This window comes from Pantoea sp. SORGH_AS_0659 (assembly GCF_031453915.1).
Taxonomy (GTDB): domain Bacteria; phylum Pseudomonadota; class Gammaproteobacteria; order Enterobacterales; family Enterobacteriaceae; genus Pantoea; species Pantoea leporis.
This window is the reverse complement of record NZ_JAVJAK010000003.1, coordinates 631,315-688,985: the sequence shown is the minus strand read 5'-3', so window position 1 is coordinate 688,985 and position 57,671 is coordinate 631,315. Positions and strand designations below refer to the sequence as shown.

Below are 57,671 nucleotides of genomic sequence, written 5' to 3'. Positions count from 1 at the left end.
AAGACATTGCGGGGCAATAAAGGTATCGATAATCGTAGACATCAGGCTGCCCGGCTGGCGAAGGGATGCGGATAATAGCGAATTTTGCGGCAACTGGCGAATCCGGGCATGTGTCTATTCGCTCAGGCGAAATTTATCGTCCAGACTTAAAGCAAAGACGTGGTCTGCGCAGGCAATGTGCTTTACACTGCGCGCTGAAAAAACTGAGTAGATAACGATTAGGTAGGCGGCAATGGCGATGAACGGAACGATCACAACCTGGTTTCAGGATAAAGGTTTTGGATTTATCAAAGATGAAAATGGCGATAACCGCTATTTCCATGTGATTAAGGTCGCTAACCCTGAGCTGATTAAGAAAGACGCGGCGGTGACCTTTGAACCCACCACCAATAATAAAGGTTTGTCCGCGTATGCGGTGAAGGTCTCGCCTGAGAGCAAATACATCTATATTGCCGGCGAGCGCCTGAAGCTCACTTCGATCAAATCTTATGTGGTTTACAGCGAAGACGTGCCGGTTGAAACGCGCATCGATAAAGAGAATACCGTGCTGTCGGTAGGTATTCTGATGAATAGCATCAAGCCGAAAACAGACGTTAAGCCGGATGAAACGCGCTCACTGAAAAAACTGGCGGTAACCACCTTTCAGGGAACGACTTTGATTTTCACGGCGGATGAAATTGATATTGATGCCACGGTGAAAATGCTTAAGGTGTGAAGATATTGTGATTAATTCTCAGCGGAAATCCTCACGCAGGATTTCCGCATTAATTATGCCGTTGGCCTTTCGTTCCATGCGTCGGTGAATTGAATATTTCCATCAACATATTTCCACGTGATCTTCGCATAACGCAGCGCAACGCTTTCCATATGTCCGGTTCCTGGACAATTACGCGTGTCATGCATGATCGGCGATATCGAGATGACCTTTACGTCTTCCATTAATATGTTGAAGTACTCTTCTTCCTGACCAGCATCACTGATGCGGTACCATTTGATTTCAGCTTCTTTTAACGTCTGACCTGTTGCCACAGCCTTGTATAAATAAGGTGACGCAGAATCAATTTCTTTCTCAAACATAAATGGAGCATGTTGCCGTGTGCCTGTTAGCTTGCCGGTATTGTTGTCGGTGGGAATAGAGAGAAGATGCTGTACACCCCGTAATTCAATGCTGCCCTCACGGTGCATCACGTCTGAACCGCCTCTGATTACTGCGCCGCCATCATCTTTAATAAACATATGAACGGGTATAGCCATGTGAATCTCCTTAGTTAGTCATACAACCAGCGTCCAGCTTTAGCCGACTCCACAAACATACGTACAGTTAGTGGTTTAACGTCTTGTTGAATTGGATCCTTAGAAAAGTATTTTCGGAAAACTGTTTCTGTTTTCCACGGATAATAAGCATCAAAATTTATAACTGTTGTATCGACATGATATTTTTTACCAAAATCCTGAATGGCATAGGGCAACTCATCCCATCCGGCGTAGCCTTGTAATGGAGTATCAAATTCGATTGGAATGGGTTTTAAACTCCATGTGGTCATGAGAGATAACTCGCCACGAAAAAAATCTAATATTTGATGTTCGTCTACCATACTCGATCTTCTTCTCTCACGATCATGTTGTAGGTTGAAACAGTCTTATAGACTATTTGAGAAAGATCATTTGCTAGCAAGACCCATCCTACAACCGGCACAGTTCGACCAACAAAAGCCCCAAGATTGTTTGTCCACATCGGCTTGAGTAACTTAATGCTGGTGTTAGTGAACGTTGGCAAAGGTCTGGGCAATTTCACATTCAGAATTTGACGCGAATATTTAGAGGCGATCGAAGTACCAGGTGTAGCATTGCCGGGCTTACCTCTTGTACCCAGAACAGGAAGACCAAGAATGATGCTGCTCACCGCAACAATGTTATTGATGCCACCTACATGCTCATCAATATTGTCCAAAAGTATCCAAAAAAATAATTCACCAGCTGAAACATTGCTGACTCCTTTGTAAAAGTACGTCCCATTAAGCTGCTCAACCGTATCCATAATCATCCTCCCTGAATTACAGGCGGCCAGATTACAACATGATGAACGCTATTTTTTGTTCAAAAGAGAGGAGTGGAACCACTAATAGCGGGTTAACTATTGGAGAGTTTAGGGAGACTATGGCAGCGTTTGCCTGGCAAAGGCAGCGTGGTCGCCATGATTGGCGACCCAGCGTTTTCGTAGGGTGCACATTTATGCGCACCGGCTAAATCAGCTTAAAAACTCTGCCAATCCGCATCATTCACCACCGCAACGCGCGAGGGTTTAACGAATGAAGCCGTACGCACCACAGCCTGCTTTTGCTGAACTTCGCCAGCCGCCGCGACATGGAATTTACCCACCAGCTGATTCAAATTCCCGGCCTGTTCCTGCAGCGATTGCGAAGCGGCAGAGGCTTCTTGCACCAGCGCGGCGTTCTGCTGCGTAACGTCGTCCATCTGATTCACCGCTTGCTGCACCTGCACGATGCCCTGACTCTGCTCGACAGCGGCAGCGGCAATCTCTTCCACCAGTTGGCTTACCTGATGAATGGCATCGTTCATCACGCTCATATTACGGCCTACGTCGCTGGCCTGCGCAGCACCGGCTTCGGTCAGACGATGTGACTCTTCGATCAGCGTTTTGATTTCGCGCGCGGCGGTGGTTGAACGTTGCGACAAGTTGCGCACTTCACCGGCGACTACGGCGAAGCCTTTGCCGTGTTCACCGGCACGTGCGGCTTCAACGGCGGCGTTCAGCGCCAGAATGTTGGTTTGGAAGGCGATGCCTTCAATGATCGAGACGATTTCCGTAACTTTGCGCGAGCTACCACGAATGTTATCCATGGTTGAAAGCATGGTGGTCAGTGATGTGCTGCTCTTCTCCGACAATCCGCTGGCGTTAGCGGCAAGCTGACTGGCCTGGCGCGTGTTATCAGCGGTTTGACGCACGGTTTCACTCAGCTCGGTCATGCTGGCCGCGGTTTGCTCCAGCGATGCCGCCTGTTGCTCGGTGCGTGATGAGAGATCTTCATTGCCCGCGGAAATCTGTACCGATGCGCTGCTCACTGATTGTGACGCCTGACGCACCGAGGAGAGCGCGCCTGATACGCGATCCATCAGGACGTTAAACGAGTGCGCCATGTTGCCCACTTCATCACGACGGCTCTCATCTGCTTTCAGCGTCAAATCGAGGTTTTCGCTGGCAGTCATCATCACTTTGCCCGCAGCAGACAAGCTGCGACGGATACGCAATACGGTGAACAGCGACAGCACGCCAAAAATCAGCACGGTGGCGATAACGCCGGTGATGGTCGTCCATAACACCGAGTGGAACGTGCTGCGGTTGGTGGCGCGCAGTTCATCGCCAATGGCGATATTCAGCTGCAGCTGTTTTTGATAATCGCTAATCAGCTGGCGAATGGCGGCTCCGATACCGGTTTGTCCATCAATCAGATTGAGGCTGATATCATTTTGATGCGCACGCGAGGCGGTGATAAATGGCGCCAGTGCGGCGGTGACGTGCTGAATATTGGCATAAGCGACTTCGGTTAAGCGCTTATCTTCATCGCTGGAGATATCGTGCGCCATGTAGTAATCGGTCTGCGCCTTCAAATCCGCCAGCTGTTTCTGGATCTCGTCCTCAATAGCCGGCATTTTGCTGTCGTCGGTCTGGCTTTTGTGTTTGTAGAGCGTTAACGCCAACTGGTTACTGCCATCAATCAGTTTCCCCAGATCTTTGATCGAGGGAATCGCATTGGCCTGTACATATTCAAAGCGATCCTGAAAACCAGAGAGTAAGGAAATGGCGAGTATCGCTTGCAGGATGATGGCGCCAAACAGTATGGAAAAGGTGGCAAACAGACGTTGAGAGATGTTCATTTTATTATCCTTAATCTTAAAGCGTCCCGGCAAAAGCCGCGTAGGGAAGAGGGCAGATTAATAACCATCGGCAGATTGAGGAAATTAGTTAATTTTTTTATTCAGGGTTTAAGTCTTCAACTGGTTATCACGCTAATTTTTAACATTTTTGCCGGATACCAGCGCTGTATTGCATTGAATAAGTAAAGGACTACAAAACTCCGCGCTCCCTCCGATATTGCCTTACAGACCCGCTCTCTATCATTTCGGAAATCGTGAAAGTTTCTGAACTTAGAGAGAGTAAAGTCCCATGAATAAAATATTCCGCGTGATTTGGCATGCTGCAACGCAGCGTTATGTGGTGGCCTCTGAGCTGGCCAAAGGCAAAGTTAAATCCCAATCTTCGGGTAATGCGATGGGCAGTGCAGCGCGGAAAACAGCGGTGCTCTCTGGCCTGGCGATGGCTGTCGCTGTCACATTACCTGTCAGCAACGTATTCGCCGCGGCGATTATCGCCAACGGTGCAATCTTAAACTACGACGGACAGGATATCGTCTCGACCGCAAACAACAGTGAAAGCGGGCGCGGCTTGAGCGCATCGAATAAGGGTTCGATCACCTTTACCAACGGTTCGCTGACCACCAGCGGCACCGCCGGTGTGGGTGCGATGGCAAATACGGGCGCAACCATCACGCTGAAGAACACTGAAATTAAGACCTCGGGGTCCTCTGCGCAGGGCATGATGTCGCAAAACAACAGCAACATTAATGCGGATGGCGTCCATATCAACACCAGCGGCTCATCGAGCTACGGTGTACATGTTGTTGATGGCTCAGCCACGCTCAGCAATAGTTCAATTACATCATCGGCCTATGGTCTGGTTTCGCAAGGTTCTAATGGCAATATTAATCTTAGCGACACCATTGCCAGCACTTCAGGTGAACGCGGTCATTCTGCCTACGCATCAAGAGGCGGAAAAATCACCATCGATGGCAGCACACTCGCAACTTCCGGACATCTGGCATTAGGTGCCTATGCGACAGGAGCTGGAAGTCAAATAGATATTACTAACAGCAAAATAAGCACGACTGGGTCTTCTTCAGAAGCGGTAATGGCGCAGAACGGTGGCACGGTCAATTTAACCAACACAACCATTTTTACCGACCGAATTAACTCTTATGGATTACGTGCTAGCGGCAGCGGAGCGGTAGTGAATTATGATAACGGCACAATTACTACCTCCGGACCCACCACTTCCGTTCAGGCACTAAATGCGGGCAGTGAAGTAAACATTCGTAACGCGACGATAAATACCTCAGCTCTGGGTCTTGCAGCAACATCAGGCACAGTAACAGCGTTTAATACCGTTATTAATAATAATGGCCTTGAGGCGCCTGATACGATGGTGACCAACGATTTGACGAGCTTAGGAGCCGCAGTGGCAGCCCGTTATACTGGTGGATTAGCCAGCTTGAAGAATGTCCAGGTCAACAGTACACGTGGAAATTTACTCGGCGTTCGCGTTAGCGAAGGCGCCCTGGTTGAATTGGATAATGTTGAATTCAACCACGTTAGTAATGCTGATGGGTTGGCTGTTCTTAAGGGTGGAACGCTGAGGGGCGACCGTGTCAGCGTGAATATCGCGGGTCAGGATGGCGCAGCTTTGTCTTCGGGTATCTGGATGGGGATGCGTGATGGTGACAACCGCGTCGATTTAACCAATTCACAGATCACGCTCACCGGCGCGAACAGTGCGGGTATGCTGTTCCAGTCTGATGCGGTCAGCAACAACACCGTGTCGCTGAGCAACAGCGCGGTTACTGCGAGTGAAGGTAGTGCAATGGTGGTTTCCGGCACTGCCGATACCAAAGTCACCACTTCCGGCACCGCATTAACCGGCGCGACGCTGTTATCCGCAGGCATTGGCAATAGCGGCACGGTGAGCAATGTGACATTGACCGGTGATAACGGCTCAGTATTTAACGGTGATGTCATCATCGATCGCGCCAACACCGCGACTAACATCATCAACCTCGATAACAACTCCGTCTGGAGTGGTGCGACCAGCTCACTGGAAAATCTGAACCTGGCGAATGGCAGCCAGTGGAATGTTACGTCGAGCTCTGCGGTGGATAATCTGACGCTGAATAACGCCACGCTGAATATGACCGCGCCCGGCACCGGCTTTAGCCAGGTGACCTTGAGCAGCCTGAACAGCACCAACGGTACCATCGACTTCAAAACCCATCTGATGGATGACCACTCAGAGACCGATCATCTGCACATCACCGGTGATTACAACGGTAACAGCAACGTGGTGGTGCAGAACGCCGGCGGCACCGGCGCGCAAACCATCGATGGTATCGAGCTGATTCGCGTCGATGGCAACGTAAACGGTACGTTCACCCAGCAGGGCCGTATTGTGGCCGGTGCTTACGATTATCATCTGGTGCAGGATGCCAATAAATGGGTACTGGAGAGCAACAGCAACAACGTGGCACCGGGCAATCCAGGCAGCAATCCGGTTAATCCTGGCGATCCTGACAACGGCTCCGGCACGCCAGGCGATGATACCGGCACGCCAGGCAGTGGCTCAGGTAATGCGGGCGATGTGGGCAAGCCGGTTAAAGGCTTCCCGATTACGCGTCCGGAAGCGGGCAGTTATGCGGCTAACCTTGCTGCGGCGAATACCTTATTTACCACCTCGCTGGATGATCGTCTGGGTGAGACCCACTACATTGGCGCAGACGGTAAGAAACACGCCACCAGCTTGTGGTTGCGTAACGCAGGTGGACACACGCGCTTCAGCGATAGTTCCGGCCAGCTGAAATCCACCGGTAACCGTTATGTGATGCAGTTAGGCGGCGATATCGCCCAGTGGAGCAGTAATGGTGCGGACCGCTTCCATCTGGGTGTCATGGGCGGCTACGCTAATGCGCAAAGTAACACACACTCCAACGTGACGGGTTACACCGCAAAAGGTCAGGTGCACGGTTACAGCACGGGCGTTTACGCGACCTGGTTGCAGGACAACGCTGACAAAACCGGAGCTTATGTAGACAGCTGGATGCTCTACAACTGGTTTGATAACAGCGTGAAAGGTGATGGCATCGCGGAAGAGAGCTACAAATCGAGAGGCATCACCGCGTCAGTGGAAGCCGGTTACAGCTTCAAAGTCGCGGAGATGAGCGAGCGTTCCAGCGTCTATCTGCAGCCGAAGGCGCAGGCGACCTGGATGGGCGTGAAAGCGAAGGATCATCAAGAGCAAAACGGCACGCGCGTGGTGGGTGAAGGCGACAACAACCTGCAAACGCGTCTGGGTGTTCGCGCTTACATCAAAGGCCACAATGCCATTGATGATGGTAAAAACCGCACCTTCGAGCCGTTTATCGAAGCCAACTGGGTGCACAACACCGAAACCTTTGGCAGCAGCATGAATGGCATCAGCGTGCAGCAAGCCGGAGCGCGTAACCTCGGTGAAGTGAAGCTGGGCGTCGATGCGAAGCTGAATAAAACCGTTAATCTTTGGGGCAATATGGGTCAGCAGATGGGGGATAAGGGTTACAGCGATACCAGCGCGATGGTGGGCGTGAAAGTTAATTTCTGATAACACAAATCGCGCCGCTACGAATGCATGCATGCTTCTGTAGCGGCGCAGTTTATTGCGCAAATTTATATAATTACGGCCTGCGGAACAGCGCCATACTGCGGCCTTCCAGTTCGAAATCCTTCTCTTTGGTAATCACTAACCCTTTCTCAACGCTGTCAGACGTCGAAAGCTCCAGCACCCAGCCGCCTTCACCAAACTGTGGAATACTGAACGGCACATTGCCTTCATACGGATTAAACAGCATCAACACGTCATGCCAGATGCCTTCCTCCGGCTCTAAATCCGGGCGACCGAGATACACCCCGAGCGTGGTGCCATCATCCCATTGATCATCCTGCTGGAAGCCGCCACCGGCGTTAAACCATTTGATTTCCATACCATCGCGCCAGCTTTCACGCCGCAGCAGCGGTTGTTGAGCGCGTAACGCCAGAATATGTCGGGTAAAGTCGCGCAGCGCATCAGCAGAAGGCGGCAGGTTTTCCCAATGCAGCCAGGAAATTTCGCTGTCCTGGCAGTAGCCGTTATTGTTGCCGAGTTGACTGCGACCAAACTCATCACCCGCCAGCAACATCGGCGTGCCGTGCGAGAACAGCAGCGTGGCGAGGAAGTTGCGTTTCTGCCGCTCACGTACCGCGTTGATGCCTTCATCGTCCGTCGGGCCTTCCGCACCGTAATTGTACGAACGGTTCTCGTTATGGCCGTCATTATTATCTTCACCGTTGGCTTCGTTGTGTTTCTCGTTGTACGAAACCAAATCGTTGAGCGTGAAGCCATCATGCGCGGTAAGGAAGTTAATGCTGGACCAGGGACGGCGACCGCGCTGGTCGTAGAGATCGCCAGAACCGAGCAGGCGCGCGGCGAAGTCATTAGTGACCATGTCACCTTTCCAGTACTCACGCACCGTATCGCGATACTTATCGTTCCACTCCGCCCAGCCCGGCGGGAAGCCGCCAACCTGATAACCGCCCGGCCCGATATCCCACGGCTCACCGATCAATTTCAGTTTGGACAACACTGGATCCTGCATGATGGCATCGAAGAAGCCACTACGCTGGTCAAAGCCTTCCGGTTCACGGCCCAGCACGGTGCCGAGATCGAAACGGAAGCCATCAACATGCATGGATTCGGCCCAATAACGCAGCGAATCGAGAATCATCTGCAGCACGCGCGGATGCGACGTATTCACGGTGTTACCGGTGCCGGTGTCATTGATGTAGTAGCGATGCTGATCCGGCAGCGTGCGGTAATAAGAGTAGTTATCGATGCCCTTAAACGACAACGTGGGGCCCAGCTCATTGCCTTCGGCGGTGTGGTTGTAAACCACGTCGAGGATCACTTCGAGGCCAGCATCGTGGAAGGCGCGCACCATATCGCGGAAGCCCTGAATCCCGCGCGGACCAAAGTAGCGCGTGGCCGGGGCGAAGAACGCCAACGTGTTGTAGCCCCAGAAGTTTTTCAGACCGCGATCCAGCAGATGCTGATCGTCCGGGAAACCGTGCACCGGCAGCAGCTCCACGGTGGTTACGCCCAGGCTTTTGATGTAATCGATCGAAGCCTGATTGCTTAGACCGTCGTAAGTGCCGCGCATCTCTTCGGGCACCGCCGGATTAAGCTGGCTAAAACCTTTAACGTGGGCTTCATAAATGACCGTTTTCGACCACGGAATATTCGGTCGATTAGCATCCTGCCAGTCAAATTCATTGGGATCGATGACCACACATTTGGGCGTAAACGGTGCGCTATCGCGGGTATCGAAACTCAAATCCTTATCTTCATGCAGCAGGTCATACGCGAAGTGCGACTCGTCCCACTGCAATTCACCCGCCAGTTCACGCGCGTAAGGGTCGAGCAACAGTTTGTTAGGGTTAAAGCGATGGCCATTTTCCGGCTCGTACGGGCCGTGTACGCGATAGCCATAGAGCGCGCCGGGCTGCAAGCCGGGAATGTAGCCGTGCCACACTTCATGGGTGTATTCCGGCAAATCGAAGCGGGCGATTTCGTTTTCGCCGCTCTCATCGTACAAACACAGCTCGACTCGCTCAGCGCAGGCCGAAAACAGCGCAAAGTTCACGCCCTGGCCATCATAGTTAGCGCCAAGCACTTGTCCCGAACCTGCTGTAATTTCTAGAGGCTTACTTGTCATCCATTATTCTCCACACAGATTAATCGGGTAATGCATCAGCTGCTCAGCAGCACTAACGGCGCACTTGAGGCCGCCTCATCCAGCGCGATGTAATCGCCAATCGTCACGGTTTCGCCACTCCATAAGTTGCGATAGTGACGATGGGCGAGTGACTCGGGCAGTACCACTTCGGTTTGCGTCCACTGCGCGTTGTCAAAACTCAGGCGCGGCAGAATGACCAGCAGCGCGTGGTTACTGTCCTGACGAGCAAAGGCGATGACTTTCTCCTGATGTTCACCGCTGACGTCCAGCGGCTGATAATCGCCCACGCGGAACAGCTGCGGATAATCGCGGCGCAGATGCAGAAGGCGTGCAATCACCTGTTGTTTCAGTTTGCCGCTCAGCCAGTTTTGCGCGTCGTTAAAGTCAGGCGAAGCGGACTCTTCAAGCTGCTGCTCCAGCAGCGCGAAGTCCGGCGTGCGGCGGTTGTCGGGATCGACCAGGCTGAAATCCAGCGCTTCGCTACCCTGATAGATATCCGGTACGCCCGGCGCGGTGAGTTTAATTACCGTTTGCGTCAGGCTATTGATTAATCCGGCCTGAATAAACGGTTGCAACGCGTGGCTGAAATCGCTGAGGAACAACTGATTGGCCGGTGAAAGCAGATGACGCGCGTAATCCAGCACCGCTTTTTCGTAGGCTTCGTTGCTCTCTGCCCAGTCGGTGCGCAGTTTGGCTTCGCGTAACGCTTTTTCGACAAAAGGAATAAAGCGCTCTTCGAGTTGGCTGGCATCCTGCGGCTGCAAGGTGGTCGGCCACACGCCGGCTAACGCCTGATACAGCATCCATTCCACTGCCGGTTCCGGCGCGGCGCCATCGTCCAGTTCCACTACCTGCGCCTGATTAATCTGCCGCCAGCGCGCTACGTGTTCCGCCCACAGCGCGGGGGCTTCGCTTAGCGTATACAGCCGCGCACGCGCATCTTCACCACGCTTGGTGTCGTGGGTTGAGGTGGATGAGATGCCATCGGGCTGCTGTTGCAGCCGCGTTTGCATCTCACTGTGGAAATGCGCCAGCGAGAAGGCGTGCGGCAGCGGTTCTGCGCCCACTTCATTGATGGCTAACGCGACGTGATTGCGGAAGAACAGCGTGTCTTCCACCGATTTCGCCATCAGCGGTCCGGTCAGCTGCTGGAAGCGCATGCGGAATTCGTGCGCGTCTTTTTCGCTCTCTTCAGAAACCGCGCCCAGCAGCATCGCCTGCAGCAAACTCAACACCGTTGGCGACGCGCTGTTTTTCACCGTTTCCAGCACCTGTTGCAGCAGCTCTTCGCCCTCAAGCGGCATGCCGTCCTGCTGGCCGTAGGTGCGATACACCGGGAAGGCGATGAGGATTTCGCGCAGTGCGACGTGCAGTTCCGCTTCGCCAAGGTTGCGATGTTCGGAACCGGCAATCTGCGTCGCCAGCTTAAGCAGACGCGCAAACTCACCGGCGAAATTGCGGTCAACCATCAATTCACGCGCCACGCGCAGTCCGCCTTCAACGTCGTTGCGTTGTCCGGTGGTGGCTTCATAGGCGAGATGCAGCGTGTCGATCTGCGAATCATCCACCAGCGCGTGCGACAGCGCGGCAATAAATTCGTAGCCGGTGGTGCCGGAAATCGGCCAATCCTCAGGGATCTTTTCTCCTTCGGCGAGGATCTTTTCCACCGTGATATAGCAATCCGGGCCGGTGGCCTGGCGCAGCTGACGCAAATAGCCTTGTGGATCGGCAAGGCCATCAACGTGATCGACGCGCAGGCCGCTGACCGCACCGGAGCGCACCAGTTCGAGAATCAGCCGGTGGGAATCGGCAAACACCGCTTCATCTTCAACGCGCACGCCGACCAGACCGGTGATCTCAAAGAAGCGGCGATAAGAGAGCTCGCTGCGTGCATCGCGCCAGCTGATCAAACGCCACGGCTGCTGCTCATGCAGTGCAGCAATCGCTTTGGCTTCAGTCATCGCCAGCACCTCGTCGGCGCGATCCTGCCAGCTGGCGGGCGTCAGCGGGTAAAAGCTGTCGTAGTACGCCAGCGCGGGATGGCCAGTTTGCGGATGCGCTTTAATGCTCAGCTCACCGTTTTCCAGCACGTTCTCGAAGCTGTCGCCGAGAAACGGCAGCGTCAGGCGGCGCGTCCAGTCGATATCAAAATGATTGGCATAGCGGCTGCTCTCGCCATACTCGATCACATCACGCCACCAGGCATTCTCCAGCGAGGCCGCCATGTGGTTCGGTACGATGTCGAGAATCAAGCCAATCTCCGCGTCATGCAACGCCTCAACCAGACGATTAAAGCCGTCGCGGCCGCCAATCGCCGGTTCGATCTCATTGGCATCGATGACGTCGTAACCGTGGGTGGATTCGGCGGTGGCGCTAAATATCGGCGACGCGTAAAGATGGCTGATGCCAAGGCGTTGCAGATAGGGCACCAGCGCCGCGGCGCGATCAAACGTCATGCCGTTGCGAAACTGAATGCGATACGTCGCGGTTGGAATACTCATTTTGTTGCTCCCTGATCCAAACGCACCACGATGGCGTGTTGTGATAATGCTTCAGTTTCTTGCGGCCAGGCGAAAATCGTGCGACCTGGCGTGGCGGGTAAAGGTTGCGTCTGCTTGCCGATATTCAGCGCCAGCGACAGTTCGCCCTGTGGGAAATGCCAGCTGACGGCCACAAAGCCTTCAGCGGTGGCGAGCACCTTGCCGCTGTTGCCGCCCGCATCGGCCAGCAGCGGCACGATATATTGCTGACGCAGCGCCAGCAGCTCGCGCGTGAGCGCCAGCCAGCTCTGGCCTTCAGGCGTTTGTAACTTATCCCAGTCAAGTTTTGAGCGGGTAAAGGTCTGCTCGGCGTTAGGATCCGGCACCTCTTCGTCATGCCCGGCGTGCCCGGTGAACTCCTTCGCGCGTCCTTCACGCACCGCTTTGGCCAGATCGCCGTGGAAATCGGTGAAGAACCGGAAGGGATTCGTTTCGCCATACTCTTCGCCCATAAATAGCAGCGGAATATGCGGCGACAGCAGCAGCGTCGCCAGCAGCACTTTGGTGCGATCGCTGCCCGCCAGGCTGATCAAACGATCGCCCTGCGCGCGGTTACCCACCTGATCATGGTTCTGGATGAAATCAACAAACGCCACCGGCGGCTGGCTGGCGCTCGGCACGCCGCGCCGCTGCCCACTCTGCGGTGAAAGTTCGCCCTGATAAGCAAAGCCTTCAGTCAGCACGCGCGCCACCAGCTTCTCCGGCACGTCGGCGAAATCTTCGTAATAGGCATGAGTTTCACCGGTTGCAAACACGTGCACCGCGTTGTGGAAATCATCGTTCCACTCACCGGTAAACAGCGGCGCGTTGCCCTGTTTGTCGCGCGGATGCAGGAAGATAACGTTGCGGCAATCTTCGGTGGTGAGATGAATAGGGCGCTCGGGAATTTCCTGACGGATGCGTTCGGCAATCTCAATCAGCGCATGCTTACTGGAGCTGTCTTCAATCTGGTCAATGGCATCAAAACGCAGGCCATCAAGATTAAATTCCTGCAGCCAGTAGAGCGGTGCTTCGACAATGTAGCGCCGCACAGCATCGACATCATATGCAATGCCCGCGCCCCATGGCGTCATGCGTTCCTGGTGGAAAAACGCTGGTGCCAGCAGCGGCAGGTAGTTGCCTTCCGGACCAAAGTGGTTGAGCACGATATCCAGCACCACCGACAAACCGTGCGCGTGCGCGGCATCGATAAAGGCTTTGAAATCATCCGGCGATCCGTAAGCCGCATGCGGAGCGTAGAGCAGCACGCCGTCGTAGCCCCAACCGCGATTGCCACCAAACTGCGACACCGGCAGCACTTCCAGCTGCGTGATGCCTAATTCGGCCAGCCACGGCAATTTAGCTATCGCCGCCTGGAAAGTGCCTTCGGGGGTGAAGGTACCGATGTGCATTTCATACACCACCGTTTCATGCCACGGTCGACCTTGCCATTCGGTGTGCTGCCAGCGATAGCTTTGCGGATCGACCACCAGTGAAGGGCCGTTAACATCAGCCTTTTGCGCACGCGCGGCGGGATCCGGCACCACCGTGCCATCGTCCAGCACAAAGTTATACTCTGCACCGGGCGCCACGCCGCTGACTTGCAGCTCAAACCAACCGTCGCCTGCGTCGAGCATGGCGGTGTCGTTATCGGCAAGTCTTAAGGTGATGTGCTGCTGCCCTGGTGCCCAAACACGAAAACGGACGCTGTCATCAGCAAGAATTTCAGCGCCCCAGGATTTTTCAAATGATCTGAATTCCATTCAATTGCCTCGTTTAGCCCACGCAGGGGCAATGGACGACATCAAGCGATTCGCTACTGGCTGAAAACGATAAATAATTTGGGATGAAAGTTAGGTCGGACAACAAATCATAGTCGATATTTTGGCGTTTTCTGGCGCGCGCGAGAGGATTTCAGGTGGGTTTGAGAAATTATCGAATTAGCGGGGGATTTTTACGCTTCGGTTAGATGAGGTCGCCATGAATGGCGTACTGCTGCTCAGTTAAGCGCCGAGCGACTTTCGTTCGCCCTATGCTGAGGCAGTTGCAGTATCTTCGTGCGGCGACCGAGCAGAGGACGCCTGGCCGCGCCCTCTGCACTCCCGGGCCTTGCGCCAGCCCAACCCGCCGCTGCGCGGTGCCTTCACTCATTCACGATTCCTGACGGACCGGCGGCGATTCGCTCCTGCTCAGCGCCACCTCTCGCCGCATCCCTGCGGCTCGCCCTGGAATCCCTCATTCGTTCAGCGGATTGGGATGTCGCCTCAACATCCGCGCTGCAGCAGTCGTGCGTATTCTTAACTCAAAATCGCTTTACAATCCCGCAGGACTGCGGCCTTTGTTAATGCCGACTCGAACCTAAGCCGGTTTATGCTTAACCTTACGTTTACGCAATTTATCGATCAAACGATGCGCTTCCGCTTCTGTTGCCACCGCAGGCGATGAACCTTTCAGCGGTTTGCGTGCCGTTTCACTCAAGGTTAAAACCGTCAGCAAACCAATAATCCCGGCACCGATCATGTAATACGCCGGCATCAGATTATTGTGCGTGGTATCCACCAGCCATGCGGTAATCAGCGGCGTGGTGCCACCAAATAGCGAAACCGATAAGTTAAAACCAATTGCCAGCGCGCTATAACGAATATCGGTGACAAATAGCGCCGGTAACGTTGCCGGCATGGTGCCGCTGAAACAAGTATGCAATAAGCCCAGAATCGCCAGTCCGGCAAATACCAAAAGCATATTGCCGGAACCAATCAACATGTAGCTCGGAATCGCCAGCACGATTAAGCCCAACGCGCCTAAACCAATCACCGGACGGCGACCAATGCGGTCGGTGAGATATCCCCACATTAACGTCAGCGGCATCATGATAAACATAATCACCATCACCAACATCAGGCCGGATAATTCACTCATTCCCAGCACGCCGGTTAAATAGCTCGGCATATAGGCGGTCAGCATATAATTGGAGACGTTGAACAACAGCACCAGACCAATACATTTCAGCAGCGGTTTACGCTGATCGCGCAGCATCTGCCACACGCTCAGGCGCGGCTTGTTGTGCTCCATCTCTTCGCGCTTATCCATGTGATCTTTAAACGCGGGCGTCTCTTCCAGCTTTAAGCGGATATACAAACCGAACAGACCCAACGGCGCGGCGAGGAAGAACGGCACACGCCAGCCCCAATCCATCATGGTTTGATGCGGTAAGAAAGCGATCATTGCTGTCACCAGGCTGGCGCCCAGCAGATAGCCACCCAGCGTACCGAACTCAAGGAAGCTACCCATAAAGCCGCGACGTTTGTCGGTGGAGTATTCCGCGATAAAGGTCGCGGCACCGCCATATTCACCACCGGTGGAGAACCCTTGCAGCAAGCGCGCCAGCAGCAGAAGAATCGGCGCAGCGATACCAATGCTGGCATAGCTCGGAATCAGACCGATACAGAACGTACCGATCGACATCATGATCATGGTTAACGCCAATACCTTCTGACGTCCAATGCGGTCGCCGAGTGGACCAAACACCATGCCGCCAATCGGGCGCACTAAAAACGCCGCGGCGAAAGTACCGAACGAAGCGATCAGCTGCGCGGCAGCGCTGGCATCGGCGAAGAAGACCTGGCCAATGATCACGGCGAGATAGCTGTAAACGCCGAAGTCAAACCACTCCATCGCATTACCCAATGCGGCGGCACCGACCGCGCGTTTCAGCAATTTGTTGTCGATAACGGTGATGTCATCAACGGTCAAGCCACTGGCTGTGGCTGAGTGTGTTGTATCCGTTCCTGTGCTCATAAATTCCCCAGTTGAGAAAATGGCGCGATCTTATAGCTTTCGCAGCCGTAATTTCATAAATGGAAAAGAAAGCTATAAGAGGCAGAAGAAGCGCAAACCCTAGTAAAGATTTTAACATCTCGCAAGTTGGCAGGATAAAACACGGGTAGATGGGACGGTTGAGGGAGGTCGCCATGGATGGCGACCGTGAATGTAGATGATCAGCCTGGCCCCTCACTACCGGCCGCCAGCAGCGGCACAATCACATCGCTGATTGGCGTGGGAATACCGCGCGCCCGACCATAACGCTGCACGACGCCGTTGCGGATATCCCACTCCAGCGGACGGTCGGCCTGGCGGTCGGCAAGGATCGAGGTGCCTAAATCAGTCGGTGCGCGGTGGAAGCGTTCTACAATCTCCTGTGGCACCTCATCGTTTAACGCGGCACCTTCCGCGCGCGCTACCGTCAGGCACTCCTGCAAATAGGCCAGCGCCAGCGCGCTGATGTCTTCGCGCTGGAACATACCCGCACGACGATTCGACAGCACCATCAAACCGGCAACCGCGTTTTGCAGCAGTTTGCGCCAGGCAATGGTCAGGAAATCGGCGGAGAGATCGACCGCGCAGCGCGTATCGCGCAGTGCCGCAACCACCAACTCAGCGTGCGGCGTTTCCGGCAGCGTCAGGCGCGGCTTTTCGCGCAGCCACACCGAGGCGTCCGGTTCGCGCTGGGCCGGGAACCACACCACCGACGGCAGCACAGTCGCGCCATTGACATAGGGCGCGAGTTGGCTTTTCTGCTCCACGCCATTCTGCAGCGCGCACACCACGGTATTTTCATTACACAGCGCCGCCAGCCATGGCGCGGTATCCTCAACCTGGGTGGTTTTCACCGCCACAAACACCAGATCGAACGGTTGCGCGATCTCGGCGGGATTGGTGAGCACCGGGCCGGGAACAATAATTTTGCCGCTGTCGTGACGCAACTCCAGCTGCGGATGTGCGGTACGCCCGCAAATCGTGGGCGTGCGTCCAGATTCATGCAGCGCCGCTGCGATGGTGGTGCCAATCGCGCCCGGTCCAATAAGGGCGATGGTAGGATTCTCAGACATCTTATTAAGCTCCTGATTATCTAGTGGCAGAACGTTTCTTCAGCAGCGAAGAATAGCCGTTTACAGCACAGTTATGTGCTTTTTCCGCAGCAGTTGGCACATTTCGTCATCGGGTTGAGCATCAACGATCAAGGTGCTGGCCAGTGATAATTCGCCGATGGCAAACGCCGAAGCGGAATTCAGCTTCTCATTCGACACCATCACCACCGTTTCCGCCGCGCGTGCGGAAAGCGCACGTTTCACCCCGGCCTCTTCGTAGTTGCCAGTGGTTAATCCCGCCGTTTTGTGCACGCCGGTCACGCCCATGAAGAACAGATCGGCATTAATCCGCGCAATGCCTTCCAGCACCGCCGCACCCACCGCCACCACCGAATGGCGATAGAGCAGGCCGCCAATCATGATCACGTCAACCTGCGGATAATCCACCAGCGCCACGGCGATGCTTGGGCTGTGCGTCACCATGGTAAATGCCAGATCCGGCGGCAGCAATTTCACCATCTCGGCGGTGGTAGTGCCGCCATCGATAATCACTACCTGGCCTGGCTGGATTAGCTGGACCGCTTTCTGCGCGATAAGGCGTTTAGAGCTAATCTGCACGCTTTTGCGTGTTTCAAACGGTGCGATAGCGGCAGAAACCGGTAGCGCACCGCCGTGTACACGTTGCAGTAATCCTTCGGCGGCTAGCTCACGTAGATCGCGGCGAATTGAGTCTTCCGACACCGCAAAGCGCTGGCTAAGCTCGCTCGACATCACCTGTTTTTCTTCGCTCAGAATGGCGAGGATGTGCTGTTTACGTTGGCTGGAGAGCATTATTTTCTCATTCATGTTTTTGCTTGTATCTGCACGATTATGCATGTTAGCGTAGATTTTGTCACCTATCGCCGGGCAAATCGTGCAAAAAAACGCTTGCCCACACCATCGAATTTTTGGAGAAACGCAATGTTGATTCTTATAGCAGGGCCCGTACGCAGCGGCACCAACGGCAATCAAGTGTTAATTCATGAAAACATTAAGAAATTAGACCAGATTGCCCTGCAGGTCTACCAGCGCGGACATACGCCGGTGATTGGTGAGTGGCTGGCGTTGCCGCTGGCGAGCGCCGCCGGTTCGCAGACAATTGGCGATGAAATCAGTGAATCTTTTCTCTATCCGGTGGCGCATCGTTTGATTCACTGTTGCGATGCTATTTTACGCATTCCGGGCGCGTCGCAGGGGGCTGATAACGATGTGCGGATTGGCAAGGAGCGGGGGATGGCGATCTTTACCCAACTGGATGAGATTCCGGTGATTGAGGGTTAGATTAAGCGTGGTCGCCATGAATGGCGACCTGATAAAAATATCATTTATTACTCGTGATAAATCTGGCTGCGTCCGCCATCAACCAGGATATCGGTGGCATTGATGAAGCGCGCTTCGTCCGAGGCGAGAAACAGCGCGGTATATGCCACTTCCTGCGGTTCACCAATACGTTTGCACGGTAGCAAAGCGGCCTGCCGTTCACGCTCGGCTTGCGGATCGGGACAGCTTGCCAGCCAGGCTTCAGCGGCGGGCGTCATAATCAAACCCGGAGAAATGCTGTTAATGCGAATGCCCTGGCTGGCGTACTCCACGCCCAGCGAACGCGTCAGGCCAATCAAACCGTGCTTGGCGACCGGATAGGGAAACGCGCCGGGAATGATTTTGTGCCCGTGTACCGACGCGACGTTAACGATATTGCCGTACTGGCGCGCCAGCATGCCCGGCAGCACGCTGCGGATCAGGTTGTAGGGTCCTTTCAGATTGACCTCCATACAGCGCTGCCAGTCGTCATCTTCCAGTGCCAGCGGATCGCGAAACACATTCACGCCCGCGCAGTTGATCAGAATATCAATCGGGCCCAGCGCTTGCTGCGCTTCGCTCACCGCCCGCTGCACCTCCTCGGGTTGCGTGACATCTGCGCTGTAGGCAATACAGTGTTGGCCACTTTGCTGCTGCAACTCTGTCGCCAGCGCTTCGGTGGTTTCACAGTCAAGATCGAACAGCGCCACGCGAGCACCTTGTTGCGCAAACAGTGTAGCGATTGCGCTGCCTATGCCGCTGCCAGCACCGGTGATAATCGCGGTTTTATTAGCTAATCGTGATGACATAATCGCCTCCTTATGAAGATGCCGGTAATGCCAGCCAGTCTGGGAAGTACAACGTGCGCTCGCCGTGCTGCACAGTAATCATTGGCCATTCGCCACTGCGCGTTAAGGCTTCGCAGCCCTCAGCGGTAAGTAAAAAGGTATCTTCGCTTTTTACGCCGCTGAGCGTGGGATTCCACGCCACGGCAATATCAGAGTGAATATCGCCGCGCGTATCTGGCGTTAGGATCACGTCGCGGCAACCATAACCCGCCGGGCCGCCCTGATGATGATCGCGCCACGCATCGCCATGTCCGTGCCGCTGATAGGCATCTTTAATTGCCTGAAATAGCGTTGACCAGCTTTGGCCCGGCTGCGTTGCACAGAGAATATCGGCGTGGATCTGGCACAACGTGTTGAGGCGCTGGCGTAATGCGGGTCCAGGTTGGCCGATATGCACTAACCGCGTCAGGCTCACGTGCAGCCCGTGGCGCTCGGCACCGAGCGTGATCAGCATGTGTTGTTGCAGCTTTTTCTGCGTGGGCACCGGGTGTTTGAACGCGCTAATACGCTCATCAGCCGCCACTAAGGTGCACATCGGACGAATACCGCGTGCCAGACAGGCTGCGACAAGCTCGGCCTCCACCTGCCATTCCGTCACGCCTGCTTGTAACTGACGCGCCACGCCTTCGACAATCTGCGCGGCTTCACGCCCCAACGCTTTAAATCGCTGCTGCTCGTTGCTGTTCAGGCCCTGTCGCAGTGCGACCATCGCTTGTTGAATATCAGACATGCCGTTTTGCGGCGTATCGCTGCCGAATTTGCCCTCAGGCAACAGGGTATTTAACGATTGAAACCACGGGTAACTCAGCGTTTCACAGGCAAACGGCAGCGATTCTTCGGCGAGGATACGCGGCATCTCATTTTCAGGGGCGAGCAGTAGAACCTTGTCCTGCGTGATGAGCAAGCTGGCCACGCCGACTTCGGCGCGTTCCACTACGTAAAAACTGGCACCTTCGGTCAGCCAGGCGATGTTATCGCGCCGGGTAAGCAGCACACCATCGAGTTGCCAGGAGGCAAGTACGCGCTGCAGGCGGGATAATTTTTCACTCATAAGCGTGCTCCTTTTTCTCGCTCTGCTGCCTCTGCAACATCAGTTCAGCGGCGCGATGGGCCACTGCCATCACAATGGCATTGGTGTTGCCGCTGATAATGTTGGGCATCATTGAGGCATCGACCACGCGCAGGCGGTTAACGCCGCGCACGCGCAGGTCGTCGTGTAACACCGCCAGCGGATCGTTATCGTGGCCCATGCGGCAAGTGCCGACCGGGTGATAGCCGGTTTTCACCATGCGTTTGCAGTGTTCGACGATAGTTTCATCTGAAGTAATCTCTGCACCGGGGAAGATCTCTTGCTGCACCATCGCGCCGATGGGCGTCGCGGTGATGACCTTACGCGCAAAACGGAAACCGGCGATGGTGCGCGCCAAATCGTCGGGATGACCAAAGATTTGCGTATCGATAATCGGCAAGCTGCTGGCGCTGCTATCGCGCAGCGTGACCTCGCCGGTCGCTTTGGGGCGCAGCAGCAGCGAATTGACGGTAACGCCATGGCCGGGATCGGCGCCCATCACGTCGCGGTCGAGATACACCGTGGGCACGCAAAACATCTGAATCGTTGGCGTGGCCCTGAAATCGAGCGGATCAAAGAAGGCGCAGGTTTCCACGCCGGTGGTGGTGACCGGACCGGTTTTGAACAACATATATTGCAAGCCGGCTTTGACCATCGGCCAGCCACGATCCTGACCATAATAGCCAAACGCACCGTTGGTGCTGGCCACCACCGGCACTTCATAGTGATCCTGCAAATTCTTGCCGACACCCGGCAAATGCTGACGCAGCGTGATGCCATGCTGTTTTAGCTGGGCTTGTGGACCGATGCCGGAGAGCATCAGCAGCTTCGGCGTTTGATAGGCACCGGCAGCCAGAATCACCTCTTTACGCGCGCAGGCACGTTGCGGATGGCCATCCTGTGCGTAGCGAACGCCGCTGGCATTTGCGCCCTCGAACAGAATCTCCTCTACCTGCGCGCCGGTGACGATGGTCAAGCGCGCGTCATGGCGCAGCGGCGTAATAAAGGCATCCACCACGCTGCAGCGCTGGCGCGTCTGACCGTTAATGGTGTGCTGCATAAAGCCCACGCCAAATGGATTGCCGGTATTGAAATCCGGCGTGTAAGGAATGCCCAATCCCTGCAGGGTTTTTACATAGGCGCGGCTCAGTGGGCTGAAGTGGCCGAGATGCGACACTTTCATTGGCCCGCCGACGCCGTGATAGGGCGCACCGAGATGATCGTTATCTTCGATGGCGGTAAAGTGCGGCAGCAGCGCATCCCACGACCAGTCGATGCCCTGATTGCCGAGCGCGCTGTTCCAGTCGGCATAATCCTGGCGATGGCCGCGCATATACACCATCGCATTGACCGTCGAACCGCCGCCTAACACTTTCGCCTGCGGCACAATCACGCCGCGTCCGTTGAGCTGTGGCTGCGGCTCGGTCTGGTGCATGGTGAGGAATTTGTCGCTGGCGAGAAACTTCATGTAACCTGCGGGCATCTTTAGCACCGGGTGATACTCATCGCGCCCGGCTTCCAGCAGCAGCACGCGCGCGTTGCCTTCCGTGACTAACCTGGCGGCGACAATACAACCGGCGCTGCCGCCGCCCACCACAATGTAATCAAACACTTTCATGGTTCTCTCTTTACTCTGAAGCGACAGAATCTAAACGGCGCAGGCGCTGCGCCTCGGGATTATGCTGCTCGCCGGGATCCAGTGGGCTGAGCAGGAAGCACCAGGAAACCAGGGCGCTGATCAAGTACAAAGCGGCGTAACCCCACACCACGCCCGAGGTGCCAAACAGTGCGTTGAAGGCGCCATAGAGCGCGGGGCCAAAGAAAGTGGAAAGACCGGCAGCAAAGCAGTAAATCGCCATCGCGTTACCTTTATCTTTTGGCTGGCACAGGGAAGAGAACAGCGCAGCAGCGGGAACATAGCCGCACAAAGTGATGCCATATAAACACGCGCAGATGACGCTGAGGACAAAGCTGCCGTGGCTCCATTGCGGCACAAAATACATCAGCAACATTGAGATGCCGGAGCCGAGTCCACCAAATACTGTCAGCACTTTGCGCCAGCCGATGCGATCGCTGAGCTTGCCGACAATGGGATTAAAACTCATGCCGACTAAACCCATGATGGTGATCAGGCTGAGGTATTCGGTTTGCGTAAATCCGATCTGCTCGGTGAAAAAGCCCGGCAAGAAAATAAAGAAGCCGAAGTAAGGCGTGGTGTTGATGATACGAACCACGGCAGCCGCGGCGATGCGCGGTTCACGCCACAAAATATCGATGCCGCCCATCAGCGTACGCGCAACGCTCTGCTGACGGTGTTGCTCATCGAGCAACGACTGATAGCCGCTGCGTTCTTTAAGCGCGATCACCATGACCAGCAACCCCAACGCGACCAGCCCAAGCGACAGCCAGAAAGTCGCGTATTCACCAATTAACTGTATTGAGAAAATCGCCACCAGCGATCCCAGCGTGGGCAAGCCGCCGGTAAACGCCAGCCAGAACCAACCGGTTGCTGAACCGCGCATATCGGCGGGTGCGGCGGCCTGAATCCACACCAGAAATGCATAGGCAAACATGGGGTAGGCAACGCCGCGCAAACCGTACGTTAACGCCAGCAAGGCCACGCTATGGGAAGGCAAGGCGATGGCGAGGAACAGTACTTCAAACACAATCCAGATCACACCGCCTGCCAGCATCACTTTGCGCGGGCCAATGAGTGTGGAGAGCGAACCGGCCAGCCACGAACCGAGCGTAACGGTGACGCCGTAGAAGGCGATCACCGCCGCCGCGATATTGAGTGAGAAACCATTTTCATGCAGGTAAGGCGCGAGATAGTTCGACTCCACGCCATCGCCAATCATAAACAGCAATACAGCGACGTAGCCCCAGGCCAGCGCGGGTGGAATGCCGAGGCGTATCAGCCACGGATGGTTTGCAGGTGATGTTGTCATGTTCAATGTCTCTTGAGAGGTGAGGATATTTTTTTGTTATTGGGATGAGCACGAACTTTAAGGCAACGGTAGTGAAGAGGATGGCGAGACCATCACAAAAGACAGTAAACTCTGTTTAGTAAACGGGGCGGATGGGGTGTAATGGAGACAAAATGAAGCCGGTTGGTTTGAACAATTTGCAGGTGCGAAAACATAATAAGGCGCTGTTTATGTCGCTGATGTGGCGGCATAAGCAACTCAGTAAATCTCAATTGGCACACCTCAGCGGCTTAACCATTCCAGCCACCAGCAAAATTTTGCAGGCGCTGCTGGATGAAGGAAAACTGCAACACTCTGAGGCGCTGATGAGCGCTCGCGGTAAGAGCAATGGCAGTTTTCAGCTGCCATCCAACGGAGCCTGGACGCTGTGTTTATGCGTCAAGCCGAGCAGCATTGAACGGCAACTGGCCGATGCGCAGCTGGTAGCGCAGGGAGAATTTGAGCAAGTCGCTATCAAAGCGGAAACGCCGGAAACATTGCTCAGTGAGATTGAGGCGGTGTGGCGGAAGACCTGCAAACAGTGGCCGAAGCGACGCATTAATCTGGCGCTGGCAGTGCATGGTCAGGTCGATCCGGTCACCGGTGTGTCACAGCATATGCCGCAAGCCGCGTGGAAAACGCCGTTGCAGTTAAAATTTCTGCTGGAGGAGAAGCTCGGCGTGGAAGTGCGTGTGGATAACGACTGCGTGATGCTGGCGCTGGCTGAGAAGTGGTTAAATCGCAATGCGCTCAGCGAATTCTGCGTCATCAATGTGGATTACGGCATCGGCTCATCATTTGTGATCAACGGTGAGATTTTTCGCGGCAATTTGTACGGCAGCGGCCAAATCGGCCACACCATCATTGAGCCGAACGGTCAGCGCTGCAGTTGCGGCCGTCAGGGTTGTCTGGAAACGGTGGCCTCACTCAGCACCTTAAAACAGGCGGCTCATCAGCGCGATCCCGAAGCGCCGCAGCCCAGCAGCACGCAGTTATTGCAAGCGTGGCAAGCGGGCGAACCCTGGATTGTAGCGTGGGCACAGCGCGCCGCCGAAGCGATTGGTATGAGCTTATATAATTTTCTCAACACGCTGAATATTAATCAGATTTGGTTATATGGTCGCAGCTGTACCTTTGGTGAAAGTTGGTTGCAGACCATTGTGCGGCAGATCGATTTCAATCCGTTCGATCCGCGTGATGCGTTGAAAAGCAAAGGCACCAATGTGCATTTTGGTCAGTTGGATCGGGCGCGGCAGGTGCTGGGGATTGGTTATTTGTATGTGGAGGCCGAACCGAGTGCGGCTTGAGAGCGTGGTCGCCATAAATGGCGACCTACAAAATAGCTTTCAGACCTGCGCCATACCGCCATCGACGAACAGCTCAGCGGCGTTAATAAAGCTGGACTCATCGGACGCTAAAAACGCCACCACTTTGCCAATTTCGTCAGGTTCGCCAAGACGACCTAACGGCACCTGCGCCGCCAGCGCATCAAACAATCCTTGCTGCTGATCTTCCGGCACCAAACCACCCAAACCTGGCGTGCGCACCGGGCCGGGACTCACAACGTTAACGCGAATACCGCGATCTTTCACATCCAGCGCCCATGAGCGGGCAAAGTTGCGCACCGCGGCTTTACTGGCGCTGTATACGCTGAATCCGGCAGTACCCTGAACCGATGTGGTGGACGAGGTGAGGATCACCGAGGCATTGTCACTCAGTAGTGGCAACGCCTTCTGCACGGTAAACAGCACGCCGCGCACGTTGGTGCCAAAGATACGGTCAAAATGCTCTTCGGTGATGGCGCCAAGCGGCAGCATGTCGCCGCCACCGGCGTTGGCGAACAGGATATCGAGGCGGCCCGCTTGTTTGGCGATTTCTGCGTAAACGTTGTCGAGGTCGCTTAGCACCGCAGCATCAGCGCGAATACCGCTGGCGCTGGCACCGATGCTGGCGACTGCCGCATCAAGCTCCGCCTGACGACGACCGGTGATAAACACGCGTGCGCCTTGTGTCGCCAACTCCTGCGCGGATGCCAGACCAATGCCAGTTGTGCCGCCGGTTACCAATGCGATTTTGCCGTTGAGTGCGTTCATGTTTGCTTCTCCAATGGGTGATGAGGTTTTGATGACTGCGTTGCAGTGCATGAGAAGCAATCTATCTTCACGGCGTTTGCTGATAAATGGTGTAAAATCGAAATGACTATTTCTATGTGTGGATAATTAAAGGCGGCGGAAAACAGCATGGATCAGTTAATGGCGATAAAGGCCTTTGCGCGCGTCGTCGAAGCGGGCAACTTTACGCGAGCGGCAGATTCTCTTGATATGCCGAATGCCACGCTGAGCAAACTGGTGCAGGAACTGGAAGCGCATCTCGACGTTCGCTTGCTGCAACGCACCACGCGGCGCGTCACGGTGACGCCAGAAGGGCGCGATTACTATGAAAAAGCGCTGCGCATCGTGCGCGATTTGGAAGATATCGATCACTCGTTTAATGCGGAAAGCGCCAAACCTGGCGGCTATCTGCGTATTGATATTGGCGGCTCAACCGCGCGCGATGTGTTGATTCCGGCGCTGCCCGATTTCATTGCCCGCTATCCGGACATTCGTATCGATCTTGGCGTTGCGGATCGCGCGGTGGATTTGATCAGCGGTAACGTCGATTGCGTGATACGCGGCGGTCCGCTTAGCGATTCGTCGCTGGTGGCGCGTCATTTGGGGGATGCGGAGATGATTACCTGCGCCGCGCCGGGCTATCTGAAAACCTATGGCGTACCGGCTTATCCGCAGGAGCTGAAAAATGGGCATCGCATGGTGAGCTATTTGTCACCGCAGAGCGGCAGGGCGTTTCCGTTTCGTTTTACCCAGGGCGAAGAGCGGCTTGAGATTAAGAGTGAGCATCGGATTGGCGTCAATGAAAGTAACGCGCATTTGGCGGCAGCGGTTGCGGGTTTAGGGATTATTCAGACCTTCCGCTATGCAGCGGCAGCAGATTTACAGGCAGGGAAATTGGTTGAGATTCTGGCGGCGTGGCGTCAGGGGAATTATCCTTTTCATGTGGTTTATCCGCAGAATCGTCATCTTACGCAGCGATTACGGGTGTTTATCGGATGGCTGAGGGACGTGTTTCCTGAACGATTGAACGGGTAGAGCGGGATCGCCACGAATGGCGACCCCAAAGATGATTACAGCGTGCCGGTGCCGCCATCAGAGCACCACACCTGGCCGGAGGTGAAGCTGTTTTTCACATCGGCAAACGTGACGTACAGCGGGGCGATTTCAGCCGGTTGTCCCGGACGACCCAGCGGTGCGGATTCACCGAACTTCTCCACTTTCTCTTGCGGTTGTCCGCCGCTCACCTGGAGCGCGGTCCAGTACGGGCCAGGCGCAACCGCGTTGACGCGAATCTGCTTTTCACCCAGCTGTTTCGCAAGCGCTTTGGTAAACGCGACAATCGACGCTTTGGTCTGCGCATAATCCAGCAGGATCGCGCTTGGCTGATACGCCTGCACCGACGAGGTGTTGATGATGGACGATCCAGCTGGCAGATATTTCAGCGCCGCTTTGGTGATCCAGAACATCGCATAGACGTTGGTCTTAAAGGTGGCGTCAAAATCTTCAGTAGAGAGTGTCAGGATGGATTCATTAAACTGCTGACGTCCGGCGTTATTCACCAGAATATCCAATCCGCCTAGCTGCTCAGCAGCCTGATCCACCAGCTTCTGACAGAACTCTTCCGAACGAATATCACCCGGAATCGCCACCGCTTTGCGGCCTTCAGCTTCAATCAGTTTTACCACTTCTGCCGCATCAGCCTCTTCTTCCGGCAGGAAGTTGATGGCGACATCAGCGCCTTCGCGGGCATAAGCAATTGCCACGGCGCGGCCAATACCGGAATCACCGCCGGTGATGAGCGCTTTACGACCGGTCAATTTACCGGTACCACGATAGCTGGTTTCACCATGATCGGGACGGGGATCCATTTTGCTCGCCAAACCCGGCATCGGTTGCGTCTGCTTTTTAAATGGCGGAACCGGATACGTTTCAGTAATAAGGGTTTTATTTGTGGTTTGCGATGTCATATATATCTCCTTGTCGCATGGGGTGAATAAACTAAGCCTGGCATAAATGTGATGTTTGTCACGTTAGAAAGTGAGCAATCAGATTTATTAAGACGAAACGGTAAACGAAAGAGGTTTAGAAAGTGGCAGCAGTAACGTGAGGTAATTAACAATATTTATCGAGGTGCGACTGCAGAAGGGGATAATGCTTAGGGCGTCCGTGCCCTGGCGGATTTCCAAGGTGCTATGTGCTATTTAAAACATGGTTGGCTACTTCTTGCCGCCTTTCTTACCTGCTTCTGATGCTTTAGCGGGGTCATCTTTGAAACTACCACCGCTTTTTTCTCCGCCTTTTTTACCGGCTTCTGATGCTTTCTTTTTATCGTCAGCAAAATTACCGGAACCGCCTCTATGCTCAGCCATAAAACATCCTCTCGTGAGTTGTTGTTGCATGGCGGAAATAAGGGCTTCAACGCCATGCCCGTGCTGCAATTTAAGATTAGCGAGGTTCGGATTAATCACAAGCGGAGCGGAAGTGATTATTTATTGCTCGCTGGCGGGATGTTAATAAAATAAGTGCCGCTATAGGGAATGGGTAAGAAATCACGAAAAATCTGCTGCAGGGTCTTTTCGGGTTCCAGGTCCGCAAACAGCTGTGGATAGAGTGTTTTAGCCATAAATTCTGTCGCCGCAATGTGCCACGGACTGAGGTAGAAATTCATCCAGATCACCGCCGAGTGACCATTTTTCAATGCCGATAATTCGCGTAAACCGTTTTGCTGCGCGGTGAGCTGTTTGAAACTAGTCAGCACGGTTTCGGGTGCCACGTCTGGCCCTAATTTCAGTAAGCCCTGCGAGGCGTTATCGCCAAAGCCGGTAGCAAAATAGTACTGCGGCTGAGCGGCAATCACGCTCTCTTCACTCAGGCGACCAAACACGCCGTGCTGGGTTTTGTTGGCGATATTGTCGCCGCCCGCCGCGTTGAGTAATTCGCCGAGGCTGCCGTTGATCGCCGTCACGCAACATTCGTTACGGCGTCCAAGATGCAGTTGCAGCAGCACCGACGGTTTCGCGCCCTGATAGCTGGCTAAGCGATCATAAATTACCTGCATATGCTGCTGGTAGAAACGATTAAACGCTTCTGCCCGCGCCTGCTGATTCAGCACTTCGCCAAATATCTCCACGCTACGGCGGGTGTTTTTCAGCAGATGCACGCGCAGATCGATCTTCACCACCGGAATGTGCGCCGCTTTCAGCATGGTGACAAGGCGCAGGTCGGCATCATCGTAGCGTGCCAGACTCGGCAAAATCACCACGTCCGGTTTCAGCGCCAGAATCTGCTCGGGATTGATGGCGTTCGGCCCGCCAGCACCCAGCGACGGGATTTTCAGCATCTGGGGAAAGTGACGGGCAAAACTGTTCCAGGTTTGGCTGTCGTACTTCTTCAGATCCTGCGGCCACGCCACAATGTGCTGAAACGGATCGCCAGGCTCCAGTAACGCCAGCGTATACAGCATGCGGCTTTCACCCAGCACGATACGCTGCGGACGATCGGGGATCTCAACGCGATTGCCGTCGATATCGGTGATGGTTTTTGCTGAGGCCACGCTGCTGAGCACCAGCAGAAAACAGGCCAGCACCACCAACATCGGGCCGGACAAGCCTGGCGCACGTCGTACAAATATCGAATCAGAATTCAACGCTGGCCTCGAGCATCAGGTTGCGGGTTTCTCCTTCACGCACGCGCAGATTGCCGCCGCTGGAGGGGTAATAATGTTTGTTGAACAGGTTATTCAGATTGAGCTTCAGCTGGGTTTTCTCGCCAAACAACTGGTTGTTCCAGGCGACAAAGCTGTCCGCTACCACATAATCGGGCAGGGTAAAGCTGTTTTCCGGATCGCCGGCGCGCGTTCCCACATAGCGCGCACCGCCGCCTACGCGGAAATCGCCCGGAATGCCGGAGATCGCCAGATTATGGCTCAGATAGAGCGCGCCTGCGTGGCGCGGCGCATTCTGCAGGCGATTGCCGTTATTAGCCGCGTTAACACCGTCATCCACGATCTCGGCTTTGTCGTAGCTGTAGTTGGCGCTGAGATCCCAGCCCGGCAGCACTTCGCCATTTAACTCAAATTCCGCGCCGCTGGAGCGCGCTTTATTGATGGCGCGCGTGGTGCCGTTAATGCTTAGTGACATATCGCGCTCGTTGATGCGATACAGCGCGACGCTGGCAAACAGCTTCGGTGAAATCTGCCACTTGCTGCCGACTTCCCATGTGGTGCCCTGTTCCGGTTTACCGACGTTGCCATCATCATCAACATCGGTCGATGGAGTGAAGGATTTACTCACGCTGGTGTAGAGCGAAACGTCCGGCGTCACTTTGTAGATCAAACCGGCCTGCGGCAGGAATTTGTTGCCTTCGCTGTCCAGCGTTTGCACCACCGGATCAAAACCTTTCGAGGCGCGTTGCTCGTAATGCTGATAGCGTCCGCCCAGCACTGCAATCCAGTTTTCCGTCAGGCTGATGCTGTCTTTGGCATAGATTGAACGGCTGTGCGTGCGGTTGAGGTTATTGGCGTTGGCGCTGTTTTCGGTGCTGCTGTTGGTAACAGGCGACAGAATATCGTACTGCGGATCGGTGAAGTTGAAACCGGTGTTGGCTTTGCCCTGATACTGATGCGCGCGATAGGTTTGGATCATCTCGTAATCGGTGCCCAGCACCAGATCGTGCGTCATCCCAAACACTTGCGGTGAGCCGATCACGTCCCACGAAACATATTTGGTTTTATGGTTAAAACCGCGATTGGCATCGGCACGACGCGTCACCACGCCAGTGTTAGCATTGACCGCCGTGACGCGCACTTCATTATTATCGTATTGACGCTGGTTCCAGCCGAGCGTAACGCGCGTGCTCCAGTCATCATTAAACTGCCAGTCATAATGGGCGTTGAGGGTTTTGTTGTGACCCCATGCATGGTTGGCTTTGTCATCCAGACGATCTTTGTAGTCCATATCCAGCGGCTTACCGTTGATGAATGCGGTGCCACGATCGTAAGGAATGTCGTACTGATAATCTGAATAGCTAATCAGGAAGCTGGCTTGCTCACCAAACCACTGCAGCGAGGGCGCGATCAGCGTGTGCTTTTCGCTGCCGAAATTGCGCCAGTAATCTTGGTTCTGTTTCTCCGCAATCAGGCGGAAGGCGAAGCCATTGCCAAGCGGTCCGGTGACATCCACCGTGCCCGCGCCACCGCCTTCACTGGAGGTTCGGCCGCTGACTTTGCTATGCCACTCATACTGCGGCTTTTTGCTTATCACATTGATTACGCCACCCGGATTCTGGATGCCGTACAGCAGCGATGCGGAGCCTTTCAACACTTCAACGCGCTCGGTGGTGGCATCAAAGTTCAAACCCTGGCTGCTGCGCACGCCATCGCGATAAATCGAACCATCCGAGTTGCTGCCAAAGCCGCGACGCACGAAGCCATCTTCGGTGCCAGCCAGCGTGTTGCCTTCTGTAACGCCGCTGACAAAACGCATCGCATCGGCAAGGCTCGACGCCTGATAATCCTCCAGCTGCTGCTGCGTTACCACGCTGACCGACTGTGCCTGGTTAATGCGCGGCGTGGAAGTTTTACTGCCAATCGCGCTATTAGTGACGTTGTAACCTTGTGCATTATCTTCCTGCGCCGAAACCGTGAGCGTGTTGCTCTCCTCTGCGGCAAAACTGCTGGTGGAACCCCAAATGCTGACGCCGTAAATCGCAGCCAGAATGGCGGGATGGCGTTGAGATTTAAAAGCCGACGGCTTGTTGTTATTCATTCTTTATTAACCTGGTGCAATGCAATTGAGAATCATTCAACCATGTTGTAATGTAGTAGTAAATGGAAATGATTACGAAGCTGTTACATTTTTATTATTATAAATTCATTGGCTTACATCTTAATTCTAAGTAGTAAGTGGGTAATTCACTACAAACCTTCAGTAAAACTCTCACATTTTAAAGAGCAATCAGCAGATGAGTCGAAATAGCATTAAAAGTCGTGTGGATGTGCTGGGTGAACGCTATCGGTTGCGCGCACCGACATTATCATCCGGTCTGCAAGCGGTGGCGCGGTACATCCACGACCATCGCGAGGTGGTGTTAGATGCCACGGCGCTGGAAATTGCCAGGGCCACTAACACCTCGGATGCGACGGTGGTACGCGCGGTGCAGGCATTAGGTTTTGCCGGTTTGCGCGATTTAAAAACCACGTTAAACGCCTGGTTTGGACCGGCGATGAACTCTGAAGAGAAGATGAGCGCCACCGTCAGCGAACTGTCGTGCGATATCAATTCCGGCATCGATTTTGTGTTGAGCGGCCATAAACATGCCTGCGATGCGCTGTCCGAACCGCACAATCGTGAAGCCGTCGCCAAAGCGGTAACGCACTTGATTGACGCGCGTCAGGTGGCGCTATTTGGCATTAATGCCTCCGGGATTTTGGCGGATTACAGCGCGCGTCTGTTCACGCGCATTGGTATTCCGGCGGTAACGCTCAATCGCTCTGGGATTGCGCTGGCGGAACAGCTGATTGGGCTGCAACGCGGTGATGTGCTGATTATGATGGCGCAGAAGTCGGCGCACCGTGAAGGCATGACCGCGCTGAAAGAGGCGAAGCGTCTCGGCATGCCGGTGATTTTGCTCACTAATGCGCTTGATTCGGCTTTCGCTAAACAGGCGGATGTCATTATTAACGTGCCGCGCGGTGGCGAGAATGGTCGCATGCCGCTGCACGGAACGGTGTTGGTGTGTCTGGAGATGTTGATATTGTCGGTGGCTTCCGCGACCTCATCGCGTACGGTAAAAACCATGAAGCGTATTCAGGATCTCAATCGATCGCTGAAGCCATCCGGCAAAAAGTAACGCTATTTGCTGGCGCTGCTGTTTACAGCGGCGCGTTTGCCAAAGCCGTTGCTGGTCACCAGCCACACCGCGCAAACAATCAGCAGCGAACCGCCGATAAAACCCTGATTGATCTGCTCGCCCAACACTAACCAGCCCCATAAGATCCCAAACGGCGGAATCATAAAAGTGACGGTCAGCGTGCGCAGCGGGCCAATATCGGCCAGCAGGCGGAAATAAATAATGTAGGCCAGCGCGGTACAGATAAACCCAATCGCCAAAATAGAAGCCCACACTTCCGGGATTTGCCAGCTGCTGGCGGGCGTTTGCGGTGCACTAAAGGCAAAGACCGGCAGTAAAAACAGCGATGCACCCAATTGGCTGCCAAAAGCCACTTTGGTGGCATCCAGTCCGCCGCGTGCACCAATCCAGCGCTTGGTCAGGAAACCGGCAAATCCATAACAGGCGGTGGCGACCAGGCAAGCCAAAATCCCCCCGATTAAAGTGCTGCTCAGATGCGCTTCGCCGGTGGTGCTGATGATAATGATGCCGCTGAAGCCGGCTATCATGCCGAGAACTTTGGTGATCGTCAGTTTTTCATCGAAAAACGCCGCACCAATGATTACGCCCATCAACGGTGTGGTGGCGTTAAGAATCGCGGAATAGCCCGCCGGTAGCACGCGCGCCGCCAGACAATACATCAGGAACGGAATCGCTGAGTTGATAACGCCCAGCAGCATCGCCCAACCTAATTTGCCCTCAAAGCGGCGTGGAATGCGCATCACCGCCATAATGATCAATAAACCCAACATGCCGCAAAACACGCGTAAAAACGCGGTGTTCACCGCGCCCAGCGCCGGTACCGCAATGCGCATAAACAGAAAACTGGCACCCCAAATCCCCGCTAAAAGCAGCAGCCGCAACAAATCCGATGTTCGCATAAGTTTCACAATTGTTAAGAAGGAGTCGCGCACAGAATAGCAAATAACCCGCTCCGTCGGGCCGCTATTAACGGCGACTGATTACCGCTTTGCAGAAATATTCCCAGGTAGCGCAATCATCAGGTAGTATTTAGGAATTGATCATTTCCTAAATGCGCGGAGAGCGAAAATGTCAGCATCAGTTATCAAGCACGCACAGGTCTGGACACAGCCATTCAACGCGTTAGACGGATTTTCCCATCATTACGCCACGGTAGACGGCGTGCGTTTGCACTACGTCAGCGGCGGCAATGCTAATGGAGAAACGTTGCTGCTGCTGGCGGGATTTCCGCAAAGCTGGTTCGCCTGGCGCCAGGTGATGGCGCTGCTGGGCGATCGCTATTTCATTATCGCGCCGGATTTAGCCGGTCAGGGCGACTCGGATAAACCGCTCAGCGGCTACGACACTACATCGCTGGCGCAGAATGTACAGGGCTTGATGCAGCAATTGGGTTATGAAAGCTATTACCTCGCCGCGCATGATGTGGGCGCGTGGGTTGCCTGGCCGTATGCCACGCTGTTTAGCGATCAGGTGAAGAAATTGGCGCTGCTTGATGCCGGTATTCCTGGCGTGACGTTGCCAGAATCGCTGCCCGCGACGCCGGATAAAGCGTGGAAAACCTGGCACTTCGCGTTTCATCTATTACCGGATTTGCCGGAGGCGCTGATAGAAGGGCGCGAAGCGATCTATCTCGAATGGTTCCTGAAACGCAAAGCGGCCAGTCCGATGGTGTTTGGCGATGAGGATATGGCGGAATATACCCGTTTGTTACAGCAGAAGGGCGCGATACGCGCCGGAATGGCGACTTATCGTGAAGTGACGGTTTCGGCGGCTCAAAACCGTGCGTTGCTGAAAGAGCGCGGCAAATTAGCGTTGCCGTTACTGGCGATCAGCGCCGATCAGGGTTCGATTCCGGATATGGCCTTACCATTGCGAGAATTCGCTGCGGATGTGACGGGAATTAAGATCGCGCACTGCGGTCACTTCATTCCGGATGAGCAACCGCAGGCGCTGGCAGAGGCGTTGAGTGAGTTTTTTAATTAAACGTCAGGTCGCCATGTCTGGCGACTAAACACCGCTCAATCAAAACGACATCGTCACACCGGCATAATAGGCGCGGCCCGGTTCGTTATAGGTTGATGCACCCGAATTTTCGCGGTAAAGGCGTTTATCAAACAGGTTATTGATACCGGCATTGGCGCGCAGGTTTTTGCTGATGTCGTAATTGACGTTCAAACCAAACACCGAATACGGGCTGATTTCCTGCGTCGTCATGCTCGAGGTATCGATATTGGTCTCAACATTTTGACGCGGTTTCTGGCGGCCATACTGCGTCCAGTTGATGTTGGCGCTGAGATCCTGCGTCGCCTGCCACTCCAGCTGCGAGTTGATGGTGAATTCCGGGATCACCGACAGCGGATTGCCGGTTTTCTTGCTCTCGGAGCGGAACATGTAGGTGGCGTTGGAGCGCCATTCCAGCGTATCGGCGATCAAAGGAATAGTCAGATTTCCTTCCAGTCCTTCCACAATCGCTTTGCCGCCGTTTTCCCAGCGCAGCACGTTGTAAACCGGGCGAGTGCTGGAATAAACCGGCTCGGTGCCGGACACAATCTTGTTCTTGTAGTCATTGCGGAACCAGGTGATGCCCGCGACGTAGCCCTGGTTGCTGAACTCCAGTCCAATCTCTTTGTTGACGCTGGTTTCTGCATCAAGATCGTTGTTCCCCAGCAGATAACATTGGCTGAGCCCAATCGGGCAGCCGTTGCCGCGCGTGGAGAGCAGATACCCCGGCGTTGACTGATATAGGTTTGGCGCTTTAAACACCCGTGCGATACCGGCCTTCAGGGTGAAATAGTCGCCCAGACCTTGTGAGAGGTTCAGGCTTGGGCTCCAGTTGGCGCCAAACTGATCGTGATAATCAAAGCGCAGGCCCGGAATCACTTCGGTGCTATCGGTGGCGGCAATGTTGTCTTCAAAGAATAGTGAACTGATGGTGGCGCTGTTCTTACTGCTGCGCTGCGATGGATCGCCCGAACTGCCTGGCAAATTCACGCCGGTCGCGCTGGCCGCAAGCATTGATGCTGGATCGTTTAGCTCGTCGCGGTTCCACTCCGCGCCCAGCGTCACGGTTTGATCGACCAGCAGCTGCAGCGGGAAGTTGATCTCTCCGCCCGCGCGATAGCTTTCCAGGCGGCTGGTGGCGTACGTATCGCTGTTGATCATTCCTTCAGTACGCCCGGCAGTGCCTTCCTGCAGGCGGGTGTTATTGGTTTTCTCGTAGTTTAAATTGAGCTTCGAAGTTCCCCAATCCCAGATACCGTTGTGCGCGATGCCGTAGCTCTGGCGATACATGCGGTTAGTTTCATCACCGTACAGCGACTCCACTAAACCGTCGGTGCTGGCGTTGCTGTTACTGTTCTGCGTGTCACCGGCGTAAATATTGCCCTGACGGCTGTAGCCCCAGGAGAAGTCGATGATTTGCAGCGGCGTGATTTTCCACGACAGCACGGTATTGATGTCTTTGTTGCGCACGCCTTCACGGCCCGCCGCGTATGAACCGTTTTCTGCGGTGTTGATATTGAACGCATCGGCATCGGTGCGGTTGAGGTTGCCGTACAGGCGCATGGTCAACGCATCACCGGCCAGCGGGCCGCTGAGATTGAAGTTAGCGCGTCGGGTATCGCCTTCTTTGCTATTTTCCGGCTGACTGGTGTACAGCGACAGCGAGCCGTGCCAGTCGTTGGTGGGACGCTTGGTGATGATGTTCACCACGCCGCCCGCCGCGCCAGAACCGTATCGAGCAGCGGCCGGGCCACGAATCACTTCAATGCGCTCAACCATTTCAGCTGGCACCCAGTTGGTATCACCGCGTGAATCACGCTCGCCGCGCCAGCTGTAGCGCACCGAGTTACGAGAGGAAACCGGCACGCCATCGATCATCACCAGGGTGTTTTCCGGGCCCATGCCACGGATATCGATTTGCCGGTTATTGCCGCGGCTGCCGCTGGCGCCGTTGCCGGTAAGATTTACGCCGGGCATTTTGCGAATGATGTCGGAGAGATCGTTAACAGGGGGATTTTTTTTGATGTCTTCAGCGGTGATGGTGGACACGCCCGGTTGCTGTTTGAGCTCCTGCTCGGCGGTGACGATCATTGATTCATCGTCAGCCAGCTTTTCGGTGGTTTCAGCTGCAAAGGCAGGCGACGTTAGCATTCCCGCTAAAAAAAGCGCAATTGGACGCTTTTTGCCACGCATGGTTACATTCACTTAAGTTTTCTCCCTGTAACGTTAACAATTGCAAGTAAATGCGCATGATAATGATAACGTTTCTCATTGTCTATTCAGTGAGACGGCAACATGCCTGACAATACAAACCTTTACAAAGGTTGTTCGGTTGCGGGGTATGAGTTGCGGGTAGGAGAATTTCTCATTTGCTTAGAAGAAACCGTTATGAGTAAGAAGAAATGTGTCGATGAATACTGGATAAGCAGGCTATTGATTCACTAGCATATTCTGAATTCTGCTGAGTGTTACGTGCCAAATATGGGGCGGAAATCCCGCCTTGCAACCGTGCTTGCGGCTATTGCCATATTTCGGCAATAGATATGTTTTTTTCGCATTTGTGATTGTTATCTATCTTCCAGAGAATGCTAATCGGGACGTAAATACCCGTCATAATTTCAGCCGCAACTGCGTTGGCTCCGCGTGTTCACCCCAGTCACTTACTTAAGTAAGCTCCCGGGGATTCACAAACTTGCCGCCTTGTTGCAGCTGGAATTATTTAGGGTAAATGAGGATGACAATTCCACTCACCGCACGCCGCTCGCGCGAGGTGAGTCAGGAGACAAAACCATCGCTACCTCAACGCCTTTTCCCTGTGGGGAAACTTTTTATAAATCAGGAGAAAGGTTCCAGTGAAATTCGCCAAAGGCATGACTCTTCTTGCGCTCGCGCTGAGTGCACACACCGCGTTCGCCGCAGATGAAAACGTCCCAACTGACAGCTCAATCCACGTGCAGGCCGATCCTGCGCTGAAAAGCCTGCTGCCTGCGGATGTGGTGAAACGTGGCTACATTGTTGCCGGAACCAACCCCAACACGCCGCCAACCACCTTCTATAAAGAAGACAACAAAACGCTGGCCGGCCGTGAAATCGATATCATGAATGCCGTGGGCGAGCGTCTGGGAATCCAGGTTCAGTGGCGCGACACCGGTGGTTTCGACAACATCATTCCAGGCCTGAAAACCGGTCGTTACGATGTGGCGCTCTCCAATATCAACGCCACGCCAGCGCGTGCCAAAATCATCGACTTCGTGGGTTATTACGATGCCAGCCGCCTCGGCATTATCTCGCGCAAAGATGCCAACATCGCGCCATTCAAAGAACTGGCCGATGTCTGTGGTAAAGAAGTGGGCGCCGGTTCCGGTACCACCCAGGTTACGCGCCTTGAAGACGCCAGCAAAGCCTGTGAAGCGGCGGGTAAAAAGCCAATCAAAGTCTCCGTCTTCCCGGATCGTCCAGCTGGCGTGCAGGCGGTGGTAAGCGGTCGCGTGCCAATGTTCCTCGGCCCGTATGAAGGTTTGCTGTGGCAGGTGAAGGTGATTAAACCGCTGACCATGAGCGGCGAAATCACCGTACACGATGCGCCAGTCTCCGTCGCTTTCCCGAAAGATTCCGCGCTGGAGCCCGCCGTACAGGCCGCGCTTAACTCGCTGATCAAAGATGGCAGCTACAACAAGATCCTCGACAACTGGGGCATCGGCTTTGGTGCTGTTAAACAAGCCAAACGCAATCAGGAAATCTTTCAATGAGTGACATTCACGACCACACCGGCGATTTGAAAATCGTCGGCAAACGTTACTACGGACGCTGGCTGAGTGCGCTGGTCGTGTTGTTTTGCGTGGTGGCGATGGCGAACTCGATGATTAATAATCCACGCTTCGAATGGAGCGTGATTGCGGAGAACTTTACCGGCGAATCGATCCTGCAAGGCGTATTAATGACGCTGCAGCTCACTGCGATCTCTGTGGTGCTGGGTTTTGCCTTCGGTACGGTGCTGGCGCTGATGCGCCTCTCCTCCAATCCGGTGCTGGTGGGCGTGAGCTGGTTCTACACCTGGTTCTTCCGTGGTGTACCGATGTTGGTGCAATTGTTCCTGTGGTACAACATCGCGGCGCTTTATCCCACCATCGCTCTGTCGATTCCGGGCCTCGGCGAAGTCTGGAGCACGCAATCGAACGCGCTGGTGAGCCCATTTAGTGCGGCAGTGATTGCGCTGGTGATGCACCAATCTGCCTATGCCGCCGAAATTGTGCGTGCGGGTATCCAAAGCGTCGGCAACGGCCAGCTGGAAGCCGCGCGTGCGCTCGGCTATCGCCCTTCGCAGATTTTCCGTCACACCGTGCTGCCGCAGGCGATGCGCGCCATCATGCCGCCCGCCGGCAACGAAATCATTGGTCAGCTGAAAACCACGGCGGTGGTCTCAGTGATCTCGCTGCAGGACGTGCTGTTCTCGGCGCAGATTATTTACCAGCGCACCTATGAAGTGATTCCGCTGCTGCTGGTGGCTACCTTGTGGTATCTGCTGATGACTTCGGTGCTGTCGGTGGGTCAGTTCTATGTGGAACGCTATTTTGGCCGTGGCGTTTCGCGCCGGGAAAAACGCAGCCTGTTGAAATCGCTGCCGGGCTTCTCAGCGCCAAAAGCAGAAAGGAGCGTCAGCAATGGGTGAAGCGATCGCCTTACGTAAAGTCACTAAGCGCTTCTCTGGCGTCACCATTCTGGATGAAGTGAATCTGGATATTCCGGCCGGTTCAGTCACGGTGATCCTTGGGCCGTCGGGTTCGGGGAAATCCACGCTGCTGCGCTGCATAAACCACCTGGAAAAACTGGATGGCGGCACCATTCGCATCGGCGGCGAGATCATCGGCTACAAGCAGAAAGGCCAGGCGCTGCACGAGTTAAGCAGCGGTGAAGTTGCGCGTCAGCGTGCCGAAATCGGCATGGTGTTCCAGCAATTCAACCTGTTCCCTCACCGTACCGTGTTGCAAAACATCGTCGATGCGCCGATGCGCGTCAAGAAGCAGAGTCGTCAGCAGGCGACCAGCAAAGCGCTGTCGCTGCTGAAGCAAGTGGGTTTGTCTGGCCGCGAAGATGAGTGGCCGCAGAATCTCTCCGGAGGACAGCAGCAACGTGTGGCGATTGCCCGCGCGCTGGCGATGGATCCCGGCGTAATGCTGTTTGATGAACCCACTTCAGCGCTCGACCCCGAACTGGTTGGCGAAGTGCTGCAAGTGATCAAACAGCTGGCGCACTCCGGCATTACCATGGTGGTGGTGACGCATGAGATTGGTTTTGCGCGCGAGGTTGCTGACAACATTGTGTTTATGGAAAGCGGCAAAATCGTGGCGGCGGGGCCAACCCAGCAAGTGCTCGACGACCCGGAAAACGGGCGCGTAAGAAACTTTATTGCAACGGTGCTTTAGGCACCGTTTTTCTTTTTTGATGCCAGGAACAGTGATGACGCAAAAACCGGTAATGCACAGCGCCCATTGGGGCGCTTTTCATGCCCAGCAACAGGGCGATCGGCTCACCATCGAACCGTTCAAGGGCGATCCCGATCCCAGCCCGCTGCTGCAAAATTTCCACACTGCGTTAAACCATCCGGCGCGCGTATCCCGTCCGATGGTGCGCCGTGGCTGGCTGGAGAACGGCCCGGGCGCGGACGATCGTCGTGGCAACGATGAGTACGTCGCGGTGAGCTGGGATGAAGCCTACGCGCTGGTCACGCGCGAACTGCAACGCGTCGGCGATAAGTACGGCCCGGAAGGCATCTTCGGCGGCTCTTACGGCTGGTCAAGCGCGGGGCGCTTCCACCACGCGCAAAGTCAGGTGCATCGCTTCCTCAACACCACGCTCGGCGGCTACGTGCGTTCAGTCAACAGCTACAGTTCCGGCTCCGCGTCGGTGTTGCTGCCGCATATCGTCGGCGACATGAATGAAATTGCCCGTCGCGGCGTCAGTTGGGAAGAGATCGCCCAGCACAGCGACATCGTGTTGGCATTTGGCGGTTTAGCATTGAAAAACTCGCAGGTCGCCAGCGGCGGTTTGAGCGAACACACCGAGCGCGGCTTTATGCGGCAGGCGGCTGAGCGCGGCACTCGCTTTATCTCGGTCAGCCCGCTGCAAAGCGATCTCCCTGAAGAAGCTCAGGGCGAATGGCTGGCGCTGCGTCCGGGCACTGACGCGGCCTTCATCCTCGGCGTGTTATCGGTATTGATCGCTGAACAGCTGACCGATGAGGCTTTCCTCGCGCGCTACACCGTGGGCTGGCCAGAAATGGCGGCCTACATTCGTGGCGAAGAAGATGGCACGCCGCGCGATGCAGCGTGGGCAGCAGAAATTTGTGGCGTGAGTGCTGCGTTCATCAGCGATTTTGCTCGCCAGCTGCACGGCAAACGCGTGCTGGTGACGGTGGCGCATGCCTTGCAGCGCGCCGAAAACGGCGAACAGCCGGTGTGGCTGGGATTGGTGCTGGCGGCCGCACTTGGTCAGCCGGGCTTGCCGGGCGGCGGCTACACCTATGCGCTGGGTGCGCTGGGCCATTACGGTAAGCATCACAATCTGGTGAGTTTTCCGGCGCTACCGCAGGGTAAAAACGATATCGATCGTCTGATTCCGGTGGCGCGTATCTCCGATATGCTGCTCAATCCCGGCAAGCCGTTTGATTACAATGGCCGCCGTTTAACCTATCCGCACATCCGTCTGGCATATTGGGCCGGCGGCAATCCGTTCCATCATCATCAGGATCTCGCGCGCTTGCGTCAGGCTTTTTGTCAGCTGGATACGCTGATCGTGCATGAGATCGCCTGGACCGCCAGCGCGCGCCATGCCGATATCGTTTTGCCCGCCACCATGACGCTGGAGCGCGAAGACATTGGCGGCGCACCCACCGATCGCCACTTGTTTGCCATGCAACCGGTGGCGCAACCGTTCGGTGAAGCCAAAGATGATTACGCGATTTTCACCGAGCTGGCGCGCCGTTTAGGCCGCGAAGAGGCCTTCACCGAAGGGCGCGATACGCGCGGCTGGTTGCAGCATCATTACGCCCAGCTGCAGCAAAAGCTGGCGGCGCATCAGGTTGAGATCCCCGACTTCGAGAAGTTTTGGCAACAAGGCGTGCTGGAGTTGCCGCAGCTGAAAGACGGCGGCCGTATGATCAACGCGTTCCGCGCCGACCCGGAAGCGTCGCCGCTGCCGACGCCGAGCGGGAAAATTGAAATTTTCTCTGCCACCATCGCCAGCTTTAACTACGAAAACTGTCCGGGACATCCGGTGTGGCGTGAACCGCAGCAAAAACCGAATCCCGATCATCCGTTTTGGTTGATCGCCAATCAGCCGGCGACGCGTTTGCACAGCCAGCTCGATTTTGGTGATTACAGCCTGAGCGGCAAACGCCATGGCCGCGAAGTGTGCAGTTTGCATCCGGCGGATGCGGCGGCGTCAGGCATTAATGATGGCGATATTATCGAGCTCTACAACGCGCGCGGCCACGTGCTCGCCAGTGCGCGTCTCACCGAAACCATCATGCGCGGCGTGGTGCAGTTGCCGACCGGCGCCTGGTACGATCCGGTCGATCCTACCGCGCTGCGTCCGCTTTGCCGTCACGGTAATCCCAATGTGTTGACGCTGGATATCGGCACGTCTTCATTGGCACAAGGTTGCAGCGGACAAATCACCGTCGTGCAGGTGCGTAAATATCGCGGCGAAGTGACGCCGGTACAGGCGTTTATTCCGCCTGCCTAAAAGCAGACGCATCTCAATAAATCAAAGTGTGACTTTGTCTCACCGAGTGATAGACTCAGTGTGACAAAGTTACACTTTGGAGGATGTATGGCTTTAACCAAACTGCGTCAGCAAGGCGGAGCCGTTGTGCTAACGATTCCCAGTGACATCGCGACCAAAGCGGGTTGGCATGTGGGGATTGAGCTAGATGTCACTGCAACTGACGAGTCAATCAACATCAAACCTGTTAACCGGCTCGCACGCGGCAGGAAAACGATGGACCAACTGTTAGCTGGCATTGATCAGGAAGAGATTCGCCAGTTTAATGAAGCCGTCAGCGACGATTTGCAGGATAAACCGCAGGGCAAGGAGGCTATCTGATGATATCGCGCAGAGTTCCGCAGTTAGGTGAAATCTGGCACGTCAACGGTGATCCCGTTGAAGGCAGGGAGTTTAAAGGGCCGCATTATTATCTGGTGATTTCACGGCGGGAACTCGTCGCTGCTTTAGGGACAGCGGTTTGCATTCCGGTAACCAGCGGTGGCGGCGCATCACGCTCGAGGGCTGTTGCGATGTATCTGGATGGCAGCAGCACGGATACCGGCAGCGTAACTGGCGTAGCGTTGTGCTACCAACTTTGTTCTCTTGACCTGACCGCGCGGAAGGCAAGTTTCGCCGCGAAAGTTGAATCGCACGTCATGGATGAAATCCTGTCGATGGTAGTGGATTTGATTGATCCGCGTTAAAAAGCTGAATGCGCACCCTACGAAACTTACGATGCAATCGTAGGGCCGCCATTCATGAATGCCGACCCGTTCACCCTAACTGACTAGCTTTTTCATCTCACGCCGTGGTTTTCCGGTTATGGGTCAAATCTTTCACCGTTTCCGCTGCACGTTTACCGGCGAGGAACGCGTGGTCCGAGTTGTAATATTCCCATTCGCTGTAGCGCCCGGAAAGATGGATGCCTTGCGTTGCCAGCCAGCTGCGAATCAGCGTGACGTTGGCGGTACGTTGATGGTCGTAAACCACATAGGCGTACGGCATATCCACTTCGCTGGCGGTAACGATCTCGTCATCGGCATTAATGATGCCGACCCGAATACAATCCGCAATGCAGCGTTCAATCAACGCATCGCCTTCGCAAGGAAGCGGCTGATCGTCGCGATAGGTCATTTCGCAGGTCAGGCCAAAACCGCCTTCTGGATTGCAGTGCGGGCTGGCGTTGCCCTGTAAAAAGATGCGGTGGAACAGCGTGTTACCGGGATAGTAAATCCAGTGTTTGTCGCTGATATTGGCGCGGCCAATGCCCAGATTGACGCAGCGCACCGAGATATGACGCAGTTGCTTCGCCGCTTTCTGCACCGCTTCTGGTGCAAAGCTGCCCATCAATCGCACCAGTTCTGGCAGCGGCAAGGTGCTGATCATCTGGTCATAATGAAACTGTCGACCATCACTTAACAGCACGCGCCGTTGCAACGGCTGAATTTCGCTGACGCCCGCTTCCATCTCCAGCGTGCAGTCCAGATGTGGCAGAAATCCTTCCATTAGCGCCTGAAAACCGCCGCGCAGCGGATAGCCAAAGCGCGCATTGGGGCCGACCGGCTTATCCAGCGGCGCCAGCGCGCCGGAGATGATCTGCTCCAAATCGGGCAGCGGCACGCGTCCGCCGAGCCATGAGGTTTCCATATTCACCAGCGGTGTTTTCCACAGTTTCTGGTTATACGGCAGGGCGAAATGGCGGGCGATGCCTTTGCCCCAGGTACGGAAAATAAAGCTTTCGAAATCTTCGCTCTCCGGCTGACAAACCAGGCTTTCACCATCCGGGATGGCGCCATCGGCGCAGCAATCACGCCGCGCCTCGGTGGCCACCGCCTGTAAAGCGGGAGGCGACGCATAGCGCGCTTCAATCGCGCCTAACACACACTCGCCAATCACTTCGGCAGGCAAACCATGCAGCGCCGACTGAAACGGATAGCGGGTGTAAACATCATGGCTGTAAACCCAGGCTTCACGTGTTTGCCAGTGCTGATTGTCGCCCAGCAGGATATCGTACAGGCGCAACACGTAAGGATCGTTGGAGAACATAATGTGGCCGGCGTGATCGAAGGTGAATCCCTGATCCTCGACCGAACGGCACCAGCCGCCCACGGTGGCATTTTTCTCCAGCACCACTGCGCCCGCGCCGTAGTGATAACCGGCGCTCAATCCAGTAGGCCCGGCACCCAAAATCAAGCACGCAACGGTATTGTGCGCCAGCGCGGGCGGAGGGGCGGCGGCTACTTCAGTATGGGAAATCTGACGTTGGGTCAGCGCCACGATATGCGCCTGCATCTCATCGACGGTGCGATCCCACGAGGTTTCCGCTACGCGTGCCGCCATGTTTTTCGCCAGTTGATAGCGGGTTTCCACCGGCATGCTGAGCGCCGCTTCACAGGCCCGAATAAAGCTCTGATGTGAGTCGGCAATGCTCACTACGTCGGCATAGTGTCGCGCCACATCGGCAATCGCGGTGCTGACAATCGGCAACTGCGCCGCCATGTACTCCAGCACTTTGGTGGGGCTGATAAAGCGCGTCGAAGCATTGAGCGCGAACGGCATCAGGCATAGATCCCAGCCGGCGAGAAAGTGCGGCAAGGCGGCGTACGGTTGCTGGCCGAACCAGTGCAGATTGCTGCGCTGGGGCAGGCTGGCGGCATCAATTTTCACCACCGGACCAACCATCACGATCTGCCAGTCGGGATGCGCATCCGCCAGCGCGGCAATCAGCGTCAAATCGAGGCGTTCATCAATTACGCCGTAATAGCCGAGGCGCGGTTTTGGCAGGTTTTCCTGCAGCGGATGGCTGTTAGTGCGGTCCAGCGCCTGTTCGAAATGTCCCGCATCGACACTGCTTGGGCAGCAGAAAACCTGCGGATGGCGATGTTTCTTCGCTTCATACAGGCTGGTGCCGCCAGTGAACACCAAATCGGCGCGGCTCAACAGCGCAGATTCACGCTGCTGAAGCTGGCGCGGCGCCTGGTTGAAGGCGGAGAGCTCATCCATGCAGTCATAGATAATCGCGCTCGGTGTAAAGCAGGCCAGCAGCGGCAGCGCCATCGGCGTGTAAAACCACACCAGCGGCGTTTCATCGTCATCAAGCAGTTCGGCCAGCAGCGGTTGCAGCACGGCGATTTGGCTATCGTGAAAGCCAGGCGCGGCCACATCGGTATGCGGTTCGATCACCGTCACGTTTGGTGCGGGCTGATATTGGCGTAACGCGGCTTCACCGGGCTGATAAATCGGCTCTTCAATAAACACAATGCGGTGGAACTGGGCGAGGCGCGACAACAGATGCTGTGGACGTTGAAAGACAAATCCCCAACGTAAATGACTGAATACCACTAATACGGATTGTTTCATGACGCTTTCCTCTGGCCTGCTGGCCGCGGTGATAAGACCCTGAAAACGGGCTAATAATCGTTGTGATTGCTGTAATGACGCGGCATAAACCGGGTTCAGCAGACGCTTTTTGTGAGGATCGACATCCCACAATCCGCTGCGTGGCCAGTGTTCGAGATCTTCCCAAAGTGGGCGATCGATAATCGGATAAAGACAGATGCCGCGGATATCACAGCCATTCAGCTGTGCCTGCGCGACATCGGCGGTTACTTGTGAAATCCAGGCGGCGCGTCCGCTGCCGACGTGGCTGGTTTCCGCCAGCAAAATGGGGCGCTGGTAACGCTCAGTTAACTGGGCCAGCAGCGGATGCAGCGGCACGCGGCGCGCATCGCCCAGATGCCATTCCAGTCGGCAGCCGGACCCGGTGAGCCACTGATTGCCGTGGTAATAATTGGCGCCAACCACATCGAGATAGTGCGGTTTGCCGCCGAGTTCCGGCTCGCGCAAACCGACGATCATGTCCCACGCCTGATATTGCGAAGCGTTGATATCCCGGGTGCGCTGCCGACATGCATCGCTGTCTTCATCCGGCACCACGTGAATAATCGGGTCGCAGTGCAGGAAACGCGCACGCGGATCTGCAAGGCGAATGGCGGCGCAACCCGCCAGCGTGGCGCGAATCAATTGACGTTTAATCTCATCGGGATCGGTATGGGCATTATTACCAAACAGGCCGACAGAAATTCCCCACGCCAAAAACGAGATTTCATTCATCGGCGAATAAATGGGTGCGTCTTCATAATATTCCGCGAGGAAGCCCGCCATGCGCTGACAAAAAGCGGCGAAGCGCGGCACAAATTCGCTGGAAAATAAGGTTAAGTCATCCGGCCAGCCGTAATGGCAAAAGGTCCAGTTAATTTGCACGCCAAAGGAGCGCGCCGAATTCATGCGTTTTTTTAAACTTTCGAGCGTGGTTTGCGGTTCCATTTCCGCCAGTCGCCAGCCAATACTTTCGCGGGCGGAGGTAATGCCAAACTGCTGCAGCGCGGCGTAATCGTTATGGTATTGCGATAAATGGTCGGTCAACGCATTCATTGAAAGCCGTTCGCCGAAGGGATTGATATGATCCGCTCCCTCATAACCGGCTTGCCAAAAGCTGGAAAATGGCGACATGATGTTCCCCCGGAATAACATTCAGGAAATAGCAATAAATAAAAGAAGTTAATCGTGTTATAGGGGCGCCATTTAAGGCAGCCAGGGAAATCGACTGTTAAACCTAATTCAAATTATAACCACGCTTTGGCTTAGCGCAAATGGCCGAGCTGAAAAGAAAATAAGCCCAGCGTGAATTTTTATTATTTAAGTGAAGCGGTACGAAGAATTGAAGATATTATTGTTGCGCGATTTCTTACGCTTAACTCACATAATGAAAAGAAGGGCGATGTTTAATTTATTTCATTACTACACTTTAATTAACCCAATTCGGGTTTACGGAGGTACGTATGTCAGAACGTCCAGATGATGATGTAATTCCACTGCCAGGTGATGATGAAACATTACCTGACGAAGATGATGATTTACCCCGCGATACTGAATTCCCTGAAGATCAGCAACCTAAAATCTGAAAATCGGTCGAGCCGCCGCTGGCGGCTCACTATTTAGAGTGCACTCTGCTGTAATTCCCCCATAATACCTCTCCAGGATTCATTTATTTTTTTAACACTTAAGGGAGAGATACGATGGTCAACGACTATTTCACACAGCCACCGATTGGCGTCACGGTTGAGCAGCATAAACGCACCGTTGCGGTTGCGGCGGCATTAGCGGTGGCAAAAGAGTCAGTTAGCGCCTCAACCTCTGCCAGCGGATCAAAGGCATCGTGGGATTTGCAGGCGGTTGCCAATGAGATCGCAAATCTGGCCGATGCCATTCAGGATGCGCTGGAGCCGGTCGAAACGCTTTAAGCGAGCAGCTGGGTTAACTGCGCCAGATGCGTGCTGTTAGCCAACTCGCTGCTGTTCAGCAGTTGTTGCTGACGTAGCGGAGATTCCTGCTGCAGTGCCGCGCGCAGCTTGCCTGCGACATCCACCGCATCGGCCAGCGATTGCTGACGTGTGCGGTGATGCTGCAACTGCAAGCCATCGCGTAGCGTAATCGTCACCAGATGAAAACGCAGCGCCGGGTTAATCGCATCCGGTGGCGCACCTTCATCTGGCGTACGACGCACCTTTGCTGCCAGCGGCATCACCTCTTGATTCAACTCGCCTTCGGCAAAATCCTGCAAACGCAAATCGCCATACATCAGCATCGCGGCGATCACATATTCCAGACTGAAACGCGCTTCGATGCCGTTGGTTGGAACGCGCACCGATGCCGCAATATCACCGCCCGGCGGAAACGCCACGCTAATTTCGCTAATGTTTTCCAGCAAACTTTCCAGTGATTTACCGCTCGCCAGCCATTGATTGCGCAAGATGCGCGTGGCTTCGGCGGCGCTGTGCGTACCGGCGCAGGTGGGGAAGGGTTTGAATTCCAGCCCAGGCGCGACGATGCGCCACGGCTGCGCCCAATGCTCAATCAGTTTTTCCGGCTGCGCCTGGCCATTGCTGGTGGCGGAGATGAAAGCGTCAATCACGCCGTCCTGCTTGCCATCAAAGCCTGCCAGCGTCAGCTGTGCGGCGCTCACCGCGCGTTCAGCTGCAAACCCGGCATGCAGCGGCTTTACCGCCGAACCAAACTGCGCACGTAAGCCGCTGGCCTGCGTGGTGGCGATGCCGAGCAGCGTTGCGGTGGCAGCCACATCTAACGCCAGCAAACGCGCCAGCGCGGCGGCAGCGGCAACTGTGCCAAGCGTCGCGGTATTGTGATGACCTAAAGCGTAATGCTGCTGGCTGACGGCGAGGCCTAAACGTCCGGCAACCTCCACGCCGACCGCATAGGCATCAAGAAACTGATCCAGCTCAGAGGGCTGCAACTGCTGCCAGGCAAAGAGCGCAGGCAGAATCACCACGCTGGGATGCCCGCGAAAATCCGCATGGAAATCATCGTAATCCAGCGCGTGGCTGGCATACCCGAGCAGCAGCGCGTTGGATCGCGCGCTGCCGTCGCCATATACGCTGCGCAGCGCCGGTAATCCGCTGTCTGGCACCTGACCTTGCAGCACCGGCCAGCTGACGGCGAGGAAATCACGCACCCCTTCGCGCGCCGCATTACGTGCGGCGGCGTCCGGTTGGCTGTGAACAATGCGCTCAGCCAGCGCGGCAGTGAGGCTCATCAGCTCACGCTCTTCAGCGCTGCGACCGCCAGATTGGCGAGATAGCGCGACGTCGGCAGCAGCACATCATCATTGATGCGAAACGCCGGATGGTGCAGCGCGTAAGGCTCGCCGGTGCCAATCATCATAAACGCGCCCGGCAGCTGTTGCTGATAGAACGCGAAGTCTTCGCCGATTGGGCTGGCTTCCACCACGCGCGCCTCAAAGCCGCTGGCGCTGGCCTGCTGCAAGGCAAAATCCGCCCAATGCGCATCATTTACCACCGATGGCGGACCCGCGTGCCAGTTGAATTTCACCTCGGCGGCGAAAGCGGCGCCGATACCTTGCACGATTTCACGGAAGCGCTGCTCCAGACGTTCGCGCGTTTCCTGCGAGAAGGAGCGCACCGTGCCTTCCAGCCAGGCGCTATCAGGAATCACGTTCCAGGTGCTGCCGCTGTGAATCTGGGTAATCGAGACCACCGCGTTATCGCCGGATGGGGCATTGCGGCTAATCAACGTTTGTGCGGCCGAGACAATTTGCGCGGCAATCACAATCGGATCGTTACCCTGATGCGGTTTGGCGGCGTGGCTACCCATGCCGGTGATGCTGATATCAAAGCGATCGACCGCTGCGGTGAGCGGACCGGCTTTGCTGCCAATCACGCCTGGCGGCAGAGACGGATCGTTGTGAATGCCGAAGATTGCCACCGCATCATCCAGCGCGCCGGTCGCGATCACATCGGGCGCGCCCTGGCCGGTCTCTTCAGCGGCCTGGAACAGAATACGCACGCGACCTGGCAGCGTATCTTCCTGCTGTTTGAGCAGAATCGCTGCCCCCAGCGCCGCCGAACTGTGAAAGTCGTGGCCGCAGGCGTGCATCACGCCGGGACGTTCAGATCGGAAGCTCACATCTGACTGCTCTTCAATCGGCAGCGCGTCAATATCGGAGCGTAACACCATCAATGGGCCTTTTTCCGCCCCGATTTCCGCCACTAAACCGGTTTTGAGCGGGAGATCCAGCACGCGAATCTGGTGTTGCTCTAATTGCTGACGAATTCGTGCGGTGGTTTCAAACTCTTGATTGGAGAGCTCGGGAAAACGGTGCAGTTCATGGCGGAAAGCGATCAGCTGTTCGCCTAAGGTGTCGAGAGATTGGCTCATGCTTTTACTCCTTGTTGTGCCGCCTGGCGTGTTAACCACGCATCGTGGGCGCTTTCATCCAGTACTTTCTTCATATATTGCGTGATATGCCCTTTGCCGAGATCGGTGGTGTGCATCAGCTGGAAACCGCGCTTTTTGTACATCTCGATCAGCCACGGATGGCTAGTGGCGGTGCCGAGCGACACCGCAGGCGCGCGTAACTGGCCCAGCAAGATCTCCTGCTCGAGACGATCCTGCACCTGACGACCAAATTGCTGGCCGGGATAATCGGGATGCGCGCCAAACCAGCCGATATGCGGCAGGCCAAACGGGCCGGGCAGCGGTCCCCACGGATAGCGTACGGTAACGGATGAGACCATCACATCATCGGCATACAGCGCATAAACACCGTGGCTCTGCAGATGACGCAGTGTCTTGGCAAGGTCGGCGGTGGCGGCATCAAATTTAATGCCGAGCGCCAGCGTGGGTGCATACGCGGCATGCATCAGCGCCTGATAGGTTTCCACCTCGTCTTCTCTAACCTGACGAAATTCAAGTGACATAGACATCCCCGGGAAAAAACCGCCATCAGGCGGAGAATCAAAAAACAGGCACCTTCCATAGCGGCGCGATTCATCGCGCAATAAATTGCGCCGCTACGCAAGGTGCTCGTCTGTTATAAGGGTTCAGATTACCAGCAAAGCCATTCCCCGCTATATGTGAAAAATAACTAAGCTAATGCGAATTTGTGAAAATGAAATCTCCCCTTTTGCATTGCTTAAATCGTTATTTACCGTAGTATGCAGAAAATACATAGCGCTATAACTATTCTGTATTAACCCTCTGAATTATCTTAATTTAATCCGTTATAGCCTTATTCTTAATCAGGGTGACGCCGTGTTAGCGATCAAATCTCCGCGTGCATATGCACATGAATCCGGTTTGCGTGCGCGCGCCGGTGAATTTATCAAACCTTACGCTTCCCATATTCGCGTCTTTACTTCCCCCCGCGCCTGGCAGGCCGTTAATCCGGAATTAACCCAGAGCCTTGAAGCCAATAATATTCGCTGGGAAATAGAGTATCTGACCGGTGAATGCACCGATGCCGCGATTGAAACCCTGAAGCACAATGTCGAGCAGCAGGGCGCTGAACTGCTGTTTGCGATTGGCGGCGGGCGCGTGCTGGATGCGGCAAAAGCGGTGGGTAGCCAGCTGCCCAATCTCAAGGTGATCAACTTCGCGACGGTTGCCGCGACTTGCGCTGCCTGGTCGCCGGTGGCGATTGTTTACAACGAGCAGGGCGGCCATGTGCGCAGCCAGCCGCTGGGCAAAATGCCGGATTTGGTACTGGTCGATAGCGAGATTATCGCGCGCAGCGACGTGCGTTACCTGAAGGCCGGCATCGTTGATGCGCTGGCAAAATATTACGAGTTCTATCCGTATCAGCGTAACAATCCTAACGATCTGGCGCTGGATCTCAAAGTGATGACCGCCAAACGCGCGCTGGATCTTTATCGCGAGCTGGGCCCGGCGGCGGTAGCCGCTAACCAGCAACAGCAGGTCACGCCGGAGCTGGTGAAAATCATCGATGCCAATATCGTGTTGGCCGGATTAGCCAACAGCGTGCGCGATGTGCTGCCGACGCCAGGTTTTGCTCACGCTATTCACAATCGTCTGACGCATCAGCCGGAACTGCATCAATGGCTGCACGGTGAAAAAGTGGGTTACAGCCTGCTGGTGCAATCGCTGATTGAGCATGACGGCGTGCCGGATGCCGATCTGCTGACGCTGCTGCGTGCGTACGACATGCCGCTGACCTTAGCGCCGTTAACCGGTGACCGCGCGGCGACGATTCGCACCATCGCAGAACAGATTAAATTTCCGGCGGCCAGCGCCGAACGTCTGCCATTCCGCATCTCTGCCGATGCGCTGGAACAGGCGCTGCTGGCGACCGAGAACACGTTTTAAATCGCACCACTTTTTATTGACCAGGACAAATTAATGGCTAACTCAAAACAACAACGCCGCATCCGTTTAGGCCTTTTCGTGCAGCCGGTAGGACAACACGTCAGCGGCTGGCGTCTGACGGAAAAGCTCGGCGATCCAACTGACATCGACTGGCTGATCACCATCGCCAAAAAAGCCGAAGCCGGTAAATTCGATCTCTTCTTCGTTGGCGATGCGCTGGCCACCAGCATGTATCGCCTGCCATCGACCATGGCGCGCCTTGAGCCGCTGACCATGCTGTCGGCGCTGGCGGTGAATACCAAACGCATCGGTCTGGCGGCAACGGCGTCTACCACCTTTAGCGATCCGTTCACCATGGCGCGCAGCTTCTCTTCGCTGGATCACATCAGCCGTGGTCGCGCGGCATGGAACGTGGTGACCTCGTTCTCTACCGATGTAGCGCGTAACTTTAGCCGCAACGATATGCCAAACCATGCCGAGCGTTATGCGCGTGCGCGCGAATTCCTCGAAGTGGCTGACAAGCTGTGGGCCGGTTGGGAAGAGGGCGCGGTGCAGCCGAACAAAGAGACCGGTGCGTACTTTGTTGATGAAAAAATCCAGCCGATTAACCATGAAGGCGAGCACTTCCAGGTGCAGGGTCCGCTGAATATCACCCGTTCGCCGCAGGGTCGTCCAGTGATCATCGAAGCCGGTTCCTCCGCCGATGGTCAGAAACTGGCGGCGGAAACCGCGGAAGTGATCTTCACCGCGGCTGCCAGCCTCGAAGAAGCGCAAACCTTCTACCGTTCGCAGAAAGATCAGGTCATTGCCGCTGGTCGTAATCCGGATCATGTGGTGATTATGCCGGGCGTGATGCCGATTGTGGGCCGCACCCGTGAAGAGGCCAAAGCACTGTGGAAAGAGCTTAACACGCTGGTGGACATCGAAAACGGTCTGCGTCAGCTGTCGCTGCGTTTCAGCATGGATCTCAGCCAGTTCCCGCTGGATGGTCCGGTGCCAGAAGTGCCTCTGGGCGAGGGCAACCAGAGCCGCGTTAAACTGATGACCGATATGGCGAAACGCGAAAATCTGACGCTGCGCGAGCTGGCGGCGGTGGCTGCTGGTTCACGCGGACATCGCGTGATTGTCGGTACCGCCGAAGATATCGCTGACGATTTCGAGCTGTGGATGAACGAGGGCGGCGCGGATGGTTTCAATATTATGCCGGCGATCATGTCCGAGCAGCTGGATCTGTTTGTTGAGCTGGTGATCCCTGAACTGCGCCGTCGCGGCCTGTTCCGTGACGATTACGAGTTCGCCACGCTGCGTGAAAACCTCGGCTTGCCGGTGGTCTAACCCATTCAGGAGCTCAACATGGTCACCTTATCAAAGCGTGTGCAGTCCGTGTCGCTCTCTGCCAATGCGGCGGCGCGTCAACTGACGCGCCAGCTGAAAGAGCAGGGCGTGGATATTCTCGATCTCACCACCGGTGAGCCAGATTTTGATACGCCCGCGCATATTCGCCAGGCGGCGGTGGCGGCAATGGAAGCCGGTGAAACGCGCTACACGCCGACCAACGGCACCACGCCGCTGCGCAAAGCGGTGCTGGCTAAGCTGAAAAATGAAAATCAGCTCGATTATGAGCTGGCGCAAATTTGCATCGCCAACGGTGCCAAACAGATTATCTTCAACGCCTTTGCCGCCACGCTGAATGGAGGCGATGAGGTGATTGTGCCTGTGCCTTATTGGCCGACGTTCCCGGATAGCGTGCGTTTTAACGGCGGTGAGGCGGTGCTGCTGGCTTGTCCGCTGGAGCAGGAATACAAGTTGCAGCCGCAACAGCTGGCGCAGGCGATCACCGCCAAAACCCGCTGGCTGGTGCTGAACAATCCCGGCAATCCTTCTGGTATGGTGTACAGCGCAGATGAGCTGACCGCGCTGGCGACGGTGCTGCGCGATCATCCTGATGTGCTGATCATGCTGGATGAACTCTACGAACATATTCTGTTTGATGGCCGTGAACATATTAGCCTGCTGCACGTTGCGCCGGATTTAGCCGACCGTATTCTGCTGGTGGGCGGCGTGTCGAAAACCTACGCCATGACCGGCTGGCGCATCGGTTTCGGTGCCGGGCCTAAAGCGTTGATCGACGCGATGGTGGTGGTGCAGTCGCAAAACAGCTCCGGTGCCAGCGCGATCAGCCAGGCTGCGGCGGTGGCGGCGTATAACGGTGGACTCGACTTTTTGCCGCCGCAACGCACGGCTTATCAGGATCGCCGCGATGCGATTATGGCGCTGTTAAAGCCGGTGCAGGAAATTGACGTGCTTAATCCTGATGGCGCGTTCTTTATTTTCTGTCGCTGCGCCGGTTTATTAGGCAAAACGCGTCCCGATGGTCAGAAGATCGAAAGCGAGCAAGATGTGATGAATTATCTGCTGGAAAGCGGTGTCTCTGGCGTGGCGGGCAGCGCGTACGGATTATCACCTTATTTCCGTTTGTCGATTGCCACCGACATTGAAACGGTGCGTGAAGCGGGCCGCAGAATTGCGCAGGCCTGTGCGGTTCTGAAATAAGCTTATTAGTAAAAGACGTCAGATATTTCCGGGAGATTATCTGACTTAACGGCAAGTATGATGCGCAATCCGGTATCGCTTGCCAGGATTATGTTTACGACGTTTTAAAAGCGTATATCAAACAGATTAACGCGCAGAAGTAATAACGAAAAAACGCAGCACTTACGCTGCGTTTTTACTGTTCATGCGCTGTACAGCAAGTCACCGATTAAATCAGGAAATCATCCATTGAACCGCCCGCTTCCAGTGCGGCTTTAATCGGTGATGGCGTACGGCCCTGGCCGGTCCACAATTTCTCGTTACCCTGTTCGTCGATGAACTTATACTTCGCGGGGCGCGGAGCACGTTTCGACTTGGGTTTGCTTTCCTGGGTAGTTAATTGCGCCAGGTCACTAATATCAATACCGTCTTTCAACAACATCTCTTTATAAAGCGCCAGCTTTTCTTCTTTTTCGCGCTGGGCTGCAGTTTCTGCTTCCGCTTCTTCACGGCGCTCTGCGACGACCACGGCGAATTTTTCCAGCATCTCTTCTAATGCTGCGACGTCAATATTACGCGCCTCGGCACGCAGCGTACGAAGATTGTTCAATGCTTTAAGTGCATCGCTCATGTATTAATCCTTATTACTTATTTAACTGGTGTAAAGGGAAGCATTCTACGAGATTTTTTGCCAAAGTAAAATAATCAAACGTGGGCAGAATTGTCTGTAAAATATCCGGGTGATCAGAGATTCCTTTATATTCCGTGACGCTTTATCGAGCTATTTGGCTTATTCACGTGACGCGGGAGAGTAAGGAGAATAATAGTGGGTGATTGATTATGCGTGTGTATGCGGTGCGTGTGAAGGTCGCCATAAATGGTTACCGTACACATAAGAATCTGTTCAATTTCACATAGTTGCCGAAAGCCCCGCCATGAATCTTCCTGAAAATAACGTAAGTCAACTATTACTCGTTGAAGAATAAGGCTTTTCACCAAGTGTAAAAGTGTCAGTAAACTGGTAACAATTTCTTGCATTGGAAATCTTAATGCGTATATTTCTCATTTGCTTTCTTAACGGCTTCCTTACTGTCGTTCCTCTTTCCGACGTCAGCAGCGGTGCCGCAAAAAAATAACGATAAGTTGATTGAGGAATCGTATGTCTTTCAGTGATTTGCGCGTCAGGAAACCCGGCAGTGCGCCTCAGCGTGCGTTACGTCTCTCTTTACTGGCTGTGATGGTTGCGTCGGGTATCGCGCAGGCAGCAGAGACCACCAACACCGAACAGACGCTGAACGTGGATGCCAGCGCCAACGCCGATCAGCAACAGCAGGCGGCACAGGATTACAGCGTACCGGTGACGCGTGCCGGTACCAAAATGGCGCTCACCGCGCGCGATATTCCGCAATCGGTTTCAATCGTCAGCAAGCAGCGTATGCAAGACCAACAGCTGCAATCGCTGAACGATGTGCTGAAGAACACCACCGGTATCCACGGCGTCTCTTCCGATATGGACCGCACCAACTACTATTCGCGCGGTTTCCTGATCGACAACTATATGGTCGACGGTATTCCAACTGCCTTCGCCTCACGCTGGAACCTTGGCGACGCGCAGAGCGACATGGCGCTGTATGAGCGCGTCGAAGTGGTGCGCGGTGCCACCGGCTTGCTGACTGGCCCAGGTAATCCTTCCGCCTCCATCAACATGGTGCGCAAGCACGCCGATAGCAAAGAGTTCACCGGTGATGTTTCCGCCAGCTACGGCAGCTGGAACAAGCAGCGTTACGTTGCCGATCTCTCTGCACCGCTGTCGCCTGAAGGGAACGTGCGTGGTCGGCTAGTTGCGGGCTATGAAGACAAAAACAGCTTTATCGAACGCTACGGCGCAGACAAAAAGTTCGTTTATGGCGTGGTTGACGCTGATCTGACCGACTCCACCAAATTGTCGGTTGGTTACGAATTCACCCAGGTAAACACCGATTCGCCAATGTGGGGCGGCACACCGCGCTGGTATACCGACGGCTCACAAACGAAGTTGCGTCGTGGTTACAACACCGCGCCAGACTGGGCTTACAACAACAAAGAAAACAAAAAGGTCTTTGTTAACCTGCAGCAAAACTTCGATAACGGCTGGAACATCACGCTTAACGGCACGCATAACGAAATGTTCCTCGACAGCAAACAGCTGTATATCGATGGCTTCTTTGATAAAACCACCGGCGCGGGCTCTTCCTCTTACGCCGGCTATCCGGTTATCGGCGGCACCGGCTATAACACCGGCAAACGTAAAGTGGATGCGGTGGATGCCTTCGCCAGCGGCCCATACGAATTGTTGGGACGTCAGCATGAGTTGATGATTGGCGTTAACTACAGTCGTCAGGACAACAAGTACTACAGCTCGTGGGAGAACATCTCATCAGCAGAGCTGGGTAACTTCAATAACTACAACGGCGATTTCCCGGAATCCAACTGGGATCCGCGCGAACCGGCTTCAGATACACAGCTGGTACGTCAGAAATCTGCTTATCTGGCAACCCGCATCTCGCTGGCCGATCCGCTGCATGTGATTCTCGGCGCGCGTTATACCAACTGGAATCGTCAGACGCTGAGCGAAGAGATGGAGAAGAACAACATCACGCCGTACGGTGGTGTGATTTGGGACTTCTACGACAACTGGTCGGCGTATGCCAGCTACACCTCGGTATTCCAGCCGCAGGATTATCAGGATGCCTCGGGCGGATTCCTGGCGCCGGTGATTGGCAAAAACTACGAAGCGGGCGTGAAATCGGACTGGTTTAACAGCCGCCTGACTACCTCGATCTCCGTATTCCGCACCGAGCTGGATAATGTTGGCGAAGCGACCGGCGAAACTAACCCGGAAACGGGCAATGCCATCTATGTGGGTAAAAGTGGCGTAGTGAGCCGTGGCGTAGAGTTTGAAGTCAACGGCGCGGTAACCGATAACTGGCAGATGACCTTCGGCGGTACCAGTTATGTGGCGCAAGATCGCGAAGGCGAGAACTACAATTCTCAACTGCCACGCACCTCATTCAACCTCTTCACCAGCTATCGCTTGCCGATGCTGGATCAGTTGACCTTGGGTGGTGGCGTGACCTGGCAGTCGAAAACCTACGGCGACATTGGCGGTCCAGACGGCGAAGGCACCTGGCGCGCACGTCAGGGCAGCTACTCGGTGGTGGATCTGTTCGCACGCTACGACGTCACCAAAAACGTCTCGCTGCAGGCGAACATCAACAACCTGTTCGACAAAGAGTACGACACCAACGTCAGCAATGGCGGCATCGTGTACGGCGATCCGCGTAATTTCTCTGTCTCTGCGACGTATCGTTTTTAATCAAAATTTAGGGTGCGTGTCATGCGCACCCTATAATACCCCCGTGAAATCACCTTAAGCTGGCTTTTTTATGGCAGC

The 57,671-nt window shown here is 55.1% G+C and carries 46 protein-coding genes (1 of these 46 running past the window's edge); 19 read left to right on the top strand and 27 right to left on the bottom strand.

Annotated features, from left to right (window positions below):
• Positions 1-42 carry the beginning of an RluA family pseudouridine synthase gene (locus tag Q3H59_RS24335; protein ID WP_101761316.1) on the bottom strand. It extends 657 nt beyond the left edge of the window, so 42 of the gene's 699 nt are visible here — the first part of the coding sequence; it begins with the start codon at positions 40-42; the stop codon falls past the left edge of the window.
• Between the two features lie 190 nt (positions 43-232).
• Here Q3H59_RS24335 and Q3H59_RS24330 point away from each other — a divergent pair, with 190 nt between their 5' ends.
• Entirely contained in the window at positions 233-715 is a 483-nt protein-coding gene (locus tag Q3H59_RS24330) for a cold-shock protein (RefSeq protein WP_101761317.1), read from the top strand.
• Positions 716-768: 53 nt separating this feature from the next.
• Here the strand turns inward: Q3H59_RS24330 and Q3H59_RS24325 are convergent, their stop codons facing one another.
• From Q3H59_RS24325 to Q3H59_RS24310, 4 genes are all read right to left on the bottom strand, one after another.
• Complete coding sequence (locus Q3H59_RS24325) at positions 769-1,254, bottom strand: type VI secretion system tube protein TssD (RefSeq protein ID WP_101761318.1); 486 nt, start codon at positions 1,252-1,254, stop codon at positions 769-771.
• Between the two features lie 14 nt (positions 1,255-1,268).
• Positions 1,269-1,595, bottom strand: coding sequence for a DUF1493 family protein (locus Q3H59_RS24320; protein WP_101761319.1), 327 nt, complete (start codon positions 1,593-1,595; stop codon positions 1,269-1,271).
• Positions 1,589-2,038 carry an STM2901 family protein gene (locus Q3H59_RS24315; RefSeq protein ID WP_192412786.1) on the bottom strand — a complete coding sequence of 150 codons (450 nt, stop codon included), beginning with the start codon at positions 2,036-2,038 and terminating at the stop codon, positions 1,589-1,591. The genes Q3H59_RS24320 and Q3H59_RS24315 overlap by 7 nt, the downstream gene beginning before the upstream one ends.
• 215 nt (positions 2,039-2,253) lie before the next feature.
• Positions 2,254-3,897: a methyl-accepting chemotaxis protein gene (locus Q3H59_RS24310; RefSeq protein WP_110867172.1), complete on the bottom strand. Its 1,644-nt coding sequence runs from the start codon at positions 3,895-3,897 to the stop codon at positions 2,254-2,256.
• A 289-nt stretch (positions 3,898-4,186) separates the two neighbouring features.
• Between Q3H59_RS24310 and Q3H59_RS24305 the strand changes: the two genes are divergently transcribed.
• The gene (locus tag Q3H59_RS24305) at positions 4,187-7,483 is read left to right on the top strand and encodes an autotransporter outer membrane beta-barrel domain-containing protein (RefSeq protein ID WP_309837780.1); all 3,297 of its coding nucleotides are present in this window, start codon (positions 4,187-4,189) and stop codon (positions 7,481-7,483) included.
• A 73-nt stretch (positions 7,484-7,556) separates the two neighbouring features.
• Here the strand turns inward: Q3H59_RS24305 and glgX are convergent, their stop codons facing one another.
• The 6 genes from glgX to Q3H59_RS24275 form a co-directional block, all read right to left on the bottom strand.
• Positions 7,557-9,629, bottom strand: coding sequence for a glycogen debranching protein GlgX (gene glgX, locus Q3H59_RS24300; protein ID WP_192412792.1), 2,073 nt, complete (start codon positions 9,627-9,629; stop codon positions 7,557-7,559).
• 35 nt (positions 9,630-9,664) lie between these two features.
• Entirely contained in the window at positions 9,665-12,151 is a 2,487-nt protein-coding gene (gene treY / locus Q3H59_RS24295; protein WP_309837778.1) for a malto-oligosyltrehalose synthase, read from the bottom strand.
• Positions 12,148-13,932, bottom strand: a complete 1,785-nt coding sequence (gene treZ, locus Q3H59_RS24290) for a malto-oligosyltrehalose trehalohydrolase (RefSeq protein ID WP_309837776.1) — start codon at positions 13,930-13,932, stop codon at positions 12,148-12,150. Before treZ ends, treY begins: the two co-directional genes overlap by 4 nt.
• A 595-nt stretch (positions 13,933-14,527) precedes the next feature.
• The gene (proP, locus tag Q3H59_RS24285) at positions 14,528-15,967 is read right to left on the bottom strand and encodes a glycine betaine/L-proline transporter ProP (protein WP_101761326.1); all 1,440 of its coding nucleotides are present in this window, start codon (positions 15,965-15,967) and stop codon (positions 14,528-14,530) included.
• 200 nt (positions 15,968-16,167) lie between these two features.
• Entirely contained in the window at positions 16,168-17,058 is an 891-nt protein-coding gene (locus Q3H59_RS24280; protein ID WP_309837773.1) for an oxidoreductase, read from the bottom strand.
• 60 nt (positions 17,059-17,118) lie between these two features.
• On the bottom strand, positions 17,119-17,868 hold the full coding sequence (locus Q3H59_RS24275; RefSeq protein ID WP_309837924.1) for a DeoR/GlpR family DNA-binding transcription regulator: 750 nt from the start codon (positions 17,866-17,868) through the stop codon (positions 17,119-17,121).
• 129 nt (positions 17,869-17,997) lie between these two features.
• Between Q3H59_RS24275 and Q3H59_RS24270 the strand changes: the two genes are divergently transcribed.
• A complete protein-coding gene (locus Q3H59_RS24270; protein ID WP_101761329.1) occupies positions 17,998-18,357 on the top strand; it encodes an NUDIX hydrolase in 360 nt (119 codons plus the stop codon).
• Between the two features lie 47 nt (positions 18,358-18,404).
• Here the strand turns inward: Q3H59_RS24270 and Q3H59_RS24265 are convergent, their stop codons facing one another.
• From Q3H59_RS24265 to Q3H59_RS24250, 4 genes are read right to left on the bottom strand one after another with little or no spacing between them, the layout of a single operon-like run.
• Positions 18,405-19,184 carry an SDR family oxidoreductase gene (locus tag Q3H59_RS24265; RefSeq protein WP_309837769.1) on the bottom strand — a complete coding sequence of 260 codons (780 nt, stop codon included), beginning with the start codon at positions 19,182-19,184 and terminating at the stop codon, positions 18,405-18,407.
• A gap of 10 nt (positions 19,185-19,194) precedes the next feature.
• On the bottom strand, positions 19,195-20,274 hold the full coding sequence (locus tag Q3H59_RS24260) for a M24 family metallopeptidase (protein WP_309837767.1): 1,080 nt from the start codon (positions 20,272-20,274) through the stop codon (positions 19,195-19,197).
• Positions 20,267-21,910: a GMC family oxidoreductase N-terminal domain-containing protein gene (locus Q3H59_RS24255; protein ID WP_309837765.1), complete on the bottom strand. Its 1,644-nt coding sequence runs from the start codon at positions 21,908-21,910 to the stop codon at positions 20,267-20,269. The genes Q3H59_RS24260 and Q3H59_RS24255 overlap by 8 nt, the downstream gene beginning before the upstream one ends.
• Positions 21,911-21,920: 10 nt before the next feature.
• Positions 21,921-23,240, bottom strand: coding sequence for an MFS transporter (locus tag Q3H59_RS24250; protein WP_192235114.1), 1,320 nt, complete (start codon positions 23,238-23,240; stop codon positions 21,921-21,923).
• 152 nt (positions 23,241-23,392) lie between these two features.
• On the opposite strand from Q3H59_RS24250, the gene Q3H59_RS24245 reads away from it, so the two are divergent.
• Positions 23,393-24,565: an ROK family protein gene (locus Q3H59_RS24245; protein ID WP_309837762.1), complete on the top strand. Its 1,173-nt coding sequence runs from the start codon at positions 23,393-23,395 to the stop codon at positions 24,563-24,565.
• Between the two features lie 39 nt (positions 24,566-24,604).
• On the opposite strand, the gene Q3H59_RS24240 is transcribed toward Q3H59_RS24245, so the two are convergent.
• Complete coding sequence (locus Q3H59_RS24240; RefSeq protein WP_309837760.1) at positions 24,605-25,351, bottom strand: SDR family oxidoreductase; 747 nt, start codon at positions 25,349-25,351, stop codon at positions 24,605-24,607.
• Between the two features lie 147 nt (positions 25,352-25,498).
• Between Q3H59_RS24240 and Q3H59_RS24235 the strand changes: the two genes are divergently transcribed.
• Positions 25,499-26,404, top strand: a complete 906-nt coding sequence (locus tag Q3H59_RS24235; RefSeq protein ID WP_309837758.1) for a LysR family transcriptional regulator — start codon at positions 25,499-25,501, stop codon at positions 26,402-26,404.
• Positions 26,405-26,439: 35 nt separating this feature from the next.
• Here Q3H59_RS24235 and Q3H59_RS24230 read toward each other — a convergent pair whose 3' ends face one another.
• The 4 genes from Q3H59_RS24230 to Q3H59_RS24215 all read right to left on the bottom strand — a co-directional run bounded on the left by Q3H59_RS24230 (position 26,440) and on the right by Q3H59_RS24215 (position 31,134).
• Positions 26,440-27,336, bottom strand: a complete 897-nt coding sequence (locus Q3H59_RS24230) for an SDR family oxidoreductase (protein WP_101761337.1) — start codon at positions 27,334-27,336, stop codon at positions 26,440-26,442.
• A 249-nt stretch (positions 27,337-27,585) separates the two neighbouring features.
• Entirely contained in the window at positions 27,586-27,738 is a 153-nt protein-coding gene (locus Q3H59_RS24225; RefSeq protein WP_101761338.1) for a general stress protein, read from the bottom strand.
• 116 nt (positions 27,739-27,854) lie between these two features.
• The gene (locus tag Q3H59_RS24220) at positions 27,855-28,964 is read right to left on the bottom strand and encodes an ABC transporter substrate-binding protein (protein ID WP_309837923.1); all 1,110 of its coding nucleotides are present in this window, start codon (positions 28,962-28,964) and stop codon (positions 27,855-27,857) included.
• Positions 28,965-29,004: 40 nt separating this feature from the next.
• Positions 29,005-31,134 (bottom strand): TonB-dependent siderophore receptor, encoded by a 2,130-nt coding sequence (locus Q3H59_RS24215; protein ID WP_309837754.1) that lies wholly within the window; start codon positions 31,132-31,134, stop codon positions 29,005-29,007.
• Positions 31,135-31,330: 196 nt separating this feature from the next.
• Between Q3H59_RS24215 and Q3H59_RS24210 the strand changes: the two genes are divergently transcribed.
• Positions 31,331-32,218, top strand: coding sequence for a MurR/RpiR family transcriptional regulator (locus Q3H59_RS24210; RefSeq protein WP_110867186.1), 888 nt, complete (start codon positions 31,331-31,333; stop codon positions 32,216-32,218).
• A 2-nt stretch (positions 32,219-32,220) separates the two neighbouring features.
• Here Q3H59_RS24210 and Q3H59_RS24205 read toward each other — a convergent pair whose 3' ends face one another.
• On the bottom strand, positions 32,221-33,138 hold the full coding sequence (locus Q3H59_RS24205; RefSeq protein ID WP_309837751.1) for a DMT family transporter: 918 nt from the start codon (positions 33,136-33,138) through the stop codon (positions 32,221-32,223).
• A gap of 169 nt (positions 33,139-33,307) precedes the next feature.
• Here Q3H59_RS24205 and Q3H59_RS24200 point away from each other — a divergent pair, with 169 nt between their 5' ends.
• The gene (locus Q3H59_RS24200) at positions 33,308-34,222 is read left to right on the top strand and encodes an alpha/beta hydrolase (RefSeq protein ID WP_309837749.1); all 915 of its coding nucleotides are present in this window, start codon (positions 33,308-33,310) and stop codon (positions 34,220-34,222) included.
• A 39-nt stretch (positions 34,223-34,261) separates the two neighbouring features.
• Here the strand turns inward: Q3H59_RS24200 and Q3H59_RS24195 are convergent, their stop codons facing one another.
• Positions 34,262-36,433, bottom strand: a complete 2,172-nt coding sequence (locus tag Q3H59_RS24195; protein ID WP_309837920.1) for a TonB-dependent siderophore receptor — start codon at positions 36,431-36,433, stop codon at positions 34,262-34,264.
• Positions 36,434-37,092: 659 nt separating this feature from the next.
• On the opposite strand from Q3H59_RS24195, the gene Q3H59_RS24190 reads away from it, so the two are divergent.
• From Q3H59_RS24190 to Q3H59_RS24165, 6 genes are all read left to right on the top strand, one after another.
• The gene (locus Q3H59_RS24190; RefSeq protein WP_110867191.1) at positions 37,093-37,989 is read left to right on the top strand and encodes an ABC transporter substrate-binding protein; all 897 of its coding nucleotides are present in this window, start codon (positions 37,093-37,095) and stop codon (positions 37,987-37,989) included.
• On the top strand, positions 37,986-38,909 hold the full coding sequence (locus tag Q3H59_RS24185; protein WP_309837747.1) for an amino acid ABC transporter permease: 924 nt from the start codon (positions 37,986-37,988) through the stop codon (positions 38,907-38,909). The genes Q3H59_RS24190 and Q3H59_RS24185 overlap by 4 nt, the downstream gene beginning before the upstream one ends.
• Positions 38,902-39,663, top strand: coding sequence for an amino acid ABC transporter ATP-binding protein (locus tag Q3H59_RS24180; protein WP_137387006.1), 762 nt, complete (start codon positions 38,902-38,904; stop codon positions 39,661-39,663). The genes Q3H59_RS24185 and Q3H59_RS24180 overlap by 8 nt, the downstream gene beginning before the upstream one ends.
• A 34-nt stretch (positions 39,664-39,697) precedes the next feature.
• Positions 39,698-41,983, top strand: a complete 2,286-nt coding sequence (locus tag Q3H59_RS24175) for a molybdopterin-dependent oxidoreductase (RefSeq protein ID WP_309837744.1) — start codon at positions 39,698-39,700, stop codon at positions 41,981-41,983.
• Positions 41,984-42,070: 87 nt separating this feature from the next.
• Entirely contained in the window at positions 42,071-42,343 is a 273-nt protein-coding gene (locus Q3H59_RS24170) for an antitoxin (protein ID WP_110867195.1), read from the top strand.
• Positions 42,343-42,708, top strand: coding sequence for a type II toxin-antitoxin system PemK/MazF family toxin (locus Q3H59_RS24165; protein ID WP_192235096.1), 366 nt, complete (start codon positions 42,343-42,345; stop codon positions 42,706-42,708). The genes Q3H59_RS24170 and Q3H59_RS24165 overlap by 1 nt, the downstream gene beginning before the upstream one ends.
• A 97-nt stretch (positions 42,709-42,805) precedes the next feature.
• Here the strand turns inward: Q3H59_RS24165 and Q3H59_RS24160 are convergent, their stop codons facing one another.
• Complete coding sequence (locus tag Q3H59_RS24160) at positions 42,806-46,516, bottom strand: FAD-dependent oxidoreductase (protein ID WP_309837741.1); 3,711 nt, start codon at positions 46,514-46,516, stop codon at positions 42,806-42,808.
• Positions 46,517-46,845: 329 nt separating this feature from the next.
• Between Q3H59_RS24160 and Q3H59_RS24155 the strand changes: the two genes are divergently transcribed.
• Both Q3H59_RS24155 and Q3H59_RS24150 read left to right on the top strand, forming a co-directional pair.
• Complete coding sequence (locus Q3H59_RS24155) at positions 46,846-46,968, top strand: hypothetical protein (RefSeq protein WP_255421536.1); 123 nt, start codon at positions 46,846-46,848, stop codon at positions 46,966-46,968.
• A gap of 114 nt (positions 46,969-47,082) precedes the next feature.
• Entirely contained in the window at positions 47,083-47,307 is a 225-nt protein-coding gene (locus tag Q3H59_RS24150) for a hypothetical protein (RefSeq protein WP_007890034.1), read from the top strand.
• On the opposite strand, the gene Q3H59_RS24145 is transcribed toward Q3H59_RS24150, so the two are convergent.
• The 3 genes from Q3H59_RS24145 to Q3H59_RS24135 are packed head-to-tail and all read right to left on the bottom strand — an operon-like array spanning position 47,304 to position 50,301.
• Positions 47,304-48,617: an MmgE/PrpD family protein gene (locus Q3H59_RS24145; RefSeq protein ID WP_309837735.1), complete on the bottom strand. Its 1,314-nt coding sequence runs from the start codon at positions 48,615-48,617 to the stop codon at positions 47,304-47,306. The genes Q3H59_RS24150 and Q3H59_RS24145 overlap by 4 nt on opposite strands.
• Positions 48,617-49,759 carry an amidohydrolase gene (locus tag Q3H59_RS24140; protein WP_101761351.1) on the bottom strand — a complete coding sequence of 381 codons (1,143 nt, stop codon included), beginning with the start codon at positions 49,757-49,759 and terminating at the stop codon, positions 48,617-48,619. Before Q3H59_RS24140 ends, Q3H59_RS24145 begins: the two co-directional genes overlap by 1 nt.
• On the bottom strand, positions 49,756-50,301 hold the full coding sequence (locus Q3H59_RS24135; protein ID WP_101761773.1) for a GNAT family N-acetyltransferase: 546 nt from the start codon (positions 50,299-50,301) through the stop codon (positions 49,756-49,758). Before Q3H59_RS24135 ends, Q3H59_RS24140 begins: the two co-directional genes overlap by 4 nt.
• Before the next feature lie 334 nt (positions 50,302-50,635).
• Between Q3H59_RS24135 and Q3H59_RS24130 the strand changes: the two genes are divergently transcribed.
• Genes Q3H59_RS24130 through Q3H59_RS24120 form a run of 3 tightly spaced genes read left to right on the top strand, consistent with a single transcriptional unit; the run spans position 50,636 to position 54,259 of the window.
• A complete protein-coding gene (locus Q3H59_RS24130) occupies positions 50,636-51,706 on the top strand; it encodes an iron-containing alcohol dehydrogenase family protein (protein WP_309837732.1) in 1,071 nt (356 codons plus the stop codon).
• 33 nt (positions 51,707-51,739) lie between these two features.
• Complete coding sequence (locus tag Q3H59_RS24125; RefSeq protein WP_101761353.1) at positions 51,740-53,041, top strand: LLM class flavin-dependent oxidoreductase; 1,302 nt, start codon at positions 51,740-51,742, stop codon at positions 53,039-53,041.
• Positions 53,042-53,059: 18 nt separating this feature from the next.
• Positions 53,060-54,259, top strand: a complete 1,200-nt coding sequence (locus tag Q3H59_RS24120) for an aminotransferase class I/II-fold pyridoxal phosphate-dependent enzyme (protein WP_309837730.1) — start codon at positions 53,060-53,062, stop codon at positions 54,257-54,259.
• A 208-nt stretch (positions 54,260-54,467) separates the two neighbouring features.
• On the opposite strand, the gene Q3H59_RS24115 is transcribed toward Q3H59_RS24120, so the two are convergent.
• A complete protein-coding gene (locus tag Q3H59_RS24115) occupies positions 54,468-54,869 on the bottom strand; it encodes an H-NS family nucleoid-associated regulatory protein (protein WP_101761355.1) in 402 nt (133 codons plus the stop codon).
• Between the two features lie 528 nt (positions 54,870-55,397).
• Between Q3H59_RS24115 and fhuE the strand changes: the two genes are divergently transcribed.
• Positions 55,398-57,593, top strand: coding sequence for a ferric-rhodotorulic acid/ferric-coprogen receptor FhuE (gene fhuE, locus Q3H59_RS24110; RefSeq protein WP_280173056.1), 2,196 nt, complete (start codon positions 55,398-55,400; stop codon positions 57,591-57,593).
• Positions 57,594-57,671: the final 78 nt, after the last annotated feature.

Bases quoted from the DNA above. Each gene is read 5' to 3' on its own strand.
- Q3H59_RS24330 (WP_101761317.1), top strand. From the start codon at position 233: ATGGCGATGAACGGAACGATCACAACCTGGTTTCAGGATAAAGGTTTT.
- Q3H59_RS24325 (WP_101761318.1), bottom strand. From the start codon at position 1,254: ATGGCTATACCCGTTCATATGTTTATTAAAGATGATGGCGGCGCAGTA.
- Q3H59_RS24320 (WP_101761319.1), bottom strand. From the start codon at position 1,595: ATGGTAGACGAACATCAAATATTAGATTTTTTTCGTGGCGAGTTATCT.
- Q3H59_RS24315 (WP_192412786.1), bottom strand. From the start codon at position 2,038: ATGGATACGGTTGAGCAGCTTAATGGGACGTACTTTTACAAAGGAGTC.
- Q3H59_RS24310 (WP_110867172.1), bottom strand. From the start codon at position 3,897: ATGAACATCTCTCAACGTCTGTTTGCCACCTTTTCCATACTGTTTGGC.
- Q3H59_RS24305 (WP_309837780.1), top strand. From the start codon at position 4,187: ATGAATAAAATATTCCGCGTGATTTGGCATGCTGCAACGCAGCGTTAT.
- glgX (WP_192412792.1), bottom strand. From the start codon at position 9,629: ATGACAAGTAAGCCTCTAGAAATTACAGCAGGTTCGGGACAAGTGCTT.
- treY (WP_309837778.1), bottom strand. From the start codon at position 12,151: ATGAGTATTCCAACCGCGACGTATCGCATTCAGTTTCGCAACGGCATG.
- treZ (WP_309837776.1), bottom strand. From the start codon at position 13,932: ATGGAATTCAGATCATTTGAAAAATCCTGGGGCGCTGAAATTCTTGCT.
- proP (WP_101761326.1), bottom strand. From the start codon at position 15,967: ATGAGCACAGGAACGGATACAACACACTCAGCCACAGCCAGTGGCTTG.
- Q3H59_RS24280 (WP_309837773.1), bottom strand. From the start codon at position 17,058: ATGTCTGAGAATCCTACCATCGCCCTTATTGGACCGGGCGCGATTGGC.
- Q3H59_RS24275 (WP_309837924.1), bottom strand. From the start codon at position 17,868: ATGCTCTCCAGCCAACGTAAACAGCACATCCTCGCCATTCTGAGCGAA.
- Q3H59_RS24270 (WP_101761329.1), top strand. From the start codon at position 17,998: ATGTTGATTCTTATAGCAGGGCCCGTACGCAGCGGCACCAACGGCAAT.
- Q3H59_RS24265 (WP_309837769.1), bottom strand. From the start codon at position 19,184: ATGTCATCACGATTAGCTAATAAAACCGCGATTATCACCGGTGCTGGC.
- Q3H59_RS24260 (WP_309837767.1), bottom strand. From the start codon at position 20,274: ATGAGTGAAAAATTATCCCGCCTGCAGCGCGTACTTGCCTCCTGGCAA.
- Q3H59_RS24255 (WP_309837765.1), bottom strand. From the start codon at position 21,910: ATGAAAGTGTTTGATTACATTGTGGTGGGCGGCGGCAGCGCCGGTTGT.
- Q3H59_RS24250 (WP_192235114.1), bottom strand. From the start codon at position 23,240: ATGACAACATCACCTGCAAACCATCCGTGGCTGATACGCCTCGGCATT.
- Q3H59_RS24245 (WP_309837762.1), top strand. From the start codon at position 23,393: ATGAAGCCGGTTGGTTTGAACAATTTGCAGGTGCGAAAACATAATAAG.
- Q3H59_RS24240 (WP_309837760.1), bottom strand. From the start codon at position 25,351: ATGAACGCACTCAACGGCAAAATCGCATTGGTAACCGGCGGCACAACT.
- Q3H59_RS24235 (WP_309837758.1), top strand. From the start codon at position 25,499: ATGGATCAGTTAATGGCGATAAAGGCCTTTGCGCGCGTCGTCGAAGCG.
- Q3H59_RS24230 (WP_101761337.1), bottom strand. From the start codon at position 27,336: ATGACATCGCAAACCACAAATAAAACCCTTATTACTGAAACGTATCCG.
- Q3H59_RS24225 (WP_101761338.1), bottom strand. From the start codon at position 27,738: ATGGCTGAGCATAGAGGCGGTTCCGGTAATTTTGCTGACGATAAAAAG.
- Q3H59_RS24220 (WP_309837923.1), bottom strand. From the start codon at position 28,964: ATGTTGGTGGTGCTGGCCTGTTTTCTGCTGGTGCTCAGCAGCGTGGCC.
- Q3H59_RS24215 (WP_309837754.1), bottom strand. From the start codon at position 31,134: ATGAATAACAACAAGCCGTCGGCTTTTAAATCTCAACGCCATCCCGCC.
- Q3H59_RS24210 (WP_110867186.1), top strand. From the start codon at position 31,331: ATGAGTCGAAATAGCATTAAAAGTCGTGTGGATGTGCTGGGTGAACGC.
- Q3H59_RS24205 (WP_309837751.1), bottom strand. From the start codon at position 33,138: ATGCGAACATCGGATTTGTTGCGGCTGCTGCTTTTAGCGGGGATTTGG.
- Q3H59_RS24200 (WP_309837749.1), top strand. From the start codon at position 33,308: ATGTCAGCATCAGTTATCAAGCACGCACAGGTCTGGACACAGCCATTC.
- Q3H59_RS24195 (WP_309837920.1), bottom strand. From the start codon at position 36,433: ATGCGTGGCAAAAAGCGTCCAATTGCGCTTTTTTTAGCGGGAATGCTA.
- Q3H59_RS24185 (WP_309837747.1), top strand. From the start codon at position 37,986: ATGAGTGACATTCACGACCACACCGGCGATTTGAAAATCGTCGGCAAA.
- Q3H59_RS24180 (WP_137387006.1), top strand. From the start codon at position 38,902: ATGGGTGAAGCGATCGCCTTACGTAAAGTCACTAAGCGCTTCTCTGGC.
- Q3H59_RS24175 (WP_309837744.1), top strand. From the start codon at position 39,698: ATGACGCAAAAACCGGTAATGCACAGCGCCCATTGGGGCGCTTTTCAT.
- Q3H59_RS24170 (WP_110867195.1), top strand. From the start codon at position 42,071: ATGGCTTTAACCAAACTGCGTCAGCAAGGCGGAGCCGTTGTGCTAACG.
- Q3H59_RS24165 (WP_192235096.1), top strand. From the start codon at position 42,343: ATGATATCGCGCAGAGTTCCGCAGTTAGGTGAAATCTGGCACGTCAAC.
- Q3H59_RS24160 (WP_309837741.1), bottom strand. From the start codon at position 46,516: ATGTCGCCATTTTCCAGCTTTTGGCAAGCCGGTTATGAGGGAGCGGAT.
- Q3H59_RS24155 (WP_255421536.1), top strand. From the start codon at position 46,846: ATGTCAGAACGTCCAGATGATGATGTAATTCCACTGCCAGGTGATGAT.
- Q3H59_RS24150 (WP_007890034.1), top strand. From the start codon at position 47,083: ATGGTCAACGACTATTTCACACAGCCACCGATTGGCGTCACGGTTGAG.
- Q3H59_RS24145 (WP_309837735.1), bottom strand. From the start codon at position 48,617: ATGAGCCTCACTGCCGCGCTGGCTGAGCGCATTGTTCACAGCCAACCG.
- Q3H59_RS24140 (WP_101761351.1), bottom strand. From the start codon at position 49,759: ATGAGCCAATCTCTCGACACCTTAGGCGAACAGCTGATCGCTTTCCGC.
- Q3H59_RS24135 (WP_101761773.1), bottom strand. From the start codon at position 50,301: ATGTCACTTGAATTTCGTCAGGTTAGAGAAGACGAGGTGGAAACCTAT.
- Q3H59_RS24125 (WP_101761353.1), top strand. From the start codon at position 51,740: ATGGCTAACTCAAAACAACAACGCCGCATCCGTTTAGGCCTTTTCGTG.
- Q3H59_RS24120 (WP_309837730.1), top strand. From the start codon at position 53,060: ATGGTCACCTTATCAAAGCGTGTGCAGTCCGTGTCGCTCTCTGCCAAT.
- Q3H59_RS24115 (WP_101761355.1), bottom strand. From the start codon at position 54,869: ATGAGCGATGCACTTAAAGCATTGAACAATCTTCGTACGCTGCGTGCC.
- fhuE (WP_280173056.1), top strand. From the start codon at position 55,398: ATGTCTTTCAGTGATTTGCGCGTCAGGAAACCCGGCAGTGCGCCTCAG.